Origin of the sequence: Thalassobacillus cyri (assembly GCF_900107755.1) — a bacterium.
Taxonomy (GTDB): domain Bacteria; phylum Bacillota; class Bacilli; order Bacillales; family Halobacillaceae; genus Thalassobacillus; species Thalassobacillus cyri.
Genome location: NZ_FNQR01000026.1, coordinates 1 through 56,965, shown reverse-complemented (window position 1 = coordinate 56,965; position 56,965 = coordinate 1). Strand labels below are relative to the sequence as shown.

At 44.9% G+C, this 56,965-nt stretch carries 55 protein-coding genes; 51 read left to right on the top strand and 4 right to left on the bottom strand.

All coding sequences use genetic code 11. The features are described 5' to 3' along the window. Nucleotides 1–286: 286 nt before the first annotated feature. Complete coding sequence (locus tag BLV00_RS20740) at nt 287–2,008, bottom strand: Rqc2 family fibronectin-binding protein (RefSeq protein WP_093046820.1); 1,722 nt, start codon at nt 2,006–2,008, stop codon at nt 287–289. A gap of 146 nt (nt 2,009–2,154) precedes the next feature. Here BLV00_RS20740 and BLV00_RS20735 point away from each other — a divergent pair, with 146 nt between their 5' ends. The 14 genes from BLV00_RS20735 to spoVM all read left to right on the top strand — a co-directional run bounded on the left by BLV00_RS20735 (nt 2,155) and on the right by spoVM (nt 16,022). After that, nucleotides 2,155–3,036: a YicC/YloC family endoribonuclease gene (locus BLV00_RS20735; RefSeq protein WP_093046819.1), complete on the top strand. Its 882-nt coding sequence runs from the start codon at nt 2,155–2,157 to the stop codon at nt 3,034–3,036. Between the two features lie 186 nt (nt 3,037–3,222). Further along, nucleotides 3,223–3,486, top strand: coding sequence for an extracellular matrix/biofilm regulator RemA (gene remA, locus BLV00_RS20730; protein WP_028782721.1), 264 nt, complete (start codon nt 3,223–3,225; stop codon nt 3,484–3,486). An 11-nt stretch (nt 3,487–3,497) separates the two neighbouring features. Beyond that, nucleotides 3,498–4,118 (top strand): guanylate kinase, encoded by a 621-nt coding sequence (gene gmk / locus BLV00_RS20725; RefSeq protein ID WP_093046818.1) that lies wholly within the window; start codon nt 3,498–3,500, stop codon nt 4,116–4,118. After that, the gene (rpoZ, locus tag BLV00_RS20720; protein ID WP_093046817.1) at nt 4,115–4,336 is read left to right on the top strand and encodes a DNA-directed RNA polymerase subunit omega; all 222 of its coding nucleotides are present in this window, start codon (nt 4,115–4,117) and stop codon (nt 4,334–4,336) included. The genes gmk and rpoZ overlap by 4 nt, the downstream gene beginning before the upstream one ends. 509 nt (nt 4,337–4,845) lie before the next feature. Next, on the top strand, nt 4,846–6,042 hold the full coding sequence (coaBC, locus tag BLV00_RS20715; RefSeq protein WP_093046816.1) for a bifunctional phosphopantothenoylcysteine decarboxylase/phosphopantothenate--cysteine ligase CoaBC: 1,197 nt from the start codon (nt 4,846–4,848) through the stop codon (nt 6,040–6,042). A gap of 1 nt (nt 6,043) precedes the next feature. Continuing rightward, nucleotides 6,044–8,452, top strand: coding sequence for a primosomal protein N' (gene priA, locus BLV00_RS20710; protein WP_093046822.1), 2,409 nt, complete (start codon nt 6,044–6,046; stop codon nt 8,450–8,452). 17 nt (nt 8,453–8,469) lie between these two features. After that, nucleotides 8,470–9,417 (top strand): methionyl-tRNA formyltransferase, encoded by a 948-nt coding sequence (fmt, locus tag BLV00_RS20705; RefSeq protein ID WP_093046815.1) that lies wholly within the window; start codon nt 8,470–8,472, stop codon nt 9,415–9,417. Further along, nucleotides 9,410–10,759, top strand: coding sequence for a 16S rRNA (cytosine(967)-C(5))-methyltransferase RsmB (gene rsmB, locus BLV00_RS20700; protein WP_093046814.1), 1,350 nt, complete (start codon nt 9,410–9,412; stop codon nt 10,757–10,759). Before fmt ends, rsmB begins: the two co-directional genes overlap by 8 nt. A 47-nt stretch (nt 10,760–10,806) precedes the next feature. Beyond that, nucleotides 10,807–11,565 (top strand): Stp1/IreP family PP2C-type Ser/Thr phosphatase, encoded by a 759-nt coding sequence (locus BLV00_RS20695; RefSeq protein WP_093046813.1) that lies wholly within the window; start codon nt 10,807–10,809, stop codon nt 11,563–11,565. Beyond that, complete coding sequence (pknB, locus tag BLV00_RS20690; RefSeq protein ID WP_093046812.1) at nt 11,565–13,640, top strand: Stk1 family PASTA domain-containing Ser/Thr kinase; 2,076 nt, start codon at nt 11,565–11,567, stop codon at nt 13,638–13,640. The genes BLV00_RS20695 and pknB overlap by 1 nt, the downstream gene beginning before the upstream one ends. A 12-nt stretch (nt 13,641–13,652) precedes the next feature. Then, nucleotides 13,653–14,528, top strand: a complete 876-nt coding sequence (gene rsgA / locus BLV00_RS20685; protein WP_093046811.1) for a ribosome small subunit-dependent GTPase A — start codon at nt 13,653–13,655, stop codon at nt 14,526–14,528. A gap of 4 nt (nt 14,529–14,532) precedes the next feature. Further along, complete coding sequence (gene rpe / locus BLV00_RS20680; protein ID WP_093046810.1) at nt 14,533–15,183, top strand: ribulose-phosphate 3-epimerase; 651 nt, start codon at nt 14,533–14,535, stop codon at nt 15,181–15,183. A gap of 51 nt (nt 15,184–15,234) precedes the next feature. Beyond that, nucleotides 15,235–15,882 carry a thiamine diphosphokinase gene (locus BLV00_RS20675; protein WP_093046809.1) on the top strand — a complete coding sequence of 216 codons (648 nt, stop codon included), beginning with the start codon at nt 15,235–15,237 and terminating at the stop codon, nt 15,880–15,882. A gap of 59 nt (nt 15,883–15,941) precedes the next feature. Further along, nucleotides 15,942–16,022, top strand: coding sequence for a stage V sporulation protein SpoVM (gene spoVM / locus BLV00_RS20670; RefSeq protein ID WP_037985670.1), 81 nt, complete (start codon nt 15,942–15,944; stop codon nt 16,020–16,022). 114 nt (nt 16,023–16,136) lie between these two features. On the opposite strand, the gene rpmB is transcribed toward spoVM, so the two are convergent. Further along, the gene (rpmB, locus tag BLV00_RS20665; protein WP_028782733.1) at nt 16,137–16,325 is read right to left on the bottom strand and encodes a 50S ribosomal protein L28; all 189 of its coding nucleotides are present in this window, start codon (nt 16,323–16,325) and stop codon (nt 16,137–16,139) included. A 262-nt stretch (nt 16,326–16,587) separates the two neighbouring features. Between rpmB and BLV00_RS20660 the strand changes: the two genes are divergently transcribed. The 4 genes from BLV00_RS20660 (at nt 16,588) to BLV00_RS20645 (ending at nt 21,822) form a co-directional block, all read left to right on the top strand. Further along, nucleotides 16,588–16,950, top strand: coding sequence for an Asp23/Gls24 family envelope stress response protein (locus BLV00_RS20660; RefSeq protein WP_093046808.1), 363 nt, complete (start codon nt 16,588–16,590; stop codon nt 16,948–16,950). A 45-nt stretch (nt 16,951–16,995) separates the two neighbouring features. Beyond that, nucleotides 16,996–18,666, top strand: a complete 1,671-nt coding sequence (locus BLV00_RS20655) for a DAK2 domain-containing protein (protein ID WP_093046807.1) — start codon at nt 16,996–16,998, stop codon at nt 18,664–18,666. Nucleotides 18,667–18,816: 150 nt separating this feature from the next. After that, the gene (locus BLV00_RS20650) at nt 18,817–20,283 is read left to right on the top strand and encodes a protein adenylyltransferase SelO (protein WP_093046806.1); all 1,467 of its coding nucleotides are present in this window, start codon (nt 18,817–18,819) and stop codon (nt 20,281–20,283) included. A 795-nt stretch (nt 20,284–21,078) separates the two neighbouring features. Beyond that, nucleotides 21,079–21,822 carry an SDR family NAD(P)-dependent oxidoreductase gene (locus BLV00_RS20645; protein ID WP_093046805.1) on the top strand — a complete coding sequence of 248 codons (744 nt, stop codon included), beginning with the start codon at nt 21,079–21,081 and terminating at the stop codon, nt 21,820–21,822. 219 nt (nt 21,823–22,041) lie between these two features. On the opposite strand, the gene BLV00_RS20640 is transcribed toward BLV00_RS20645, so the two are convergent. After that, nucleotides 22,042–23,319, bottom strand: a complete 1,278-nt coding sequence (locus BLV00_RS20640) for an NCS2 family permease (RefSeq protein ID WP_093046804.1) — start codon at nt 23,317–23,319, stop codon at nt 22,042–22,044. Nucleotides 23,320–23,549: 230 nt separating this feature from the next. Between BLV00_RS20640 and sdaAB the strand changes: the two genes are divergently transcribed. The 18 genes from sdaAB to rnc all read left to right on the top strand — a co-directional run bounded on the left by sdaAB (nt 23,550) and on the right by rnc (nt 41,587). Then, nucleotides 23,550–24,212, top strand: a complete 663-nt coding sequence (gene sdaAB, locus BLV00_RS20635) for an L-serine ammonia-lyase, iron-sulfur-dependent subunit beta (protein ID WP_093046803.1) — start codon at nt 23,550–23,552, stop codon at nt 24,210–24,212. A gap of 18 nt (nt 24,213–24,230) precedes the next feature. Next, a complete protein-coding gene (gene sdaAA / locus BLV00_RS20630; RefSeq protein WP_093046802.1) occupies nt 24,231–25,115 on the top strand; it encodes an L-serine ammonia-lyase, iron-sulfur-dependent, subunit alpha in 885 nt (294 codons plus the stop codon). Between the two features lie 4 nt (nt 25,116–25,119). Then, complete coding sequence (recG, locus tag BLV00_RS20625) at nt 25,120–27,156, top strand: ATP-dependent DNA helicase RecG (RefSeq protein ID WP_093046801.1); 2,037 nt, start codon at nt 25,120–25,122, stop codon at nt 27,154–27,156. A gap of 279 nt (nt 27,157–27,435) precedes the next feature. Further along, nucleotides 27,436–28,260, top strand: coding sequence for a M55 family metallopeptidase (locus tag BLV00_RS20620; RefSeq protein WP_093046800.1), 825 nt, complete (start codon nt 27,436–27,438; stop codon nt 28,258–28,260). Nucleotides 28,261–28,273: 13 nt separating this feature from the next. Then, nucleotides 28,274–29,206 (top strand): ABC transporter permease, encoded by a 933-nt coding sequence (locus BLV00_RS20615; protein WP_093046799.1) that lies wholly within the window; start codon nt 28,274–28,276, stop codon nt 29,204–29,206. Next, nucleotides 29,203–30,174, top strand: a complete 972-nt coding sequence (locus BLV00_RS20610; protein ID WP_093046798.1) for an ABC transporter permease — start codon at nt 29,203–29,205, stop codon at nt 30,172–30,174. The genes BLV00_RS20615 and BLV00_RS20610 overlap by 4 nt, the downstream gene beginning before the upstream one ends. 5 nt (nt 30,175–30,179) lie before the next feature. After that, nucleotides 30,180–31,175 carry an ABC transporter ATP-binding protein gene (locus BLV00_RS20605; RefSeq protein ID WP_093046797.1) on the top strand — a complete coding sequence of 332 codons (996 nt, stop codon included), beginning with the start codon at nt 30,180–30,182 and terminating at the stop codon, nt 31,173–31,175. Between the two features lie 40 nt (nt 31,176–31,215). Next, nucleotides 31,216–32,844 carry a peptide ABC transporter substrate-binding protein gene (locus BLV00_RS20600; protein WP_093046796.1) on the top strand — a complete coding sequence of 543 codons (1,629 nt, stop codon included), beginning with the start codon at nt 31,216–31,218 and terminating at the stop codon, nt 32,842–32,844. Between the two features lie 140 nt (nt 32,845–32,984). Next, nucleotides 32,985–33,905: a S66 peptidase family protein gene (locus BLV00_RS20595; protein WP_093046821.1), complete on the top strand. Its 921-nt coding sequence runs from the start codon at nt 32,985–32,987 to the stop codon at nt 33,903–33,905. 20 nt (nt 33,906–33,925) lie between these two features. After that, on the top strand, nt 33,926–35,020 hold the full coding sequence (locus BLV00_RS20590; protein ID WP_093046795.1) for a mandelate racemase/muconate lactonizing enzyme family protein: 1,095 nt from the start codon (nt 33,926–33,928) through the stop codon (nt 35,018–35,020). A gap of 16 nt (nt 35,021–35,036) precedes the next feature. Next, nucleotides 35,037–35,978: a C40 family peptidase gene (locus BLV00_RS20585; RefSeq protein WP_093046794.1), complete on the top strand. Its 942-nt coding sequence runs from the start codon at nt 35,037–35,039 to the stop codon at nt 35,976–35,978. After that, complete coding sequence (locus BLV00_RS20580) at nt 35,975–36,988, top strand: ABC transporter ATP-binding protein (RefSeq protein ID WP_093046793.1); 1,014 nt, start codon at nt 35,975–35,977, stop codon at nt 36,986–36,988. Before BLV00_RS20585 ends, BLV00_RS20580 begins: the two co-directional genes overlap by 4 nt. Before the next feature lie 229 nt (nt 36,989–37,217). Continuing rightward, nucleotides 37,218–37,799 (top strand): transcription factor FapR, encoded by a 582-nt coding sequence (fapR, locus tag BLV00_RS20575; protein ID WP_093046792.1) that lies wholly within the window; start codon nt 37,218–37,220, stop codon nt 37,797–37,799. Beyond that, entirely contained in the window at nt 37,796–38,803 is a 1,008-nt protein-coding gene (gene plsX / locus BLV00_RS20570; protein WP_093046791.1) for a phosphate acyltransferase PlsX, read from the top strand. The genes fapR and plsX overlap by 4 nt, the downstream gene beginning before the upstream one ends. Continuing rightward, on the top strand, nt 38,800–39,738 hold the full coding sequence (gene fabD, locus BLV00_RS20565; protein ID WP_093046790.1) for an ACP S-malonyltransferase: 939 nt from the start codon (nt 38,800–38,802) through the stop codon (nt 39,736–39,738). The genes plsX and fabD overlap by 4 nt, the downstream gene beginning before the upstream one ends. Further along, complete coding sequence (fabG, locus tag BLV00_RS20560) at nt 39,738–40,478, top strand: 3-oxoacyl-[acyl-carrier-protein] reductase (RefSeq protein WP_093046789.1); 741 nt, start codon at nt 39,738–39,740, stop codon at nt 40,476–40,478. The genes fabD and fabG overlap by 1 nt, the downstream gene beginning before the upstream one ends. A gap of 101 nt (nt 40,479–40,579) precedes the next feature. Next, on the top strand, nt 40,580–40,813 hold the full coding sequence (acpP, locus tag BLV00_RS20555; RefSeq protein WP_062445806.1) for an acyl carrier protein: 234 nt from the start codon (nt 40,580–40,582) through the stop codon (nt 40,811–40,813). An 81-nt stretch (nt 40,814–40,894) separates the two neighbouring features. Then, nucleotides 40,895–41,587, top strand: coding sequence for a ribonuclease III (gene rnc, locus BLV00_RS20550; RefSeq protein WP_093046788.1), 693 nt, complete (start codon nt 40,895–40,897; stop codon nt 41,585–41,587). A gap of 49 nt (nt 41,588–41,636) precedes the next feature. On the opposite strand, the gene BLV00_RS20545 is transcribed toward rnc, so the two are convergent. Next, a complete protein-coding gene (locus tag BLV00_RS20545) occupies nt 41,637–41,858 on the bottom strand; it encodes a DUF1128 domain-containing protein (protein ID WP_093046787.1) in 222 nt (73 codons plus the stop codon). A 124-nt stretch (nt 41,859–41,982) separates the two neighbouring features. Here BLV00_RS20545 and smc point away from each other — a divergent pair, with 124 nt between their 5' ends. The 15 genes from smc to BLV00_RS20470 all read left to right on the top strand — a co-directional run bounded on the left by smc (nt 41,983) and on the right by BLV00_RS20470 (nt 56,404). After that, nucleotides 41,983–45,549 (top strand): chromosome segregation protein SMC, encoded by a 3,567-nt coding sequence (gene smc, locus BLV00_RS20540; RefSeq protein WP_093046786.1) that lies wholly within the window; start codon nt 41,983–41,985, stop codon nt 45,547–45,549. A gap of 340 nt (nt 45,550–45,889) precedes the next feature. Next, nucleotides 45,890–46,888, top strand: a complete 999-nt coding sequence (ftsY, locus tag BLV00_RS20535) for a signal recognition particle-docking protein FtsY (protein ID WP_425441712.1) — start codon at nt 45,890–45,892, stop codon at nt 46,886–46,888. 75 nt (nt 46,889–46,963) lie between these two features. After that, nucleotides 46,964–47,284: a putative DNA-binding protein gene (locus tag BLV00_RS20530; protein WP_093046784.1), complete on the top strand. Its 321-nt coding sequence runs from the start codon at nt 46,964–46,966 to the stop codon at nt 47,282–47,284. A gap of 13 nt (nt 47,285–47,297) precedes the next feature. Then, nucleotides 47,298–48,641 (top strand): signal recognition particle protein, encoded by a 1,344-nt coding sequence (ffh, locus tag BLV00_RS20525; RefSeq protein ID WP_093046783.1) that lies wholly within the window; start codon nt 47,298–47,300, stop codon nt 48,639–48,641. Between the two features lie 84 nt (nt 48,642–48,725). After that, entirely contained in the window at nt 48,726–48,998 is a 273-nt protein-coding gene (gene rpsP, locus BLV00_RS20520; RefSeq protein WP_093046782.1) for a 30S ribosomal protein S16, read from the top strand. Nucleotides 48,999–49,013: 15 nt separating this feature from the next. Beyond that, complete coding sequence (locus tag BLV00_RS20515) at nt 49,014–49,241, top strand: KH domain-containing protein (protein ID WP_093046781.1); 228 nt, start codon at nt 49,014–49,016, stop codon at nt 49,239–49,241. 496 nt (nt 49,242–49,737) lie between these two features. Next, a complete protein-coding gene (locus BLV00_RS20510) occupies nt 49,738–50,124 on the top strand; it encodes a YlqD family protein (RefSeq protein WP_093046780.1) in 387 nt (128 codons plus the stop codon). A 9-nt stretch (nt 50,125–50,133) separates the two neighbouring features. Next, nucleotides 50,134–50,649, top strand: coding sequence for a ribosome maturation factor RimM (gene rimM, locus BLV00_RS20505; RefSeq protein ID WP_093046779.1), 516 nt, complete (start codon nt 50,134–50,136; stop codon nt 50,647–50,649). Next, nucleotides 50,649–51,383 (top strand): tRNA (guanosine(37)-N1)-methyltransferase TrmD, encoded by a 735-nt coding sequence (gene trmD / locus BLV00_RS20500; RefSeq protein ID WP_093046778.1) that lies wholly within the window; start codon nt 50,649–50,651, stop codon nt 51,381–51,383. Before rimM ends, trmD begins: the two co-directional genes overlap by 1 nt. A 128-nt stretch (nt 51,384–51,511) precedes the next feature. After that, nucleotides 51,512–51,856: a 50S ribosomal protein L19 gene (gene rplS / locus BLV00_RS20495; RefSeq protein WP_093046777.1), complete on the top strand. Its 345-nt coding sequence runs from the start codon at nt 51,512–51,514 to the stop codon at nt 51,854–51,856. Nucleotides 51,857–51,952: 96 nt separating this feature from the next. After that, nucleotides 51,953–52,507: a signal peptidase I gene (gene lepB, locus BLV00_RS20490; protein WP_245729034.1), complete on the top strand. Its 555-nt coding sequence runs from the start codon at nt 51,953–51,955 to the stop codon at nt 52,505–52,507. A gap of 9 nt (nt 52,508–52,516) precedes the next feature. Further along, the gene (gene ylqF, locus BLV00_RS20485) at nt 52,517–53,365 is read left to right on the top strand and encodes a ribosome biogenesis GTPase YlqF (protein WP_093046775.1); all 849 of its coding nucleotides are present in this window, start codon (nt 52,517–52,519) and stop codon (nt 53,363–53,365) included. Between the two features lie 102 nt (nt 53,366–53,467). Further along, nucleotides 53,468–54,241, top strand: coding sequence for a ribonuclease HII (locus BLV00_RS20480; RefSeq protein ID WP_093046774.1), 774 nt, complete (start codon nt 53,468–53,470; stop codon nt 54,239–54,241). Between the two features lie 16 nt (nt 54,242–54,257). Continuing rightward, the gene (locus tag BLV00_RS20475) at nt 54,258–56,138 is read left to right on the top strand and encodes a hypothetical protein (protein WP_093046773.1); all 1,881 of its coding nucleotides are present in this window, start codon (nt 54,258–54,260) and stop codon (nt 56,136–56,138) included. Next, on the top strand, nt 56,135–56,404 hold the full coding sequence (locus BLV00_RS20470; RefSeq protein ID WP_093046772.1) for an EscU/YscU/HrcU family type III secretion system export apparatus switch protein: 270 nt from the start codon (nt 56,135–56,137) through the stop codon (nt 56,402–56,404). Before BLV00_RS20475 ends, BLV00_RS20470 begins: the two co-directional genes overlap by 4 nt. Nucleotides 56,405–56,965 lie beyond the last annotated feature (561 nt).

Sequence of the window (56,965 nt, the reverse complement as noted above, 5' to 3'; positions counted from 1 at the left end):
CCTAATACAGTTAGGAAACGCAACGCGTCCCTTTATTTACCTTAAATTTGAATAAAAGGAATAACTTGATTGATGAATGTAAAATAAAAAAATTTTAAAGTGTTAAAAACGATTGATAACCCTTGGTGTATCAACATTTCCGGAGGGAGTCTCGCCGTTTCCCTGCGCCCCTATACTCCAACAAAATCTCGAAATCAAGTCTTCGACTTTACGGCCCTATAATTGAACTGGTCTCTTATAAAAAACAACAACGTTTAACAAAGCTAAATAAAAAGGATGGTTCTCCTTATTGGGAGGAACCATCCTTTTTTAGTTTCTTGATATAAGCCGGATCGGGAGTGACGAACAATGTTTGCTGGTTATCATAGATGACATAACCAGGTTTTGCGCCGGAAGGCTTTTTCACATGCCTGATTAACGTATAATCGACAGGCACGGAAGAAGACTGGGAGGATTTACTGAAATTAGCAGCAAGCTGTGCCGCTTCTAACAGTGTGTCTTCTGATGGATCATGCGACCGGATTACTACGTGTGAACCAGGGATGTCTTTCGTATGAAGCCAGACATCATTTTTATTTGCCATACGGTTGGTCAAATATTCGTTTTGCTTATTATTCCTGCCTACATAGATGGTTGTTCCATTACTGGCGGTGAAGGTTTCCGGTTCTGGTGTCTTCGGTTTCTTTTTTCGCTTATGTGTTTGCGGCTTTTTCTTCAGATACCCTTCTTCGCGTAGTTCTTCTCTGATTTCTTCAATGTCTTGTTCCCTTGCTTTTTCTACCTGCTGGATCAGTTGATCGAAATAGTCGATTTCCGTTTCTGCTTTTTTGATTTCTTCCTGGACGACTTGCTTGGACTTTTTCATTTTTTGATAAGTTTGGAACAGGTTCTGAGCATTTTCACTCGGTGTCTTATTAGGGTTCAGTTCAATCATGATCGTCGGCTGCTCTGGATCATAATAGTCGACAACTTCAACTTGTTTATCCCCTTGTTTTACTAAATGCAGGTGAGCGGTCAACAGCTCGCCCTCTTTCTGATAGTCAGCGGCTTTTTCCGCTTTCTTTAATGTCTGTTGATGCTTTTTGATTTTACGGATATTTTTTTCGCGTTCATTTTTCAAAAAGCGGTACAAGTCTCCAGCCTGTTGTTTGACACGGTCACGTTCTGCTTTTCCAGAATAGTAGGAGTCCAGCATCGTGCTGACCCGTTCGAATTCCTCTGCCTCCCCTTCGACTGTGGAAAGCGGCAGGACGTAAAATTGTTCTTTCTTACCATGATAAATATGTGGTTGATAATCATGTTCCTGCAATTTTTGCTGGAACTGTAGGAAAGCTTCCTGATAGGCGTTGGATGAGCCTAAATGAGCCTGGTGGGCGAGTTCCTTGGTAATCAGTGGGGAACATCCCATTAAAACATCCAGCATCTGCCGGTCCATTTTTCCTGCATTGAAATCAAGCTTCCGGACGAAAGATTCGCCATCAAGCTCTAATGGATTGACTTTCCCTTGATCCGGGGGGGATTTATAAGGCTGTCCGGGCATAACTGTCCGGTGCCTGTTCTGCGATGGTGGAAGATGCTTGATACTATCCAGGATATGTCCTTTTTCTTCGTCTACTAAGATGATGTTACTGTGTTTTCCCATCACTTCAATAATCAGGATTTTCGTTGTTTCATCTCCAAGTTCATTTCTTGTTTTCACATGAAAACGTACAATCCGTTCCATATCCACCTGCTCGATTTTCTCAATGAATCCACCAGTTAAATGCTTTCGAAGGAGCATACAAAACATCGGTGGTTCTTTCGGGTTATAGTAGTTATCATCCGTCAGATGAAAACGGGCATAGCTCGGATGAACAGATAAAAGTAACGAATGGTTTTTCCGACGGGATCTCACGGTGAAAACCAGTTCGGTTTCAGTTGGTTGATAGATTTTCATAATTCTTCCTGTGGTAATAGCCTGTTCAAGTTCGTGGGTTACAGCTCGAGTTACTATTCCATCAAATGACATAGGGATTCACCTCTCAATGTTGCTAGTATAGCATGTTTCCCCGAATCGTCTCTATCATCAGGCGTGTTTTTCATAGCCATTAAGAAGGTCTTTTTGTTAAAATGGTAATCAGCATGGAAACATATTGAGTTGACGGGTGTGATTTTATGGTAACAAGTATGACAGGATATGGAAGGAAAACGGTGGAGTTGGGAGAAGCGCGGTTAAGCCTGGAAGTAAGATCCGTAAATCATCGTTTTTTGGATATCTCCACAAAGATGCCGCGTACATTTTTATTTTTAGAAGATAAAATGAAAAAAGTGATTCAGCAATCAATCCACCGTGGGAAAATTGATATTTTCCTATCCATTGAAGGCGAAGGCCTGGGAAAGCGTGAATTGAAGCTCGACTGGGATTTAGCAGATCAATATTTCAGCCGTTTAAAAGAACTTAAGTCCCATTATGCATTGACTGGTGATGTTACGGTTGATATGGTAACTAAATTGGATGACGTATTTCTTGTACAGGAACAGGAGCACAATGAAAAGCAATGGGAACAACACGTGCTGTCTACCCTGGAAGCCGCTGTCTTAAAGCTGATGGAGATGAGACAGCGCGAAGGTGATGCCTTGAAGCGTGATATGCTGAATCGGCTTTCGAATATCCAGCAGATAGTTGAGGGTATTGGTGAGCGAAGGGAAGGGGTCATTGAGGCCTATCGGGATAGGATCAAGCAGCGAATCAAGGAATATATCCAGGAAGAACTGCATGTCGAAGACTCCCGCATTCTACAGGAGGTTGCCTTGCTGGCTGAAAAAGGGGATATCACGGAAGAGATCACACGGTTATTTTCCCATATCGAACAATTTGTTGATACATTAGAGAAGCCGAATGCCATCGGACGCCGGTTGGATTTCATCGTTCAGGAAATGCACCGGGAAGTAAATACCATCGGTTCGAAATCAAATGATGCCAAAATCAGTGAATGGGTGGTATTATTAAAAAGTGAGATCGAAAAAATCAAAGAGCAAGTTCAAAATGTGGAATAAGGTAAAAAGCTATTGATGAACTGCCTGCATGCCGGTATTATATTGTTTTTCACCAGCGGTACGATGGAGCCACCTCCTTCACCAGCTTGAAAAACACAGCCAGGAATCATACAATTTACACTGCTTGCATTTTTTCCTTATAATATAAGTAATGCAAAGAGAACGTGTCATGGAGGAGGAACTGTTTTGAGTCTAAAGTTAATTAATATAGGTTTTGGAAATGTCGTCTCTGCCAACCGGGTGATTTCTATCGTTTCTCCGGAGTCCGCTCCGATTAAACGTATTATTACTGTTGCAAGGGACAATAATAAATTAGTAGATGCTACATATGGCCGCCGTACACGTGCAGTCATCATCACCGACAGTGATCACGTCGTCCTCTCCGCTGTTCAACCGGAAACAGTAGGACAACGGGTGATCAGTCACGACGATATATCTGATGAAAACTAGGAGGACATAAAGTGATTGAAGAGAAAGGTATTTTATTCATTCTCTCAGGTCCGTCCGGCGTTGGAAAAGGTACTGTCAGGAAGTCCCTATTCGAGCAGTCGACCGATTTGAGATATTCCATATCAATGACCACCCGGGGAGCCCGGGAAGGGGAAACCGACGGCGTCGATTATTTTTTCAAGAGCCGGGATGAATTTGAAAGATTGATAGCTGAAGGTAAATTGCTCGAACACGCGGAGTATGTCGGTAATTATTACGGCACACCGCGGGAGTACGTCGAAGAAACCCTGGAAAATGGAAAAGACGTATTTCTGGAAATCGAGGTCCAGGGAGCCTTGCAGGTCAAACAAAACTTTCCACAGGGAGTATTCATTTTCCTGATTCCACCAAGTCTTGAAGAGCTGAAAGACCGTATCGTCAGCCGCGGTACAGAAACCGAAGAAAAAGTGAAAAACCGGCTGCATACAGCAAGAGAAGAAATTGAGATGATGGATGCTTATGACTATGTTGTCGTCAATGACGAAGTAGACAATGCGGTCAAAAAAGTCCAATCGATTGTTATGAGTGAGCATTGCAAACGAGAACGCGTCGCAAAACAATACAAAAAAGCATTGGAGGCTGGTCAATCATGATGTTAGAACCATCAATCGATTCCTTACAAAAACAGATTAAATCAAAGTATACGCTTGTTACGTTGTCTGCCCGCAGAGCTCGTGACTTGCAGCAGGAAGGCGAGCCGATGATAGAAAAACCACAGTCCCATAAATTCGTCGGCATCGCGCTGGAGGAAATTCGCGAAGGCAAGCTGACTTATTCCTTCGCCGACGAAATCCAGGAACGCCAATTTTAATTTTGTCTCTGTAAAAATTGTTGTTGAATTTTCATAAACGCCTGTTTGGAATCGATTTTCTCTAATTCTATCCAGAAAGTTAAAAATAATGTTCAGATATCCATTTGTGTACCTTTTGCAGAATGCTCCAAGAGGGTTTAGTTACTCCCATGGTAATGGGGTCTTGGAAATAGTGAGACTCCTGCGGGAATGGATAGACTGGCAAGACCCCGCAGAGCTTTAGCTCGAGGAGGCTTGCCGTCTTCCCCGCGGAAAGCGAGCTATTTCCAAAGACCCCATCCGCCAATTAAAATGCAATGATATCAATGTTCAACAAACAGGAGCTTAATCGTTAAATCAGCATGTGGTTTAACAAAGCCTAGTTTTAAAAGCGAAAGTGCACATTTTACAAGGGTACGTGACAGTCAAAATTTTTAGTATGATGAAAAGCCGCGCTAAGTACAGCATTGAGCGCGGCTTTCCTTATAGTTATTAACTAATCGACAAAGTAGTAAAGGGAGAAGATGGTTATGCTCAAGGGAAAGCGGATTGTACTCGGAGTTTCCGGAGGAATCGCCGTTTATAAAGCTAGTGCATTGACAAGCAAGCTGGTCCAGGCGGGTGCTGAGGTTAAAGTAATTATGACAGATAGTGCCAGGGAATTCGTTACGCCGCTGACGTTCCAGGCCTTATCGCGCAATCCAGTCTATACCGATACCTTTGATGAAAAAGACCCCCGCTATATTGCGCATATAGATCTGGCAGATTGGGCGGATTTATGTTTGATTGCACCAGCTACTGCTAATATTATCGGTAAGCTCGCTAATGGGATTGCGGATGATATGCTTTCCACGACTCTGCTTGCGACAGAAGCGCCTGTCTATGTAGCACCAGCGATGAATGTACATATGTATGCACACCCCGCTGTTATCAAAAATATGACCACGCTGGATCAATGGGGCTACAAATTCATAGAACCTGGGGAAGGATACCTTGCTTGCGGCTATGTTGGCAAAGGACGACTGGAAGAGCCGGAAACGATTGTACAAGTATTAGAAAATGTCGACTCCCCTGGCTGGCTGCACGGGAAGCGCGTATTGGTCACGGCTGGACCAACCAGGGAAAAGATCGATCCGGTCCGTTACTTCACAAACCCGTCTTCCGGTAAAATGGGCTTTGCTTTAGCAGAAGAAGCAGCAAGGCTAGGTGCAACGGTGACTCTGGTTGCAGGACCAGTGCAGTTGGAAACGCCTGCAGGGGTGAACCGGATTGATGTGACCACAGCAGAGGAAATGTATCAGGCAGTCCTCGCTAATAACAAGACGCAGGATATTGTCATTAAATCGGCTGCTGTCGCTGATTACCGTCCGGCAGTCACTTACGATAAAAAAATGAAAAAACAACCTGGCGAGTATGTCGTTGAAATGGAACGGACGAAAGATATACTGAAGAAGCTGGGTGAAGAAAAGGAACGGCAATTCCTCGTAGGTTTTGCAGCGGAAACGGACACCCCCGTCCGCTATGGGAAGGAAAAGCTCGAAAAGAAAAACCTCGATGCCATTGTTATTAATAATGTGGCTGCTGAAGGGGCAGGGTTCGGACATGATACGAATAGAGCGGTATACATCAACCATAAGTTCGAGGAAACAGAACTGCCGATGATGACTAAAAAACAATTGGCACAAACCATATTCAACCAGATAAAGTTGGATTGGAACCATGAATAATATAGACATTGCCCGCGTCGTCGTGGATGTCCCCTCTTCACAGACCAACCGCCCCTTTGATTATCGAATTCCAGATAAATATCAAGGTATCGTCCAGCCAGGTGTCCGGGTCATCGTTCCATTCGGTCCACGGAAAGTGATGGGGTATGTTGTAGCCCTCACCGGTGAAAGTGAGTTCGATAAACTGAAGCCTGTGTCCGATGTACTGGACCTTACTCCGATTCTAACGGAAGAACTGATCGGACTCGGAAAATGGCTGACAGAACAGACGTTGAGCTTCTATATTTCATCTTTCCAGGTTATGTTGCCACAGGTACTTAAGGCTAAATATAGAAAAGAGTTATGGCGCCAGGATGAAGAGCTGCTCCCTGAAGCTTTAGAGCAGCTTTTTGCCAGCCGCGACGTGATTGATTTTGAAGAATTCGAGCAGGCAGGCATCAGTTATCACCAGCTGCAAAAAACGATTCATGATGGCCTGATTGATGTCCATTACGAGGTCAAAAGCAAGGAAACGAAGAAAACGACCAGAATGATACAGCCAGGAAAAGAACCACTGGAATTAGAAGAAGCGACGATTGATTTGCCGAAGCAGGCAGTGAAGCAAAAAGAAATTGTCCAATATTTTATTGACAACCCTGAACCTGTATCTCAGAAGTATTTGTTGCAACAATTATCGACTACCCGTGCGTCATTGAAGCCATTAATAGAAAAAGGGCTTCTGGAGGAATTCAAACAGGAAGTCTACAGGGACCCTTATCAAAATAGAGAATTCGAACGTACCGAGCCGTTTGCCCTGACAGAAGAACAGCAGGAAGCGATTGCTCCAGTTTTGACCAGTATTGAAGAAGACCGTCATGAAGTGATGCTGCTGCACGGCGTTACAGGAAGTGGTAAAACGGAGGTTTACCTGCAGTCGATACAACAGGTGATCGATAAAGGCATGGAAGCAGTCATGCTGGTTCCTGAGATTGCGCTGACCCCACAAATGGTTGAGCGTTTTAAAGGGAGATTCGGCTCCCGGGTTGCTGTCATGCACAGCGCCTTATCAGCAGGAGAGAAATATGATGAGTGGCGGAAAATTCAACGGAAAGAAGTTCAGGTGGTGGTGGGTGCCCGCTCGGCCATCTTCGCTCCCTTTACGAATCTTGGCATTATCATTATTGATGAAGAGCACGAAACAAGCTATAAACAAGAAGATCACCCCCGATACCATGCAAGGGACGTTGCCATTTACCGCGGAGAACGCCACCAGTGTCCAGTCGTACTTGGGAGCGCCACGCCTACGCTTGAAACATTTGCTCGTGCTAAGAAAGGGAACTATCGACTGTTGACACTTTCGAAACGGATGAACGATGCCACGATGCCGGAAGTCGAGCTGGTCGACATGCGGGAGGAGCTGCATGCCGGCAACCGCTCGATGTTTTCCCGGGCGTTGATGGAAAGTATTGAGGAACGTTTAAGGCGAAAAGAACAGGTGGTTCTATTTTTGAACCGGCGCGGCTATTCGACATTCGTGATGTGCCGGGATTGCGGGTATGTCAGCGAGTGTCCGCACTGTGATATCGCGCTCACGTATCATCGCAGACAGGAACGGTTAAAATGCCACTATTGTGGCTATGATGAAGCCCTGCCGAGCAGGTGTCCGGAATGCGAAAGTGATTCGATCCGCTATTTCGGGACCGGGACACAAAAAGTGGAGGAAAACCTGCAACAATTGCTGCCGGAAGCAAGAGTAGTACGGATGGATGTTGATACGACCAGAAGAAAAGGCGCCCATGAAAAGCTGCTGTCCCAATTCGGCCGGGGCGAAGCAGATATACTATTAGGGACACAAATGATAGCCAAAGGTCTGGACTTCCAAAACGTGACACTGGTGGGGGTGCTGACAGCAGATTCTCTATTGAATCTTCCTGATTTCCGTGCTGCTGAAAAAACGTTTCAATTATTGACCCAGGTCAGTGGGCGCGCCGGGCGGCATTTGAAGCCAGGCGAAGTGATCGTTCAGACTTATACACCGGAACATTACAGCATTGAGCTCGCCAGTCAATATGATTACACGCAATTTTTCAACCATGAAATGAAACTCCGAAAGGCATTTCAATATCCGCCTTTTTATTTTTTGACGTTGATTACCGTTTCCCATCCTAATCAATTGAAAGCCCAGGAGGTCACCCAGAAAATATGCAAGTTCCTGAAAGGAAAGCTGTCAGATAGAGCCACCATTCTCGGACCCACCCCTTCTGCACTTGCACGGATCAAAGATAGATATCGGTTTCAATGCATGATAAAATACAAGCAAGAACCAGAGCAGCGGAAATTATTAAAAAAAGTACTGCATTACTATGATGAAGAAATCAGAAAGAATGAGCTGCAGATTTCGATTGATTTTCAACCATATCAGCTCATGTAAGAAGGGAGCCGCCAAACATGACAAAAATCGCATTTATGGGAACCCCGGATTTTGCCGTTCCCGTATTGGAACAATTAATCAACGACGGGTATGAAATCGTACTTGCCGTCACACAGCCGGACCGGCCAAAAGGAAGAAAAAAGGTCATGACCCCGCCGCCTGTAAAAACAGCCGCCGAAAAACATGGCATCCCTGTCTTTCAGCCGGAAAAAATCCGTGATGAATATGAAAAAGTCCTCGCTTACGAGCCTGATTTAATCGTTACTGCTGCCTTTGGACAAATATTACCGAAAGCGTTATTGGAAGCACCCAAACATGGCTGTATTAATGTACATGCTTCCTTACTTCCTGAACTGCGTGGAGGTGCGCCGATCCATTATGCTATTCTGCAAGGGAAAGAAGAAACTGGTGTCACCATTATGTATATGGTTGAAAAGCTGGATGCCGGTGATATTCTTTCTCAGGTCAAGGTAACGATCCAGGAAGAAGACCATGTCGGTACCTTACATGACAAACTGGCTGAAGCGGGAGCTGCGTTATTGCATGACACACTTCCGGCATTGCTGGCTGGTGAGATCGAACCGGAAAAGCAGGAGGAATCATCAGTCACCTTCGCGTCCAATATTAAACGAGGGCAAGAGGAAATCGATTGGAGCAGTGACCATCTATCCGTCTATAATCAGATACGCGGGTTGCATCCCTGGCCGGTTGCCTACACTTATTGGAGAGGTAGACCGATGAAAATTTGGTGGGGTGAAAAAACAAGTGTGCCTGGAAACGGCGAGCCAGGTGAAATCGTCGATATCCAGGAAGACGGTTTTGTCGTTACTGCCGGTGACGGAAAAGGACTCAAGATAACGGAATTACAGCCTTCAGGAAAAAAACGGATGTCAGCGGTCGATTTCCTGAATGGGGCAGGAAGTCAGCTGGAACGAGGCGAAAAGTTAGGAGAAGCCAATGAGTAAATATGTGTTGCGAGAAACAGCCCTGGATCTGCTGACAAGAATCGGCGATCAAGGAGGCTTCAGTCATGTTTTGATTGACCGGGCCATGAAAGAAGAGAAGTTGTCAGAGCGTGATGGCGCCCTTTTGACGGAAATTGTATATGGAACACTGCAGCGTCGCAACCTGCTGGCTTATTCTGTCGATGACAGGATCAAAGGGAAGAAAAAGGTGAAATCCTGGGTGAAATGGCTGCTTTATATGTCTGTATACCAAATGCAGTTTTTAGATAAAGTACCGGATCATGCCATTATTCATGAAGCCGTGGAGATTTCAAAAAAACGAGGACATAAAGGGATCGCTTCTCTGGTTAATGGAGTTTTACGTAATATTCAGCGGGAAGGTGTGCCGGATACCAGTAAAATCGACGACCCCGTCCAAAGGCTTGCTATCGAAACCAGCCATCCGGAATGGCTCGTGGCCAGTTGGATAGATATGTATGGGCTGGAAACAACTCGTGATATGTGTAACACCAACCTGACACATAAGGTTGTCAGCGTCCGTGTGCAGCCGATGAAAGCCGACAGAGAAGAGGTCATCAAGCAGTTGACCAGGGATGGATTGGAGGTAGAACCTTCCAAACTTTCTCCCCAGGGAGTTTTAATTCATAAAGGCAACATACTAAAACATGGTTTATTCCGAAATGGTATCGTGACGATCCAGGATCAAAGTTCCATGTTAGTCGGAGAGATGATGGACGTCCAACCGGGAATGGAAGTACTGGATGCCTGTAGTGCTCCTGGCGGCAAGACTACGCATATTGCTGAAAAAATGCAAAATGAAGGCAAGGTTATCGCTTACGATCTCCATGCCAAGAAGGCAAAATTGGTTTCCGAAAAAGCGAAACAGCTCGATCTTCACATCATTGAAGCGGAACAGGCGGACAGCCGCGAGCTTGGTGATAAACACCAAGTGGAAAGTTTCGACAGAATCCTGCTCGACGCTCCCTGTTCCGGGCTTGGCGTTCTTCGCAGCAAGCCGGATATCAAGTATCATAAGCAGGAAAAGGACATATTGGTTCTGTCATCCATACAGGACGAATTGCTCGAAAGCATGGCCCCCCTTTTGAAAAAGGGTGGCAAGCTGGTATACAGTACATGTACAGTTGACCAACGGGAAAATGAAGATGTCATCCAAAGGTTTTTAAACAACCATCCTGAATATACGATTGACCCATCTTTCAACAGGGACCTTCCAGGTGAGTTGCGCGAGGCACCAGGACTTAGCGAATATGGTTTGCAGCTATTTCCACAGCATTATGATACCGATGGGTTCTTTTTGACAAGGATGATCAAGCTTGATTAAATCAGGAATAAATAGTAACTTAGCGTAACAGAAGACGAGGTGAAATGATGAACGGTTATTTTTTGACAGACAGGGGCCAGGTGCGAAATCATAATGAAGATGCAGGAGGCCTTTTTGTTAATGGTCGTCACCAGACGCTTGCCGTTGTAGCGGATGGAATGGGCGGCCATCGAGCTGGGGATGTGGCAAGCGAAATGGCTACATCCTACTTACATAACCATTGGCAGAGTGCTGATAAAATTACATCACCAGACCAGGCAGAATCGTGGTTAGAGCAAGCGATTCATTCTATTAACCAGACGATTCTGGATTATTCAAGGACCAATGAGGAATGCAAAGGGATGGGCACTACCATCGTTGCTGCCATTTGTACGACTGAGTTCATTACTATCGCACATATTGGAGACAGCAGGTGTTATTTAGCGAATCATTATGGGTTCAAGCAGGTGACCGAAGATCATTCCTTAGTAAATGAGCTGGTCCGTTCCGGCCAAATAACCAAAGAGGATGCGGAGCAGCATCCGCGTAAGAATGTGTTATTGAAGGCGCTTGGCACAGAGCCGGACCTGACAATTGATATAAAGACATTAGGTTGGGAACAGGATGACGTCCTGCTGCTCTGCAGTGATGGGTTGACCAATAAGCTGAATGACGAGGAATTGTTTGAATTGGTGAAAAATCCACTGGAGCTGGAAGAAGCGGCTAACAAACTGGTTCAAATTGCAAATGAGCGTGGTGGAGAAGATAATATAACCCTTGCTCTTGTCCATTTTGACCACTCGAATGAGAAAGAGGGTGGCTCTTAATGCTGAACAACCGCCTGTTGAACGAACGATATTTGATCAAAGAGATGATCGGCGGCGGCGGGATGGCGAATGTCTACCTGGGAAAAGATACGATTCTGGAACGCGAAGTAGCGATTAAGGTACTGCGGCTGGAGTACGGTAATGATGAGGAATTCATCGCCCGGTTCCACCGGGAAGCTCAATCGGCCACCAGCCTCTCTCATCCGAATATCGTCAATATCTACGATGTTGGTGAAGAAGACGATATCTATTATATGGTGATGGAACACATTGACGGGATGACGTTAAAAAAATACATACAGCTTCATAGTCCTGTGGAAGTTACCGAGGCTATTGATATTATGCGGCAAGTCACTTCCGCCATCGCTCATGCACATGATAACGAAATCGTTCATCGGGATATCAAACCAGAAAATATTCTAATCGACCATTACGGTCAAGTGAAAGTCACCGATTTTGGGATTGCCATGGCTCTAAGCGCTACAGCGTTAACTCAGACCAACTCTATTCTAGGTTCCGTCCACTATCTCTCACCAGAACAGGCAAGAGGTGGGGTCGCTACTAAAAAATCAGATATTTATTCCATGGGCATCGTCATGTTCGAGCTATTGACAGGACGTCTTCCGTTCTCAGGTGAGTCTGCTGTATCTGTGGCATTGAAACATTTGCAAAATGATACACCATCATTGAAAAGATGGAACCCTGATCTACCACAAAGTGTCGAGAATGTCGTATTGAAAGCGACAGCTAAGGATCCTCTCCAACGTTATGCGAATGTACATGAGATGGAAGATGATATGGAGACCGCATTGGATCCTGCACGAATCGATGAAGCCCCTTTTGTGATCGAAGATGATTTGGATGAGAAAACGAAGGCGATACCAGTCATTACAAAAGAGGCGTTTGAAAATAACCATAATGATGAAACGATTGTCCATACCAACGGCAAAAGCCATGCCACAAAGCCAGTAGAAGTCGTGGCTGATAAAAAAAAGAGCCAGCCGGTCAAGAAAAAAGAAAAAAAGAAAAAGAAAAAGAAGGTCTGGCCATGGCTATTAACCATATTTCTAATTCTGTTAGCTGCAGGGGCAGCGGCTTTATTTGTTCCAGGATTAATAGAGCCGAAAGACGTCGAAATGATTGATGTCACGGGTATGGAATATGAAGAAGCATATAGTGAACTTAGAAATTTGAACCTTCAGGTAGAAAGAGAAACCGTTTTTTCTGATACAGTGGAAGAAGGGTATGTAGTCAGAACGGATCCAGAAGCGGGCGAAACGATCAAAGAAGGTGCAACCGTCACTGTTTACTCCAGCGACGGAAAAGAAAAAACTACGTTCGGAGACTATGTCGGTGAAAATTATGAACAAAAGAAAGCGGAATTAGAAGCGAAAGGCTTTTCCAATATAAGGACTTTTGAGGAATACTCTACCGAATATGAAAAAGGGATCATCATGGATCAGATTCCACAGGAAGGCCAAGAAGTTGTCCCTGAAGGCACACAAATTGTGTTTACGGTAAGTAAAGGACCTCCTCCTGTCGAATTAAAATCTTTAATTGGGTATACCCAGTCTGAAGCGGAGTCCTATTTAGAAGAAAACAACTTAGATGTAGAAGTACAGCAAGCATATTCGGATAACACAGGTAAAGGAAAGGTAATGTCTCAGGATCCTTCATCAGGGACAGTGGAGCAAGGGTCAACCGTTACGATCGTTGTCTCTATGGGACCGGAGGCCAAACCACGTACCCACACCGAAACAGTTACGGTGAAATATGAACCTCCTGAAGATGAAACGCAAAACCAGGACAATCCGGAACAGGACGATGAGAATCCGGATGGAGAAAACCAGGATGGTGAAAATAAAGACAACCCTCCAGAAGAAGAACCACCTGGACAGGAAGTGATCATTTATGTGCAGGATAATGATTCCAATGGGGAAGAGGTATACGAAAAAGCGACCATTACGGAAGATACGGAATTCAAGGTTGAAATGAGTATAGCTCCTGGTTCAGAGGCCAGTTATCGAGTCCTCCGGGACGGCGAAATCTACGAGGAACAAACGATTCAGTATTAGGATGGTGAAATAATGCCGGTAGGAAAAATCACAAAAGCATTGAGTGGCTTCTATTATGTCTATTCCGAAGGGAAAGTGTATCAATGTAAAGGCAGAGGGGTGTTCCGTAAACAAAAGATCACCCCTTTGGTGGGGGATGAAGTCACCTTTGAAGCGGATAACCAGAAAGAAGGGTACGTCCTTTCTATCGGAAAACGCAAAAATGAATTAGTAAGGCCGCCCGTCGCTAATGTCGACCAGGCATTGATCATGACCTCTGCAAAAGACCCGGCATTCAATCCTTTACTCCTCGATCGGTTTCTTGTGCTGGTGGAAGCTAACCGGATAGAGCCATTGATTGTCATATCAAAAGTAGACGGGTCAAAGGAAGAAGGAGACATACATGCCTTCCAGGAGCTCTATCAGCAGGCGGGTTATACGGTCATATTGACATCGAAGGACAAAGACATAGCGCTTGAGGAAATCCAATCACACCTTACAGGTAAAATCACGGTCGTTGCCGGCCAGTCAGGCGTCGGCAAATCCACCTTGCTGAATCACCTGGACCCGGAATTGGATATTGAAACGAATGAGATTTCTGAAAGTCTTGGCCGAGGAAAACACACCACCAGGCATGTGGAATTATTTGAAATTGCCGGAGGATTAGTAGCGGACACCCCTGGTTTCAGTTCACTGGAATTCCAGGAGCTTGAAGAGGATCAGCTGCCGGAATGCTTCCCGGAGTTCAGGGAAGTGCAACACTTATGCAAATTCCGGGGATGTCTTCATAAAAAAGAGCCGAAATGCGCGGTGAAGGCTGCTGTTGATAATGGGGAAATAGCCAGTCAGCGCTACGAACATTACTTACAATTTTTAGAAGAAATACAAACGAGAAAGCCGAGGTATTGAAACAATGACAAAAATAGCACCTTCTATATTATCCGCAGATTTTGCAAAACTGGGACAGGAAATTCAGGAAGTGGTAGACGGGGGAGCGGACTATATCCATATAGATGTCATGGATGGTCATTTTGTTCCCAACATCACGATCGGTCCTTTAATTGTCGACGCCGTACGTCCAGTTACAGACCTGCCTTTGGATGTCCATCTGATGATTGAGAATGCCGAACAATATATCGAAGCTTTTGCTAAAGCCGGTGCAGATATTATAACTGTACATCAGGAAGCTAATGTGCACCTGCACCGGACGCTCCAGTTAATAAAAAGCCATGGAGTAAAAGCGGGGGTCGTCATCAATCCTGCTACCCCAGCTGAAGCGATTAAGCCAATTCTTCCTGATGTCGATCTTGTTTTACTCATGACGGTCAATCCTGGCTTCGGCGGTCAGTCATTCATTGAATCAGTAGTACCGAAAATTCAGCAGATTGCTGACTGGAGAAAAGAAATGGACCTATCATTTGAAATTGAAATTGATGGAGGGGTTAATTCAGAGACGGCCAAGACTTGTGTCGAGGCTGGCGCTGATGTTCTCGTTGCCGGAAGTGCTGTTTTTAACAAGAAAGACAGAAAAGCAGCCATTGAAGCAATAAAGAATACTTATTAAAACTATGCCAGCCGCACATTGTGCGGCTGTTTTCCGTTAGGAGTGTTGCAGATGAAACGAATTGCAATTGTCGGGGGAGGGCCGAAGCGGTATATCCCTGAATTAAAAGCATACCATGAAGAAAGAATGATTTGGATCGGTGCGGACCAGGGAGCCGAAGTACTTTATGAACAAGAAATTCCGATGCAATTGGCGATCGGGGATTTTGACTCGGTCACGGAAAATCGCCTCGGAGAAATAAGAGGGTATGCAGCTGTTACGGAGGTCTACCCAGAGGAAAAAGATGATACGGATTTAGAACTTGCAATCAAAGCAGCGATCAAAGAACAGCCTGACGAAATCTATTTATTTGGAGTTACCGGCGGACGTATCGACCATACCCTGGCTAATATCCACTTGCTTCACCAGACGGAGCGGGCTAAAATCAAAGCAATCATTATCGATAAGCAGAACCATATCGAACTGACTACTCCAGGAGAACATCAGGTAAAGAAAAATAACAGCTACCCTTATATATCATTCATTCCCATGTCGTTGACAGTAGAGAATCTGACGCTTCAAGGTTTTTATTACCCGCTTGAAAATAAAAATCTGCCAATCGGGTCGACTCTCTGCATGTCAAACAAGCTTGTTAAAGAATCTGGTACTTTTTCATACAGCCAAGGCATACTATTGTTAATAAGGAGTCGAGATAGTTGAGCGCACGCACCATACAGCTTGTCTGCAAGTAGTGATTTGGGAAAGAGGAGGGGGACTCATTGAAATTTTATACCATTAAACTCCCAAAATTCATTGGTGGCTTCGTAAGAGCTGTCATAGGAACCTTTAAAAAAGGGTAACAAAAAAAGCACCCCGGCGCAGGGTGCTTTTTTTGTACTTTAAAAGTGTAAATGATTTCCCGTGTTAAAGTAAATGATATGCGCCCGGATATATGCAGGCGCAGTTCTGCGTAATTATACGCGCGTTACTTTACCAGATTTAAGTGCACGGGCAGATACATAAACTTTTTTAGGCTTGCCGTCAACCAAAATGCGTACTTTTTGTACGTTAGCCTTGAAATTACGTTTATTAGCGTTCATTGCGTGTGAACGATTGTTACCTGAAGTGGTTTTGCGTCCTGTTACAACACATTTACGTCCCATGGTAATCCCTCCTAGTGCTTACAAGTCTATCTTGAAATACTTATACAATGTATCATAATGGACAGTGGATTGCAATAATTGCTGTTAAATTATATCAAGAATTTTCACTTGACAGAACGGAGTAATTAATCCAAAGTATTATAGGGGCAATCTTTAATCTACGGGTGCCTCTACGAGTTAAGGAGTTAAGCGATAATCCTTGCATACTTGAGAATGTGTTATAATATAGGGAATAATCTTATAGGGACGAAGGAGGATCATCATGTCTGTTAATATGAATACCAAATATGGTCAAGTAACAATCAGTAACGAAGTTATTTCTACTATTGCAGGTGGAGCCGCAGTCGAATGCTACGGAATCGTAGGGATGGCTTCCAAAAGCCAACTGCGTGACGGTATCGCGGAGATTCTTAGAAAAGAGAATTTTTCCAAAGGCGTGGTGGTCAGACAGGAAGAAGACACGCTGCATATCGATATGTACATTATCGTCAGCTACGGTACGAAGATTTCCGAAGTTGCGCATAACGTCCAATCTCAAGTGAAATATACATTGAATAAGACAGTGGGATTATCCGTAAACTCTGTGAACATCTATATTCAAGGTGTTCGCGTTTCCGCTGAATAATCCAATCAAACAGAAAAACTAGCAGATATAGAGGAGGAAGCAGGTGTGACGGTTAAAATGTTGGACGGCAAAACGTTCGGAGAAATGGTGCTGGCAGGCGCGCAGCATCTGACTAACAACGCTGATACGATCGATGCATTGAACGTCTTTCCCGTTCCTGATGGTGATACAGGTACGAATATGAATTTATCAATGACTTCAGGTGCCAATGAGGTAAGAAATGTGGAGAATAATCATACCGGGGATGTAGCCCAGGCGCTGGCGAAAGGTTTATTAATGGGTGCACGTGGGAACTCAGGTGTCATCCTGTCTCAATTATTCCGTGGCTTCGGAAAAGAACTTGCTCAAAAAGACTCATGTAATACAAAGGAGTTCGCTCAGGCGTTGCAGTCCGGAGTTGAAACTGCATATAAAGCAGTGATGAAGCCGGTTGAAGGGACAATTTTAACAGTAGCAAAAGAATCAGCAGAAGCGGCTGTCAAAGCAGCGAAAAAAGAAGAAGATATGATCGCTTTTCTGGAGGAAGTCGTTAAAGAGGCCAAGGCATCTTTAAAACGAACTCCGGATCTTCTTCCTGTCCTGAAGGAAGTAGGCGTTGTAGACAGCGGCGGACAAGGCCTGGTGACGATCTATGAAGGGTTCCTTGCCAACCTGAAAGGTGAAACGTTACCAGAACCGGTAAGTTCTTCTTCCATGAACGAAATGGTGAATGCAGAGCATCATAAACTTGCCCAGGATTTTATGAATACTGAAGATATCGAATTCGGCTACTGCACAGAATTCATGGTCAAATTCGAAGAAGACAAGCTTCAGGAAAATCCCTATGACGAAGATATATTCCGTAATGAGTTGAGCGAAATGGGAGATTCTCTGCTTGTGGTATCCGATGATGAACTGATTAAAGTACATGTTCATGTAGAATATCCGGGTGAAGCGATGACACTTGGTCAGCGCTACGGAAGCCTTGTGAACATGAAAATCGAAAATATGCGCGAACAGCATACATCCATCGTCGGCGACAAAAAAGGGAATAAAAAGCACCAGCCGAAAGAGAAAGCGGAATACGGCATTATTACTGTATCCATGGGTGAAGGACTTAAAAAAATGTTCGAAAGCCTAGGCGCTACGGTTGTCATCCAGGGCGGTCAGACGATGAATCCAAGCACGCAGGATATTTCTGAAGCTATCAGCCAGGCACATGCGAAGAACGTAGTGATTCTGCCTAACAATAAAAATATCGTGATGGCTGCGGAGCAGGCGGCTGATCTTGCCGAAGACAATGTTGCTGTGATCCCGAGCAAGTCAATTCCTCAAGGGATGAGCGCGCTTTTGGCGTTCAATCCAGAAGCTGATCTTGAAACAAATCAGCAGGAAATGTCCGGGATGATGGAGCATGTAAAAACAGGGCAGATCACCTACGCAGTCCGTGATACACAAATTGATGGCTTGACCATTGAAAAGGATCATTTTATGGGAATTTTAGATGGCGATATCAAAGCTACGGATAGAGATAAAATCATAACTGTCGAAAAATTACTCAAAGAAATGATCGACGAAGATGAAGATGAAATTCTGACAGTCCTGACCGGAGAAGATGCGACCCAGGAAGAAATCGATAAGATTGAATCCTTTATGGAAGAAAAATTCGAAGATATTGAAGTGGAGGTCCATCAAGGGGGCCAGCCGATTTACTCGTTCATTTTTTCAGTTGAATAATAATAGGTGTGAAAACTAAAGAAGGTCTAAATCAAATGAGATTTAGACCTTTTTTCATTATAATTGAAAGAACACCTATGATTTTTAGGTTTTTGTAGAAGAATATACGTGAATAGATAATCACAAAACCATTGTGAAAAAGGAGATATAATGACACATATTAATGAGATGGGATGGAATTTTGATAAAAGTTATACGCGTTTGCCGGAAGCATTTTACGAAAAAGCCGAACCTGCCACTGTTCATTCGCCGGAGTTGGTCATCTTCAATAAGTCATTAGCAGAAACTTTAGGGTTGAACAGTGATTTATTGCAAACAAAAGAAGGAGTGGAAGTTTTTGCGGGGAATCAGGTGCCCGAAAATGCGGCTCCGATCGCCCAAGCTTATGCTGGTCATCAATTCGGGCATTTTACCATGTTGGGAGATGGGCGCGCTGTACTATTCGGTGAGCAGATTACACCTTCAGGTGAACGGTTCGATATTCAGCTCAAGGGATCAGGGCGGACACCATTTTCCCGAAGAGGTGACGGCCGGGCGACACTTGGACCGATGCTGCGGGAATATATCATCAGTGAAGCGATGCACGCCCTTGGAATTCCTACTAACCGAAGTCTTGCTGTCGTTACCACGGGAGAGACGGTCATTCGGGAGACCCCTCTTCCTGGGGCTGTATTAACCCGTGTGGCTGCAAGCCATCTTCGGGTCGGCACTTTTGAATATGCTTTGAGACTGAATGATGTAGAAAAACTCCAGGCCCTGGCTGACTATGCTATTGAGCGTCATTTTCCTGAGATGGAACAAAACGGAAAGCGATACCTCACGTTGTTTGAAGAAGTGGTCAAACGTCAGGCCGAACTGATAGCCAATTGGCAGCTGGTAGGGTTTATTCATGGAGTGATGAACACGGACAATATGACCATCAGTGGAGAAACGATTGATTATGGACCGTGCGCTTTTATGGATGAATACAATCCGGCTACCGTATTCAGTTCAATCGATGTTCAAGGCCGGTATGCTTATCAGAATCAACCCGCAATCGGCCAATGGAACTTGGCACGTTTTGCTGAATCTCTTGTACCGTTGTTACATGAAAAGCCGGATCAGGCGGTTGAATTAGCTCAAGACATTCTTGGCACTTATGAAAAATGGTATCACCACCATTGGCTCACAGGTATGCGAAAGAAACTGGGAATTCAAAATGAGGAAGAGCGTGATGAGAAGCTGGTGGAGGATCTTCTCGGCATAATGAAGGAACATCGTGCCGATTATACAAATACCTTCCGTGCTTTAACCTTAGATAAACCAGAGGATACGGCGATGGCTGGGACGGCCGAATTCAAGCAATGGTATGCACAATGGCAGAAGAGATTAGAACGGCAGGAGATATTGAAAACTTCTGCTTATCAGTTGATGAAGGAAGTAAACCCTTCCATTATTCCCCGTAACCATCGGGTAGAAGAGGCACTTGAGGCTGCTGTAGATAAAGGTGACTATAGCGTGATGGAAAAGCTTTTAGATGTTCTTTCTGATCCTTATGCTTATTCTTCTGATCAGGAGGAATTTACCAAACTGCCGGAGCCATCAACATTTCCCTACCGCACCTATTGCGGCACATGATGACTCAGCTATGCAAAGACAGTGGAAACCCCACTGTCTTTTTTAAAATCTGATAAATCTCGTTGATTTTACAATTAAGCTCCCTTTACTTGAAGACTCAGTTTCGAGGTAATTGGGTCCGTTACCATGAGAGGAAAGGGATGGGCTGGGAAACGGCTCGCTTTCAAGCTTCATCGCCTAGACATTCGCGACATAAGCAGTCCATCAACGGGAAGAAAGAGCCCTTCCCTTTTGCTGTTCTGCTTATGCGTGTCGTGTCTCCCAAGGCGATTACGCATTCATTTCTTTCCTGCGGGGGGATCTGGCAAGCTTCCTCGGACTAAAGCCCTGCGGGATCTCGCCTAGCCCCTTCTTCAGCGGGAGTCTCCCCGTTTCTCTGCCCATCCAGCCAGTGTTTACTAAACGGACCCTTCAAAAAGAGTAAGAATGTAGCTGAAACCTTCATGTTGACGCATTTATAAAGGAGATATAGACGCCAGAGTCTTCTTTCTATATCATGATCGTTTCCATAAGTGTGATTTCGAGAACTTCCTATTATGGCAAGGGGGCGTAGGGGAACGGGGAGACTCCTACGGGAAAAGAGTTCCAGGTGAGACCCCACAGAGCGTCAGCTCGAGGAGGCTCAGCGAACTCCCGTGGAAAGCGACTCGTTCCCCTGCGACCCTTCCCTTCTTACAATATCTCGAAACCAAGTCTTCGACTTTACGCTCTTTTGTTGAATAAGGCTTTTATGAAAAAACAACTATATCGTTTACAGTTCAAACCTTTCGGTAAAATAGTTGGAAAGGAGGAATGATGATGGAAAAAAGGAAAATTGCAATCGTAACCGGAGGAGCTAATGGAATTGGAGAAGCTATCGTTACTGCTTTTGTTGAGAAAGGTTATACCGTCATACTTATTGATAAAGATGAAAAAAAGGGCAGGGAAGTTTGTAAAGGATGGAAAGAAAACGGATATCAGGCAGAATTCAAATGGTGCGACGTAGGCAATTATGAAGCAGTACAGAAGTTATTTAAAGAAATAGAGATGGAATATGAACGTATTGATATTTTAGTGAACAATGCAGGAATTTCAAAATTCAAAGACTTTTGGGAGATGAGCGAGCAAGACTGGAATGAAGTTATTTCGACTAATCTAAGTAGTGTTTTTTACTTAACCAAACAAGCTGCTTTACTCATGAAGGAACAGGGAGGAGGTATTATCAATATTGCATCTACGAGAGCCTCGATGGCTGAACCGCATACAGAAGCCTACTCAGCAAGCAAGGGAGGAATCGTGGCACTCACTCATTCACTGGCAATGACATTGAGTGATCATTATATCCGTGTGAACAGTATCAGTCCAGGCTGGATAGCAACGGAAAATTATGGCGACTTAAGAGAAGTCGACCACTTCCAGCACCCTTCCAAAAGAGTAGGAAGACCGGAGGACATTGCCAGAGCCTGTGTTTTTCTAAGCCAGGAAGAAAATGATTTCATTAACGGAGAAAACATCGTCATCGACGGTGGAATGACCAGGAAAATGATTTATGAACATTAAGTGATTCAGGAGCAATTATGTTTACTTTTTAGAACGGCTCGTAACTTCTCTACATAAAAAGTTACGTGCAGCTTTGTCTCCTATATATTCTGTAATTTTCTCATACACCCGCACGTTCCCTCTCCAAATAGAGATATTGAAGTGACCAAAGGAACGACCGGTGTCTTTATGTAAGAGGCCCAGACATGTATACTCTGGGCCTCTCGTATTTTTAATATTCTAATGTCCGACTGATCGCATGACAAATTCGAATAGGAACATCATGGCGATAAATACGACTGGGAAAGATAGCTCCCTTTGTTTGCCGATCGCCAGCTTTACCAGTGGATAGGCGATGAATCCAAATGCCATCCCGTCAGCAATCGAATAGGTGAACGGAATCATGACAATGATCAAAAATGAAGGCATTGCCTCTGATAACTGATCCAATTCGATGTGTTTGATATTCTGTACCATCAAAGCTCCGACAATAATTAATATCGGGCTGATGGCTGTGGATGGTACCATTGAAATCCATGGAATCAACAGTAAAGTTACCAGGAATAGAATCGCCATCGTGATAGCGGCACGGCCAGTTTTTCCTTTGGACGCTATGACGGCTGCACTTTCAGCAGAAGATACGGTCGGCGAAGTGCCTAGAAATCCGCTTGCCAGTGCAGAAAAAGCTGTCGCCTGGTACGCTCGTTTAAATTTGCCTTCGTTGTTAAGCATGGCTAGCTGGCCATGGATTAAACCCATATTTTCAAATATCAGCACAATACTTAATGGGAAGACAGCCATCCAGAAGGTCAACGACCCGATACCGGCAAAAGAAGGGTTCCACACAAAACCATCCATTTCCATTGAAATCCCTTTTCCAGGCTCACCGAGCAATCCAAAAAAGTAGGCAATAACGGTACCGATAATCATCGTCACCAGGAAGTTGCCAGGTACATTCCTTGTAAAGAGAAAAATAGCGATGAACAAGGTCAACAGGCTGGTGATCACCATTTCAGAAGATGGATTGCCGAGCGTAATCAGTGAATGCTCTCCTCTGACGACCAATCCGCCTTTTTCCAAACCGATCAATGTCAAAAACAACCCAAGACCAACGGTGATGGCATGCTTAAGTGAATCGGGAATCGCTTCTTTCAGCCACTCGCCAAGCTTCGTGAATGCTGTCAAAAGAAATATCAAGGATGATACAATGACAACAGCCAGTCCTTCCTGGAAGCTCATGCCAGTGCCTTCGACGATCGTATAAGCGAACAGGGCATTGACCCCCATTCCGGGTATCAGTACCATCGGGGCATTTGCAAGCAAACCCATCAGCAACGTGCCGACAAAGCTGGCAAGAATCGTAGCGACCATGGCATTTTCCACACCGATTCCGGCATCATTCAAAATCGAACTATTGACCGCTACAATGTAGACGGTTGTAAAATAGCCGATAAAACCAGCCAGAACGTCATTTTTCCACTGGGCAGCATCGATGTCATGTTTATGCTTGTTAAACATGGTGTACTCCTCTATAATATTGTAGCCCTCTCCCACCCGGTTGTTCATGCAACCCACAAAATTTAATTATAATACGGGTTGGGTATTCTGGCAAACTTATTATCTTTCAGGAAAAAATAGTATAGAAAACACCTGTTCAAGTAAACGGTTTCTCGCTAAAATAGAATAGGGCATAAGCTAATGTGAACTCCATCCATAACTGCTTATCTCATGGAAGGGAAAGGTGAAATATGAAATTCAAATCAGTTTTCGATATTATGGGTCCTGTCATGATTGGACCATCCAGTTCGCATACAGCAGGAGCAGCGCGAATCGGACGGGCTGCCCGAAATCTCTTTGGCCGGGAACCGAAATGGGCGGAAATCCATTTGTATGGTTCTTTTGCCAGAACATATAAGGGACATGGTACAGACGTCGCTATTGTAGGCGGGCTGCTGGACTATGATACGCACGACACGAGAATAAGAAATGCTTTAGATACTGCTAAACAAAAAGGAATTAAAATAAGGTTCCATGAAGAGGATTCTCATACCGACCACCCAAATACTGCAAGGATTCGCATCGGCGACGATGATGGTGATCTGGAGCTTGTCGGTATTTCGATTGGTGGAGGGATGGCGGAAATCACCGAGTTGAACGGTTTTGAATTACGTCTATCCGGTGGCCACCCTGCCGTCTTGCTCATCCATAACGACAGGTACGGAGCAATCGCTTCAGTAACGGCAATCCTAGCACGCCATGAAATCAATATCGGCCATATGGAAGTTTCCCGGAAGCAAGAAGGACAGCAGGCGTTAATGGTCATCGAAGTCGATCAGAATATTGATGAAAGTATCTTGCAAGAGCTGGAAAGGGCCGACCATATCCTGCAAGTGGCCAAGATAGTCGATTAATAGAAAGGGGCATGTATTATGTTTCGTAATGTAGCCGAACTCGTCGAAATGGCGGAAAGTGAAGGCATTCAAATATCAGAAGTGATGATTCGCCAGGAGATGGAAGTGAAAGAAAGAACCCGGGAAGAGGTTTTCGGGCAGATGGAACGTAACCTGGATGTCATGGAAAAAGCTGTCGAGGATGGTCTCAAAGGGGTGAAGTCCCATAGTGGTTTGACAGGCGGCGATGCCGTTCTTATCCAGGAATATATGAAAAATAATAACCCTTTATCAGGGGATATCCTGCTTGATGCGGTCAGTAAGGCAGTAGCTACTAATGAAGTGAACGCCGCAATGGGAACAATTTGTGCGACGCCGACAGCCGGGAGTGCCGGATGTGTTCCTGGTACACTGTTTGCGGTAAAAAATAAATTAAATCCAACGAGAGAACAAATGGTGCGTTACCTGTTTACTTCTGGAGCATTCGGGTTTGTCGTAGCCAATAATGCTTCCATCTCCGGTGCTGCCGGAGGATGTCAGGCAGAAGTCGGATCGGCGGCTGGAATGGCAGCTGCTGCAATTGTCGAGATGGCAGGCGGAACGCCATCACAATCGGCTGAAGCAATGGCGATTACCTTGAAAAACATGCTCGGACTTGTCTGTGACCCGGTTGCAGGTTTAGTGGAAGTGCCATGCGTGAAAAGGAATGCGATGGGAGCTTCCAACGCTGTGGTGGCAGCTGATATGGCATTAGCCGGCGTAACAAGCCGCATTCCGTGTGATGAAGTGATCGATGCGATGTACAAAATCGGGCAGACCATGCCAGTCGCATTGCGTGAGACAGCACAGGGAGGCTTGGCTGCAACACCGACGGGCAGAGAACTAGAAGCGAAAGTGTACGGAATTTCTTTGAAGAAAGAGTGATTATGTGTTAACGCAACCAGTTTCCGAGGTGAACGGAGTAGGGGAAAAAGTGACGGAAACCCTGAATGAACTAGGTATATATACCATTGAAGATCTCATGTTCTATTTTCCCTATCGTTATGACACGTATGAGGTCAAACCGTTGACGGAACTAGTTCATGATGAAAAAGCGACCATCGAAGGGGAGGTCATTGGAGAACCTTCCCTTACTTTTTATGGTCGAAAGAAATCCCGGTTGACGATGACATTGCAGGTAGAACAATTTGCGGTCAAAGCAGTCATGTTCAACCGCGCATTTGCGAAGAAACAAATTAATTCCGGGGACATTATTACCGTAACCGGCAAGTGGGACCAGCATCGGCTGCAAATAACAGTCAGCCAGTATAAGAAGGGTCGTGCTGAGGCACAAAACCCGATTCAGCCGGTCTATTCCTTGAAAGAAAGCATCACTATGAAAAAAATGCGGAAGCTGATCCTCCAGGCATTAGAAGACTATGGGGAAGAAATCCGTGAAATTTTGCCAGAGCATTTGATGGAGAGCTACAAGCTGCCGGAACGGTCGGCTGCTTTATGGCAAATGCACTATCCCGAAAGCAGGGAGTTATTGAAGCACGCCCGGAGAAGATTCACTTATGAAGAGTTTCTTGTTTTCCAGCTTAAGATGCAGCTCTTACGTAAATTGAAACGGGAAGCGACAGAAGGGAATCTGCAGGCTTATGATAATGATAAGCTGACAGAATTTGTGGATTCCTTTCCGTTTGAACTGACGAAAGCGCAAAAGAAGTCACTGGCAGAAATTTTAAAAGACATGAAATCCCCCCATCGTATGAACAGACTGCTACAGGGGGATGTTGGTTCAGGGAAGACGGCTGTCGCCGCGATCGCCTTATATGCAACGATTACAGCAGGTAACCAGGGTGCATTGATGGTGCCGACAGAAATTCTGGCTGAACAGCACTATGAATCGTTGCAGCAGATGTTCGGGGACCTGGTGAATATTGTGTTATTGACCGGTTCAATTAAAGGAAAACACCGAAAAGCTGTATTGGAAGAAATTCGCAACCAGGAGGCAGATATCATTGTGGGGACCCACGCCCTGATCCAGGACGAAGTGGTCTTTTCCAAACTAGGGTTAGTGATCGTCGATGAGCAGCACCGTTTTGGTGTCAATCAGCGGCGGACATTAAGGGATAAAGGATTGCATCCGGATGTATTATTCATGACAGCCACCCCTATTCCACGAACGCTGGCAATCACAGCATTTGGGGATATGGATGTTTCTGTCATTGATGAAATGCCTGCTGGACGAAAACCGGTGGAGACATACTGGGTAAAAGGAGATATGATGGACCGGGTGCTGCAGTTCATTAACAAAGAAGTCGCAAGAGGTCACCAGGCCTATGTCATTTCTCCGCTGATAGAGGAATCGGATAAACTGGATATCCAGAATGCTGTCGATCTCCACCACCAGTTGCAGACCTACTATGAACCGGATATTTCCGTCGGCTTGATGCATGGGCGTCTCCATCAGGAAGAAAAAGAAGAAGTCATGCAGCAGTTTGTCGATAATGACATCCAGGTTCTCGTTTCGACGACTGTAGTAGAAGTAGGAGTCAATGTACCCAATGCAACAGTAATGGTAATTTACGACGCTGAACGATTCGGCCTCAGTCAATTGCATCAGCTCAGGGGACGTGTCGGCCGTGGAGATGCCCAGAGCTATTGTATTCTTTTGGCTGAACCCAAAGGGGAAATTGGCAAAGAACGAATGCGTATCATGACAGAAACAACGGATGGTTTTGAGTTATCGGAGCAGGATCTTCAACTGCGTGGCCCTGGTGACTTTTTTGGTAAGAAACAAAGTGGGGTTCCAGAGTTCAAGGTCGGTGATATGGTCCATGATTACCGTGCTCTGGAAACCGCTCGCAAGGACGCGGCGGATATCATAGAGACGAACCAATTGGATACCGGTGAATCATGGAGTTCTTTGCGGGAATTGTTATTTCGTGACGAAGCGTTACAAGGAGAAATACTAGATTGATAAAAAGGATAGGGTTGTTTCAGCACAAAGGCTGAGCCACCAATTTAATTGGCATTATTTTGGCTTGGGTAAGACTTTGTCTCTGAAGCAGCCCTTTTTATTTTACCTGGTAACTGATCGTTCATCTAGCTAAACAGTTATGAAAGCGCTTCAGTGATAGGATGTAAATTTCTACATATTTTTGAACTGCATTGCTAATTGAGGAAAAATTTGATAGAATTTTAAGAAAATTCCCCCAAAAAACGTAATAATTTAAACAGCCAAAGGAGTGTTGCATCTATGAAACTATTTCTTTCAGTAGATATGGAAGGAATAACCGGTCTGCCCGATTACACGTACGTGGATTCATCGGAACTAAATTACGACCGGGCCCGTCGTATCATGACAGAGGAGACGAATTACGTCATCGAGGCGGCTAGAAAATTCGGCTGCGAAGATATATTAGTGAACGACAGCCATTCGAAAATGAACAACCTGCTGATCGATCAGCTCGATCCGGAAGCTCATCTGATTACAGGGGATGTGAAACCGTTATCAATGGTTCAGAGCCTGGATGATAGCTTTGCAGGGGTGATGTTCATTGGATATCATGCAAGAGCGGGACAGCGCGGGGTAATGTCTCATTCGATGATTTTCGGAGTAAGAAATTTCTACATAAATGACGTCGAGGTAGGAGAACTAGGCTTTAATGCATACGTTGCCGGATATTATGGCGTTCCCGTTTTATTAGTCGCCGGTGATGATTGTGCCGGACAGGAAGCTGAATCACTTATTCCAAACATAACTACAGCAGTTGTAAAAGAAACGATTTCCCGCTCAGCAGTCAAAAGTCTCACACCAGTGAAAGCTGGAGAACTATTGCAGAAAAAAGTGACAGAGGCACTGAAAATACGTCATCTGGTCAAACCCTTGACTCCGCCTGATAACCCCATATTACGAATAGAATTTACCAATTACGGCCAAGCAGAATGGGCGAACCTGATGCCGAATACTGAAATTGAACCAGGCACCACAATCGTGAAATACCAGGCAAAAGATATCATAGAAGCTTATCAAGCGATGATCGTCATGACCGAACTGGCGATGCATACGTCTTTTAGCTAGGGAGGGTGCCTGTATGACGAGATACATAATAAAACGTTTTTTAATTATGATTGCAACGGTGTTGATCATTGCGACGCTTACATTCTTTTTGATGCATGCCATACCTGGTTCCCCGTTAAATCAGGAAAGAGGAACCAATGCAGCAGTTCAGGCAAACCTGGAGTCCCACTACCATTTGGATGAACCGTTATTTATCCAGTACCTTATTTACTTGAAATCTATTGCGACACTGGACTTCGGTCCATCGATCAAGCACCCTACGGAAACGGTCAATGACTTATTGGGACGAGGATTTCCGATTTCCTTTGAGTTAGGAATTGTTACCGTCATGGTTGCCCTTATTTCCGGGATTATTCTCGGCGTGCTGGCAGCGCTCAAACATAACGGCATTATCGATTATTTAGCGATGACCGTAGCCGTACTTGGAATTTCAATCCCTAACTTTGTACTGGCAACACTGTTGATTCAAAAGCTCGCTGTCGATTGGGGCATTTTCCCTGCTGCGACCTGGTCAAGCCCGACTCATATGGTGTTGCCTACACTGGCGCTGGCTACAGGTCCAATGGCAATCATCGCAAGGCTGACAAGATCGAGCATGTTGGAAGTGCTGACACAGGATTATATTAAAACGGCAAAAGCAAAGGGATTAAAACCATATAAAATCATTTTCAAACACGCATTGAAAAATGCCTTGATGCCTGTTGTTACCATTCTTGGAACCTTGCTGGCTGGTATCCTGACAGGAACGTTTGTCATCGAAAAAATATTCGCTATTCCTGGTATGGGCAGGTATTTCATCGAAGGCATTAACCAGCGGGATTATCCTTTGATTATGGGTACGACCGTATTCTACAGCTTTTTCTTAGTCTTTATGTTGTTCTTGGTTGATATCGCCTACGGACTCCTGGACCCCAGAATCAAAATGCATAAGAAGGAAGGGGAATGAGCATGAATCACCTTGCGGAAGAACAAAAAACAAAACATTCTCCTGCTGTCCATGATATTCCTGACGAATGGTTTAAACCCAAAGAAAATAGCCAGAAAGACTCGGAAAAGGTCGTACGTCCTTCGTTGTCCTACTGGCAGGATGCCTGGAGGCGACTGGTCAAAAACAAACTGGCCATGGGCGGACTGTTATTTCTGATATTTTTAGCACTTATGGCAATTTTCGGTCCAATATTGTCTCCTTACACCGTTCAGGAAGGGATACCGGCTAATCAGAATCAGCCTCCTTCAGGTACCCATTGGTTCGGTACCGATAACCTGGGAAGGGATGTATTTACGAGGACCTGGTATGGGGCACGGATTTCCTTATTTGTCGGTTTGATGGCAGCAATGATTGATTTCTTCATCGGGGTCATTTATGGCGGTATTGCCGGTTATAAAGGCGGACGTATCGACAGCAGCATGATGCGTATCATTGAAATCCTTTACGGATTGCCATACCTGCTGGTAGTCATCCTGCTTTTGGTCGTTATGGGCCCAAGCCTCTTGACCATCATCATTGCACTCACCGTGACAGGGTGGGTTGGAATGGCGCGGATTGTACGCGGGCAGGTACTACAGATCAAGAATTATGAATTTGTGTTAGCTTCCCAGTCATTTGGGACGAAAACCTGGCGGATCATCCGGAAGAATCTGCTTCCTAATACCATGGGCCCAATCATTGTCCAAATGACATTGACGGTACCGACAGCTATTTTCGCAGAAGCATTTTTGAGCTTCCTGGGTCTGGGAATCCAATCTCCTTATGCCAGCTGGGGAGTAATGGCTAATGATGCCTTAGGGACCATATTATCCGGCCACTGGTGGAGGCTGTTTTTCCCTGCATTTTTCATATCTGCAACCATGTTTGCATTCAACGTACTTGGAGACGGGCTTCAGGATGCACTGGATCCTAAGCTCAGGAGGTGACAACATTGGAAAAATTACTGGAAGTGAAAGACCTTGAAGTTTCCTTTTTGACTTATGGCGGGGAAGTACAGGCCGTAAGAGGAGTCAGCTTTGACTTATATAAGGGTGAGACGCTTGCGATAGTCGGGGAATCCGGCTGTGGGAAAAGCGTGACTGCCAATTCGATTATGCGGTTGATTCCTCAGCCGCCAGGAAGGATTACAAATGGAACGATACAATTCAAAGAAAAAGAGTTGCGTCATCTTCCTGAAAAACAAATGCGGAAGATCAGGGGTGTGGATATTTCCATGATCTTTCAGGATCCGATGACCGCATTGAATCCTACGTTAACGGTAGGCAACCAGCTGACCGAGGGTCTGAAACAGCATACATCTGTCTCAAACCAGGAAGCAAAACAAAAAGCGATAGAAATGCTGGAATTAGTAGGCATTCCAAATCCGGAAGAAAGACTTGGTTTATATCCCCATCAGTTCAGTGGAGGAATGCGGCAGCGGATTGTCATTGCGATGGCATTGATTTGTGAACCAGAACTCTTGATTGCTGACGAGCCGACTACGGCGCTTGATGTGACGATTCAGGCGCAAATCCTGGAACTATTCGAACGTATCCAGGAACAGACCGGGGTAGCTATCATTCTGATTACCCACGATTTAGGCGTCGTAGCAAAAATAGCCGACCGGATCGCTGTCATGTATGCTGGTAAGATTATCGAGGTTGGGACGAAAAAAGAAATATTCTATCATCCCCAGCACCCCTATACAAATGGTTTATTGACTTCAGTGCCGCGGTTGGACCGGCGGGAAGGGAAGCTGATACCGATTGACGGGACACCTCCGGATTTATTTTCACCACCGATCGGATGTCCATTTACAGCCAGATGTCCGAAAGCGATGGAAGTGTGCGAGCGGGTTTATCCTATGCAGACTGAACTCAGTGAAACGCACCAGGTCGAGTGTTGGCTCCAGGACGAGCGGGCGATCAAATTGTTGGCTTCCAAGTGAAGCCTCAAGATAAATACATACCTAGAAGGGGGAACGTAACATGAAAAAATGGCTGATGATGTTTTTAGCCGTAATGGTGGCAGTAGTTTTGTCCGCCTGTACGACAAGTGGCAGCTCTGGCAGTGACGAGGAGAAAGAAGGAGGTGGGGAAGCTTCGAGTGAAGAAAAGGTACTGAAGCTGAATAATGGTACAGAACCTACTTCCCTGGATCCGCCGATTGGTTTTGATTCGTATTCATGGAATGTATTGAACAACTTAATGGAAGGGATGACCAGATTGGATGAGTCCCATGAGCCTGCAGCAGCGACTGCAGAGAAATGGGAGGTTTCAGAAGATGGAAAGGTATATACATTCCATATTCGTGAGGATGCCAACTGGTCCAATGGCGACCCGGTTACAGCTGGAGACTTTGAATTTGCCTGGAAGCGTCTGCTTGACCCGGAAACAGCATCTCCAGCAGCTTTCCTTGGCTATTTCATTGAAGGGGCAGAAGCTTATAACACGGGAGAAGGTACCAAGGATGGTGTAATGGTAGAAGCTGTGGATGAAAAAACGTTGAAAGTGACATTGACTTCACCAACAGGGTATTTCTTGAATGTCATTTCCAACCCTGCTTTCTTCCCAATCAACGAAAAGGTCCAAAGCGAAAATGAAGAGTGGTTCTCAGAAGCTGACTCTTTTGTAGGAAACGGACCATTCAAAATTGCAGAATGGAAGCACGACAGCAAACTGGTCATGGAAAAGAACGACGAGTACTGGGATGCAGAAACCGTCAAGCTGGATAAGGTAGAGTGGGCGATGGTCAACGATACCAACACAGAATATCAAATGTATGAAAGCGGTGACCTCGATACTTCAGGCATTCCAAGCGAAATGGCAGAACAACTGCTGGATAATGAAAATGTAGTGATTGAAGATCAGGCAGGTACGTATTTCTACCGCTTCAATGTCAATCAGGAACCATTTACAAATGAAAAAATCCGTAAAGCGTTCGCGATGGCTATCAACCAGCAAGATATCGTTGACTATGTAACCAAAAACAAGGAAGAGCCGGCTTATGGCTTTGTATCCTATGGGTTTACGGACCCAGCAGGAAATGATTTCCGTGAACAAAATGGTAAGCTTGTCGAACACGATCCGGAAAAAGCAAAACAGCTGTTAGAAGAAGGAATGGAAGAAGAAGGGTATGAAAAACTTCGTCCAGTCACATTAACGTATAATACCAGCGATTCCCACAAAGCGATCGCAGAAACCATCCAAAACATGTACAAAGAGAATCTTGGTGTCGATATCACGCTGGAAAATACCGAGTGGAATGTGTTCTTGCAGGATCAAAAAGATTTGAAGCACCAATTATCACGAAGCTCCTTCCTTGCTGACTATGCTGACCCGATCAACTTCCTGGAAAGCTTTACAACAGATTCTTCCATGAACCGTACTGGCTGGTCCAATGAGGAATATGACAAGTTGATCGCGAATGCGAAGAACGAAGCAGATGAAGAGAAACGTTTCGAATATATGTATGAAGCAGAGAAGATTTTATTTGAAGAAATGCCGATCTTTCCGATCCATTTCTACAACCAGGTCGTATTGCAGAAGGATAAAGTGAAAAATATTGTCCGTCATCCAGTCGGGTACTTGGAATTGAAATGGGCAGAAATCAATTAATAGGTGGAATAAAATAGTTTCCTAATAAGTTAGATATAAAGAGGGACGGGGCAGGCGCCGATGGAAGCAAAATCTGGCAACAGATCAATGGCTGATCCTTGCTCCCGGTCCCTTTTTACATACGGAAGGCAGGGATGAAGATGCTGTTACCAAATCGTTTACATAAAGGGGATAAAATAGGTGTCATTGCACCGGCAAGTCCTCCGAATATTGATCAGATGTATCAGGCTTTCCCGTTTATAGAATCCCTTGGTCTCGAGGTCGTACTGGGAAATCATGTGAAAGATGTCTATGGCTACCTGGCAGGAAAAGATGAAGACCGATTGTCTGATTTCCATGCCATGTTCCGGAATCCGGACATCAAAGGGATATTTTGTGCTGGTGGCGGTTATGGTACAGGCCGAATTGCCGGGAAGATTGATTACAAGCTGGTAAAAGAAAATCCAAAGCCTTTCTGGGGCTACAGCGACATCACTTATTTACATACAGCGATACGTCAGCAGACAGGGCTCGTTACCTTTCACGGTCCGATGCTCAGCTCCGATATCGGCAAAGATGATTTTCATGAGAAATCGCAGGATATGTTCCGTCAGCTGTTCGCTCCTGCTGAATTGAACTATTCCACCTCTTACTCCGAATTAATGATCATTTCCGAAGGAGCAGTTTCCGGAGAGCTGGTGGGCGGCAATTTATCTTTGCTTGTGAGCACTCTTGGCACCCCTTATGAATTGGAGGCAAAAGGAAAATTATTATTGATCGAAGATATTGATGAAGAACCCTACAGGGTTGACGGTATGCTGAATCAACTGAAGTTAAGTGGAAAGCTTGATGAGGCAGCGGGTATTCTTATAGGTGATTTCAAGAATGCTGAACCTTCCAAGCGCAAAGAATCTCTCAGTCTTTCACAAGTTTTAAGTGATTACTTGAGCGATCTGAATAAGCCGATAATAGCGGGCTTCAAAATTGGCCATTGCCAGCCTCATTTCGCTGTTCCACTCGGCGTACATGCTGAAATGTCAACAAAGAAATTATCCCTTACTATCGCTCCAGGAGTGAAATAAACAAATTGAGGAGTGTTCCTATGAAACTGCAGGCAATAGAAACTTTTCGGATATCCGCTCCCCTTCATACGCCGTTTAAAACTGCCCTACGTACGGTTACGGTGGCAGAAAGCCTCGTTGTCAAAGTTACCTGTGACGATGGCACCGTAGGATTCGGGGAAGCACCGCCTACCCATGTCATCACCGGAGAAAGCCTGGCAAGTATAGAGACGGCGGTGGAAGATATTATCGCTCCCAATCTGCTGGGAATGTCGCTGTTAGAGCGAGAGAGGGTTTTTGAGATGCTTCACCGGTTGATAATCGGAAATACGAGTGCCAAAGCAGCCATCGATATGGCTCTTTATGACTGTCTTTCCCAGTATGCCGGCATGCCGCTCTACCAGTTTCTCGGAGGTTATCGGAACCTGCTGGAAACAGATTACACCGTGAGTGTTAACACGGTAGAAGAAATGGCTAAGGACACCGTCCGGTACATAAAAAATGGTTTTGATGCATTGAAAGTGAAAGTGGGCAAAGATGATATTGATATGGATATCAAGCGTATTCAGGCGGTACGTAAAGCGGCTGGTACAGACATACTTATCCGACTTGATGCCAATCAGGGCTGGAAGCCGAAAGAAGCGGTATATGCAATCAGAAAAATGGAAGATTCAGGTTTAAATATCGAACTGGTTGAACAACCGGTCAAAGCTCATGATCTTGCAGGTTTAAAGCAAGTGAAGGAGCAAGTAGATACACCGATTATGGCAGATGAGAGCGTGTTTTCCCTATTTGATGCAAGGCAGGTATTAGAAACAGAAAGTGCCGACTTGATAAATATCAAGCTGATGAAGAGCGGCGGCATCTACCAGGCTCTGAAAATAGCGACCATAGCAGAGAGTTATGGAGTGGAATGCATGGTAGGAAGCATGATTGAAACTAAAATAGGAATAACAGCCGCCTGTCACTTTGCGGCCAGCCAAAAGAATGTGACACGCTACGACTTTGATGCCCCTCTGATGCTGGCGGATGACGTACTGGACGGCGGAGTCCAGTATCAAGGAAAACACATTCATCTACCCTCGGCTACAGGACTAGGCATTAAGGAAATAAAAAAGCAATTCATTAACAATTAAAAAAGGAGGGAACCTGATGCTTGAAGAAACGCATGAAAATTATATCGTGAGTGTAACGGCAGCCACGGTTTGGACAGCTCCAACATCACCAAGGGAACTGGATGAACCCGGGTTGTCCAACCCGGTGAATCTTAACGAATGGCTGAAGCGTCTCACCAGAGAAAAACGCCTGGAGCTTTGTGATGAAAACCTGGTCCAGTCCCAGCTTTTATACGGAGAAGAAGTGATGGTAACGGATAAAAATAATGGCTGGGCCCATGTCATCATCCCTACTCAGCCTTCAAAAAAAGATGAACGGGGTTATCCGGGCTGGGTCCCGCTGGCCCAGCTGCAGCCGATTACAACACAGCTATGGGAGACGGACAAAACGGCAGTAGTATCCAGCAAAAAAACCGTGTTGAAAGAGGAATCCGGGAACGAAATACTTGAATTAAGCTACATGACGATGCTGCCTGTTCAGGAAGTCCTTGAAACTTCTGTCAGGGTTAGTTCTCCTCACGGCTCAGCTTATATACCAAGAGAAGATTCGACCATATTTGCTGAATCACTTGGGATGAAAAAAGAAAATGGAGTCAATATCGTCCGCCTCGGTGAAGCTTTTATCGGCCTTCCTTATTTTTGGGGAGGCATGAGTGCCTACGGTTATGACTGTTCCGGTTTTGCCTATAATATGCATAAAGCGGCAGGCTATCAAATCCCACGTGATGCTTCCGACCAGGCTAAAGCGGGGGAGGAAATTTCATTTGACCACCTCATGCCCGGCGACCTGTTGTTTTTCGCTTATGAAGAAGGACAAGGAAACATCCATCACGTCGGTATCTATTATGGAGATGGAAAAATGCTTCATTCTCCAAGTACAGGGAAGGGGATTGAAGTCAGAACCTTGGGAGGAACGATATATGAAAAAGAACTATGCGCAGCCAGACGCTACTGGCAGGAGACGGAGGAACCAGCATGAGCAGCAAAGTCATACTACAAGTGAATGAATTGAAAAAGCATTTTAACCTTGGCAAAGGTCGTAATCTCAAGGCCGTGGATGATGTCAGTTTTGATGTGTACCAGGGAGAGACATTCGGGCTTGTCGGGGAGTCTGGCTGTGGCAAATCTACCATCGGCAGAACGATTATGGGGTTGTACAACCGGACGGACGGCCAGGTCAGCTATGGTGGGAAAGATGTTCATGAACTGGACGAACAGGAGAAATTCAAATTCTACCGGAATATGCAAATGATTTTCCAGGACCCTTACGCCTCCTTAAATCCGCGTTCTACAGTAGGAGAGATCATATCAGAGCCAATGATTGTGCATGATTTGTATCCGGATAAAAAGAAGCGGATGGAGCGAGTCTATCAATTACTGGAAGAGGTAGGACTGAACCGTGATCATGCTACCAGGTATCCCCATGAATTCAGCGGTGGGCAAAGGCAGCGGATCGGGGTTGCCCGCGCCCTGGCACTGGACCCTGACTTTATTATTGCAGACGAACCGATTTCTGCCCTGGATGTTTCTGTCCAGGCTCAAGTGGTGAATCTATTAGAGAGATTACAAGAAGAAAAAGGACTGACCTACTTATTCATTGCCCATGATCTATCGATGGTACGTCACATTTCCGACCGGATCGGAGTCATGTATCTTGGCCATTTAGTAGAATTGACCGACAGTGACAGTCTTTATGAAAACCCGAAACATCCTTATACGCAAGCGTTATTATCAGCGATCCCGATCCCAGACCCTGATGTTGAAGAAAGCAGGGAACGTGTGATTTTGGAAGGAGAACTACCCAGCCCGATCGATCCGCCGAGCGGATGTGTGTTCCGCACCCGCTGTCCAATGGCGATGGAAGCATGCGCCACTACGAAGCCTGTCTGGCAGGCAGTGGATGACAATCATTTCGTTGCGTGTCACCTTTATAATGATGACATAAAAGACAAAACACCAATAAAACATAAACCCAAACAATTGAATTGAGCAGAAAGGCTATCATCGTTAATATCTAGGCTTGTAGATAACCACACAGTTTATCTGCAAGCCTTTGCTTTTTTGTTTTTTCTATTAAGGGCAGGGGATTAACTCACTTTCCGAATTACTGTCAATAGAGCGTTTTTACTTATCTTATACCCTTACTCTTGCATTCGCCTATTTGGTATTATATATTACTATTAGTACCTAGTCATAATTCGGACGGTGGATGGCAAATATGAAAAAGGATAAACGAACACGTCAAAAAGAATTAAAAGAAACGATCGAATCCACTCCATTCATTACAGATGAAGATCTGGCGAAAAAGTTCGGTGTCAGTATCCAGACGATCAGGCTTGACCGTATGGAACTTACCATTCCAGAGCTGAGAGAAAGAATTAAATCTGTAGCTAGAAATGAATGGAATGAAACGGTAAAGGCGTTACCAATCGAAGAAGTTATCGGTGAAATTGTAGATTTAGAGTTAGATCAACGGGCCATTTCTATTTTGGATATCGACCGGGAGCATGTGTTTTCCCGAAATGATATTGCTCGGGGACATCATTTATTCGCCCAGGCTAATTCATTGGCGGTCGCCGTCATTAACGATGAACTGGCACTTACGGCCAAGGCAGAGATCCGTTTTACCCGCCAGGTGACAAAAGGAGAACGTGTGGTAGCAAAAGCCTCTGTCACCGGGGTCGATGAAAAGGGACGGACCGTCGTCGAAGTGTATAGTTATGTAGAAAATGAAACAGTGTTTTCTGGAGTATTTGAAATGTATCGCTCGAATGAACAGAGGGGGCAGCAGCAGTCATGAGAATCGCAATCGACGCAATGGGCGGGGATCATGCACCTGGTGAGATTGTAAAAGGTGCGATAGAAGCGGTGAAAACCGATACGAACCTACAGGTTACGTTAGTAGGCGATGAAGAACAAATCAAACCATTGGTGAAAGATACTAATAATATTACGATCATACATACAAATGAAAAAATAACCAGCGAGGATGAACCGGTAAGAGCGGTTCGCCGAAAAAAACAAGCTTCCATGGTACTGATGGCCGAGGAAGTGAAAGAAGGAAGGGCCGATGCCTGCATCTCTGCCGGCAATACCGGTGCATTGATGAGCGCCGGACTCTTTATTGTCGGAAGAATCAAAGGGATCGAACGGCCAGCTCTAAGCCCGACGCTTCCGACTGTAGACGGTAGAGGGTTCCTTTTACTCGATGTTGGTGCCAATGTCGATGCTAAAGCGCATCATCTGGTTCAATATGGCATCATGGGATCCATTTACTCAGAGAAAGTCAGAGGAATCAAGCAGCCGAGAGTCGGCTTGTTGAATGTCGGCACGGAAAATGGAAAAGGCAGTGAGCTTGCCAAAAAAGCTTTTGCCGAATTGCAAGAAGCGCCAGTGAATTTTATCGGAAATGTCGAAGCACGTGACCTTCTCGAGGGCGTTGCTGATGTCGTGGTTACGGATGGTTTCAGTGGCAACATTGCACTGAAAACGATTGAAGGCACTGCAATGACGATGTTTTCTATGATAAAAGAAACCTTTATGTCTAACTTTAAAACGAAACTAGCAGCCGGTCTGGTAAAAAATGATTTGAAACAGCTGAAGGATCAACTCGATTACTCCGAATATGGCGGCGCCGGGCTGTTCGGGCTTGCCGCCCCTGTCATCAAAGCCCATGGTTCTTCTAATGCCAGAGCGGTTTTCAATGCCATTAAACAAGCTTCCCACATGGTGGAAGAGGATGTTACAACAAAAATAGCTGAAACGGTGAAGAATATCCAGGAAGCAGAGGAGGAAGAAGCATGAAACGTGTAGCTTTTATATTCCCCGGCCAAGGTTCCCAGGAAGTTGGAATGGGGAAAGCGTTGTTTGAAACATATGACGAAGTGAAAGAATTATTTGAACAAGCAGATGATCAACTCGGCGTCTCTTTGACGAAGTTGATGTTTGAAGGACCACAGGAGGAACTGACGAAAACAGAACATGCTCAGCCAGCGCTGTTAGTGAATAGTGCTGCCATCGTATCCCTCCTTAAAAAAGAAGGAATTGAACCGGTAATGACAGCCGGCCACAGTCTGGGTGAATACAGCGCGCTGGTGGCCTCCGGATCATTACAGCCTCTTGAAGCGGCAGCACTGGTTCAAAAGCGGGGACAACTGATGGAGCATGCTTACCCAACCGGTAAGGGGGCAATGGCTGCTGTTCTGGGTCTTGAGCAAGATGCTATCCAGGAAGTTCTGGATAAAATCGAAGGAGAAATTGTAGATCTGGCGAACATTAACTGCCCTGGTCAAATTGTTATCTCAGGAAGCAAAGAAGGTGTAGAAAAAGCATCAGATTTATTAAAAGATGCTGGAGCCAAACGTGTCCTCCCACTGAATGTGAGCGGTCCGTTCCATTCCCGTCTGATGAAGCCGGCTAGTGAAGATTTCTCCAAAGCATTGCAGGAAGCAGAGCTATCGGATGCTGCCATCCCTGTCTATGCAAATGTTACGGCTGAAGCCGTACAAGATAAAGAAATGATCGAAGAGCTATTAGTCGAGCAACTCTACTCTCCTGTCCGGTTCCAGGAAATTCTGGAAAAGTTTGTTGATCAGGATATCGATGCCATCGTAGAAGTAGGACATGGTAAAGTATTGAGTGGATTGGTTCGTAAAGTAAAACGGAGAATGAAGACATTCAATATTCAGGATCCAGAAACATTGCAAGCATTCATTGACTGGTATAAGGAGGATTCGTAATGTTGGAGAATCAAGTAGCGCTGGTTACAGGCGCGTCACGTGGTATTGGACGAGCGATCGCCCTGGAACTTGCTGATAAAGGCGTCGCCGTCGCTGTCAACTACGCAGGCAGTGAAGCAAAAGCACAGGAAGTTGTAGATGAAATCGAGGCTAATGGCGGAAAAGCGATCAAAATACAGGCAGACGTATCAAAAGAAGCCGATGTAAAAGGTATGGTCAAACAGACCATGGAAGCTTTTGGCCGCCTGGATATCCTGGTGAACAATGCTGGTATTACCAAAGATAACCTGTTGATGCGTATGAAAGAAGAAGAATTCGACCAGGTGATCGATACCAACCTGAAAGGTGTGTTCCTGACTACCAAAGCTGTTACCCGTCCAATGATGAAGCAAAAAAGCGGCCGGATCATCAATATCGCATCCATCGTAGGCGTATCCGGAAATCCTGGACAGGCGAATTACGTGGCAGCAAAAGCTGGTGTCATCGGGATGACAAAATCAAATGCAAAAGAACTGGCAGCAAGAAATATTCTTGTAAATGCCGTAGCTCCTGGCTTCATCACAACAGATATGACCGATGAATTGACAGAAGAACAGCGGGAAGAAATGTTGAAAATGATTCCGTTAAACCGCCTTGGTGAAGGAAAAGATATCGCAAATGTGGTTCGTTTCCTGGCCTCTGAAGACAGCAGTTATATGACTGGCCAGACAATCCATGTCGATGGCGGCATGGTAATGTAAGGATGGACCCGGTAAATTACACCGGTTGAAATCATAAATGTTGAATCATCTAGTTTTTCTATGGAATTTCTACTATAATAACGGAAGGGAGGTGAAGTCTTATGGCAGATACTTTTGATCGTGTCAAACAAATCATTGTTGACCGTCTTGATGTAGATGAATCTAAGGTTACAATGGAGGCTTCCTTCAAAGATGATCTTGAAGCGGATTCTTTGGATGTAGTTGAGCTTGTAATGGAGCTTGAAGATGAATTCGATACAGAGATCGCTGATGAAGAAGCAGAAAAAATCAATACTGTTGGTGACGCTGTGAATTACATAAACAGCATCCAATAAACAGTTGGCAAGGAGCTGTCCCTCAAGTGGACAGCCCTTCCTATATTTCATCAAATCAAACTGAAAGGGTTTAGGTGAGCGATGGAAGACTTTTCAACCTTTCAAGAGAAAATCGGTATCCATTTCAATGATGTGGATATTTTAAAACAAGCATTTACCCATTCATCTTATGTGAATGAGCATCGTAAGACAGATCGCAAGGACAACGAGCGTCTTGAATTTTTAGGCGACGCAGTACTTGAGCTTGGGGTGTCCCAATATCTCTATCGCAAATATCCCGATATGAGTGAAGGGGAACTGACAAAGCTGCGTGCCTCCATCGTCTGTGAAATTTCCCTGGTTCGTTTTGCTGATGAATTGAACTTCAGTGAGCTTATCCAGTTAGGTAAAGGGGAAGAGATGACTGGGGGAAGAAACCGCCCGGCGCTGCTTGCGGATGTTTTCGAGGCCTTCATTGGTGCGCTCTATCTGGATCAAGGGTATGAGGCTGTCCTTGCCTTTTTGGAAAAATATGTGTATCCAAAGGTTAAAAAAGGTGCTTTTTCGCATGCGATGGATTTCAAAAGCCAGCTGCAGGAGTTTGTCCAGCGTGAAAAAAACAGGGTCATCGAATATGAAATTGTCGAAGAGCTTGGGCCGGCACACAACCGTGAATTCGTCGCCCATGTCCGCATCCAGAATGAGACTGCGGGTGTCGGAATCGGTCGAACCAAAAAAGAAGCAGAGCAAAAAGCTGCTGAAGAAGCGCTCCGAAAAGCAGGCGCATGTAAATAAGGTAGAAGAAAGCCGCGCAGATTCTGCGCGGCTTTCTCTTGACATTGCATTATTTTCGGTAGGCACCCAGCTCCTGGACAAATGCCTGGGTTTCTGACACACTTAACTGCCCTTTGGTTACAACCATATCATGCAGGGATTTGATTTCATCATAGTTGTCAAGGTCATAATCGGCAGGGTCCATAATGGAACGGTTGACGACCTGCAGACGGTCAGCCAGGTCGTTGATGATCGTTTCTAAGTTTTCTTGGGTCGGTTCATTTAAGCTCATAATGGTTTCCTCCTCACAGCAGGGTTGCTTGGCTTCTTCTATAGCCTTATTGTTTATGATAAAATAAATGAGTTGAAATGCAAACGATAAATCAAATGAAAGTTAAATACATAGGAGGATGCAGATGTTCCTCAAACGTTTAGATACAGTTGGATTCAAGTCTTTTGCTGAACGGGTCACCGTAGATTTTGTCCCTGGTGTCACTTCTGTGGTAGGACCGAATGGCAGTGGAAAGAGTAATATTACCGATGCGATCCGTTGGGTACTCGGTGAACAGTCTGCCCGCTCATTAAGAGGCAGTAAAATGGAAGATATCATTTTTGCAGGCAGCGATACAAGAAACGCAATGAACATGGCAGAAGTGACGTTGACATTGGATAATGAAGATCAAACCCTCCCGCTGGATTACCAGGAGGTCAGTGTCACCCGGAGAGTATACCGATCGGGTGATAGTGCTTTTTATATCAATAAACAAGCCTGTCGTTTGAAGGATATTGTCAATTTATTCATGGATTCCGGGCTGGGGAGAGAAGCCTTCTCCATTATCAGTCAGGGAAAAGTGGAAGAAATCCTGAGCTCAAAAGCTGAAGAAAGGCGCAGTATTTTTGAAGAAGCTGCAGGGGTGTTGAAATATAAGCAACGTAAGAAAAAAGCCGAATATAAACTTGCAGAGACACAAGAAAACCTAAATCGTGTGGAAGACATCATTTATGAAATCGAAGGACAGCTTGAACCTTTGAAGGAACAGGCAGCCATTGCGAAAGATTACCTGGAGAAAAAAGAAGAATTGAAACAAGTGGAGATTTCTTTATTGATCGCCCAGATTGAAACGGTTAATGAAGAATGGCAGCGCCTTTTGAATAACCTGGAAGAGATGAAATTGAAAAAAGCGGAAATAAAGACGGCTATGGAAGAAAAAGAAGCGATTGTCGAAGCCGAACGCGAGCAAGTGCTTGCGTTGGATGAATCGCTGGAAAGTCTTCAGGAGAAGCTGCTTGTTTTGACGCAGGAATTAGAGAACTTAGAGGGAAAGAAACAGTTAGTCAAAGAACGATTTAAACATTTTGAAGAGAACAAAGCGAAGCTTGAAGAAGAATTCAGCCAACTTTCAGACAGGGTAGCGCAGACAAAGGAATTATGCGATGAACATGAGAACAACCTGAACAGTTGGAAAGAACAGCGGTCCAATACGAAAAAGGCGTTAAAAGAAACAGCCAGACAGCTTGAGCTGGAGAATCAGAATATCGGTGAGCAGATTGAAGAGTTGAAAAGTGATTACATTGAATTATTGAATGAACAAGCGGCTAAGCGAAATGAAAAACAATCCATTGCGAGACAATTGGAACAAATCGGTTCCAAAAGTGAAGTACAAAAAGATAAATTTAAAGATATGCGAGAAGAAAGAGAACAATTGCTTGTCGAGAAAGAAAAGCTGGAGCGTGAAGTGAACCATATCCACGAGCAGCGGGTACAAAAAGAGCAGGAATTGAGCGACCTGGAAGAAAAGCTGAACAGCAGCCAGGAACGCTACCAGGACCTGCAGAGCAAGCTTTACCAGGGTTACCAGTATGTGGAGAAATTAAAATCAAAAAAAGAAATGCTGGAAGATATGAAAGAAGACTTCTCTGGCTATTTCCAAGGTGTCAAGGAAGTCCTGAAAGCGCGAGAGCAACACTTTTTGTCAGGGGTAGAAGGAGCGGTGCTGGAATTGATCGATGTTCCTAGTGATTTGATTACAGCCATCGAGACAGCGCTTGGCGCCCAGGCTCAGCATGTGATCATGCAAAATGAATCCTCCGCCCGCCAGGCAATCCACTGGCTTCGCCAGCACAATAAAGGCAGAGCGACGTTCCTGCCACTTGAAACGATACAGCCACGCTTCATTCCGGCAGATATGACTTCCAGAGTAAGCGGACAACCCGGTTTTGTCGGCGTAGCTGCTGATTTGGTTCAATTTGATGACCGTTATGATCGTGCCATCCGTCATTTACTTGGCCATATTGTGATAGCCGAAAACCTGGAAACAGCGAACGCGCTTGCTCAAACGATGCAGCGGCGTTTCCGGATTGTAACCTTAGAAGGGGATGTCATCAATCCGGGTGGAGCGATGACCGGTGGTGCAAAGAAAAAGACCAACCAATCCTTGTTTACGAGGGAAAGAGAATTGCAGGAACTGAACGACAAGCTTTCGTCTTTTCAGCAGAAGACCATGGCGGCAGAACAAGAGATGCAGCAATTGAAGAACATCACTACTAATCAACAGGCAGCACTGCAGGAACTTCGGACATTAAGAGAAGATTTGAAAGAGCAGGAACAGGAAAAACGGGCAGTCTTGCGTGAAGCCCAGGTGAAACATCAAAACCTGAATGACCAGTTATTACTGTTCGACCAGGACCAGGAACAATATGAGCAGGACCGGGACCAGCTTACGACTAGATTTGAAGACCTTGCTGGTGAATTAGAACAGTTGGAACAGCAGTTGGCAGCTTCCCAAAAAGAAATTGATACACTCACAGAAGCTGAAAAACGACAGTCAGAGAATGAGGAAAACTTGAAAGCAAAGCAGCACGAATTACAGTTGAAACTCGCTGAGCAGGATTCTGAAGTGAAAAATCAACAAGAGAAACTGTATGGATATCAAGTCCAAAAGAAAGAACTGGAACAACATGTTGAAGAGAATAGAAAGCAATACGAGCAGTTGATGGATATTGCCCATAACAAGCAGACAGAAGCTGAACTGGAAGAAGCAATTGAAGATAAAAAATCAGCTAAGGAAGAGACAGCTCGTCTGATTACAGACCGTAGAGAACAGCGCAACGAGCATTCTGATACGATCAAGCGGATAGAGGTGCAGTTGAAGGAAGAGAACAGGACCCATCACCATTACGTCCAGGATATCCAGGATAAAGAGGTCAAAGCGAACCGTCTGGATGTAGAGTTGGAAAACATGCTGGACTACCTGCAAAAAGAATATTTTCTTACTTTTGAACGGGCCCAAAAAGAGTATGAGCGCACAACAAATATTGAAGAAAGCAAGACAAAAGTCAAGCTTATCAAACGTGCCATTGATGAACTGGGTACGGTAAATCTCGGGGCGATTGATGAGTATGATCGAATTCAGGAGCGGTACCAATTTTTGAGCGAACAACAGACAGATTTGAATGAAGCGAAGGATACATTATATTCTGTCATTTCCGAAATGGACGGGGAGATGGAGCGCAGGTTTGAAGATACATTTACACAAATCAAGCAGGAATTCTCGGTGGTATTCAAAGAGTTATTTGGAGGGGGACGAGCCGACCTTCTACTAACCGACCCTGATAATATGCTGGAGACTGGGGTGGATATCGTAGCTCAGCCGCCAGGTAAGAAGCTGCAGAATCTCAGCCTGCTTTCTGGGGGAGAACGTGCTTTGACAGCGATTGCGCTGCTATTCGCCATCCTCCGAGTGCGTCCTGTGCCGTTCTGTGTGTTGGATGAAGTGGAAGCAGCGCTCGATGATGCCAATGTCGATCGGTTTGCGCGTTATCTGAAAGTCTTCAGTAAAAATACGCAATTCATCGTCATCACCCACCGGAAAGGCACGATGGAAGAGTCGGATGTACTGTACGGAGTCACGATGCAGGAATCTGGCGTTTCGAAGCTTGTTTCTGTAAGGCTGGAAGAATCTCAAGACTTACTAGAAGTATAGAAAGGAAGATTGGATGAGCTTTTTCAAAAAATTAAAGGACAAATTTATATTAGACCCCTTTGAACAAGAGTTAAAAGAACTGGAGCAGGAACAGGCAGAAGATCTGGAAGAGCAAGACCTGGGAATTGACGAAATAAATGCACCGGACGAAGATAATGGAACCTCAGGTCCGAAAACAGATGAGAAGCTTGCTGAAGAGGAAGAGGTCCCAGAAGTAGAAGAGGAGGAAACCGTAGAAGAAACTCCGGTAGAGCAGCTTGAAACGGATGTGGAAGAGCCAGCACCACTGGAAGAACCGGAAGCTACTCCAGCGTTGCCTGTCGAAGATACCAAGCCGGAGATGGAAGAGCCTGACCCTGATATAGAAGGTCGTGAAAAATCGATTGCGGCCAAGTTCCGTATTGGCTTGACGAAAACAAGAGATTCATTCTCCGGAAAAATCAATGATCTTGTCGCACGTTATCGGACCGTTGATGAAGATTTCTTCGAAGATTTAGAAGAGATCCTCATTTCGGCAGACGTTGGTGTCACCACCGTCATTGATATGATTGATGAACTTCAGCTGGAAGTGAAAAGACGTAATATCAAAGATACCCGTCAAGTAAGAGAAGTCATTTCAGAAAAGCTTGTAGAAATCTATTACGGTGATGACGACAGCGAAGAAATCGAAGGATTGAATATTGAACATGATGGGTTGTCCATCGTCTTATTCGTCGGTGTCAACGGAGTCGGTAAAACGACCACGATTGGAAAACTTGCTCACCAGCTGAAGAGTGAAGGGAAGAATGTCATGCTGGCCGCCGGGGATACTTTCCGTGCCGGCGCCATCGAACAATTGGATGCCTGGGGAGAACGGGTCGGAGTCAATGTCGTCAAGCACAGTGCAGGCAGTGACCCTGCAGCGGTTATCTTTGATGCCATCCAGGCTGCTAAATCACGTAATGCCGATGTGCTGTTATGTGATACGGCAGGACGGCTGCAAAATAAAGTGAACCTCATGAATGAACTGTCTAAAGTGAAGCGTGTAATCGAACGCGAGGTTCCGACAGCCCCACACGAAGTGTTGCTGGTTTTGGATGCTACTACCGGGCAGAACGCGATGAGTCAGGCGAAGACATTTTCAGAAGCTACTGATGTCTCCGGTATCGTGCTGACGAAGCTTGATGGAACCGCTAAAGGTGGTATCGTACTTGCGATTCGCAATGAACTGGATATCCCTGTTAAACTAGTAGGGCTTGGTGAAAAAGTTACTGACCTCCAACAGTTTGACGCTCACGCTTTTGTATATGGACTATTCGCCGATATGGTAGAAGCCCACGATGAAGAAAAAGAATTGTGATGCTTGACAGCCTAGCCTTTCATTCTGTAATATTCATATATGTAAAGGCATTTCACTTAACAAGGAGTGGTTGCCGTGCTAGAAAAGACGACACGAATCAACTATTTGTTTGATTTCTATCAGACGTTGTTGACCCCAAAACAGCGAAATTACATGGATTTGTATTATTTAGAAGACTACTCTCTAGGGGAAATATCAGAAACGTTTGATGTCTCAAGGCAGGCTGTCTATGACAACATCCGTCGTACGGAAGCCATGCTGGAAGGATATGAGGATAAATTGAACTTATATGAAAAATTCCAGGAGAGACAGCAACTGATCGATAAGCTGCAGGACAGGCTTAAAAATCAGAAAGAAGTACAGGATTTACTCGAAAGATTAAAAGAATTAGATTAGGAGGGCTCCTTCTATGGCATTTGAAGGTTTAGCCGACCGTTTACAAAATACAATCCAACGGATAAAAGGTAAAGGGAAGGTAACCGAACAAGATGTAAAAGAAATGACGCGGGAAGTCCGTCTCGCCCTCCTTGAGGCAGACGTCAACTTCAAGGTCGTCAAAGATTTTGTCAAGCGTGTGAAAGAACGCGCGGTAGGCCAGGAAGTCATGGAAAGCTTGACACCGGGCCAGCAAGTCATCAAAGTGGTCAAAGAAGAATTGACCAATTTGATGGGTGGGGACGAGAGTAAAATTGCTGTCGCCAAACGCCCGCCTACCGTCATCATGATGGTCGGGCTCCAGGGTGCCGGTAAGACGACAACCACAGGGAAACTGGCTAATCATTTACGGAAGAAGCATAACCGTAAACCGATGCTGGTAGCGGCAGACGTCTATCGTCCGGCCGCTATCAACCAGCTTCAGACGCTGGGAAAACAGTTGGATTTGCCGGTATATGCCAAAGGCACAGATGCCAATCCAGTTGACATCGCCAATGAAGCAATTGCTGAGGCGAAAGAAAACCATTATGACTATGTCATCATTGATACCGCGGGTCGCCTGCATATCGATGGCGAACTGATGGGTGAATTGCAGCAGATCAAGGATAATGTCCAGCCGGATGAAATCTTTTTAGTTGTCGATGCAATGACCGGTCAGGATGCCGTCAACGTCGCAGAAAGTTTCGACGAACAGCTAGAAGTCAGCGGTGTCGTACTGACGAAACTTGATGGGGATACACGAGGCGGGGCCGCGTTGTCTATCAAGGCAGTGACAGGCAAACCAATCAAATTTGCCGGTATGGGAGAAAAGCTTGACCAGCTCGAAGCCTTCCATCCTGAACGGATGGCGTCTCGTATTCTTGGCATGGGGGACGTTCTGACGCTGATTGAAAAAGCTCAGGACAACGTTGATGAAAAGCGTGCCAAAGAATTAGAAGAGAAGATGCGCTCAGCTTCCTTCACTTTTGATGATTTCCTGGAACAAATGGGTCAGGTCCGCAACATGGGACCATTGGATGAACTGCTCGATATGATTCCTGGAGCCAACAAGATGAAGGGCTTGAAAAATGCGCAGATTGACGAGAAACAAATTTCGCATGTAGAAGCGATCATCCAGTCAATGACCAAGAAAGAACGTCAGGAGCCATCCCTTATGAATGCGAGCCGCAAACGCCGGATCGCCAAGGGATCTGGAACTTCTGTTTCGGAGGTCAACCGGCTTCTCAAACAATTCGAAGAAATGAAGAAAATGATGAAGCAAATGAGTAACATGCAAAAAGGAAAAAAAGGCAAAGGAATGAATTTTCCATTCATGTAATGGAAAAATCCTTTACACACAGAAAAACATCTGCTAAAATCTAAACTTGTGCGAAACATTAATAATTTATGGAGGTGCTTAAAGATGGCAGTTAAAATTCGCCTAAAGCGCATGGGATCTAAACGTAACCCATTCTACCGTGTAGTTGTAGCTGATTCACGTTCTCCTCGTGATGGACGTTTTATTGAACAAATTGGCACATATAATCCAGTTGCTAACCCAGTAGAGGTTGACATTGATGAAGAAAAGGCTTTGAACTGGATGACTAATGGTGCTAAGCCAAGCGACACGGTTCGTAACCTATTTTCTAACGAAGGCATCATGACGAAGTTCCACGACGCAAAAAACCAAAAGTAAAGTAGTGGTGATACCATGAAAGCCTTGATTGAAACTATTGTCAATCCGCTTGTCGATTATCCGGAAGACATCCGAGTAGACGTGAAGGAAGAGGAACGTAAAATCGTTTATCATCTCACAGTCAATCAAGACGATGTCGGCAAAGTGATCGGAAAGAACGGTCGGATCGCCAAAGCGATCCGGACAGTCGTTTACGCAGCAGGGTCAGACTCTAAGAAGAGAATTTACTTGGATATCATGTAATGAGGGAGAGGGATTAATAACCTTTCCCTTTTTTACACTTTCGCTTTTTAATTCATGTTGTAGTAAGTTCTATTGATGGTGAGGGAATTCGCTCCCTTTCCACGGACGCACGATCGGGCCTCCTCGCGAAACCCACGCTGCGGGGTCTCGACACGTCCGTTTTTCCGTAGGAGTGTCACAAATTCCTTCACCATCAATGCCCAAAAAGAAGGTTATTGTTTATGGCATGCCTTAAAGTAGCAAATTGGTAATAAACTTATATTTGTGTTGCTAAACATTACTGGAGGAAGGGTCCATTAACCTTTCTATGTATAAAGGGGAAGGGAAACAGCGAGACTCCTGCGGAAATAGCAGGATTGGCAAGACCCCACAGGGCGATAGCCTGAGGAGGCTTGCTGCCTGTCCGCGGAAAGCGAGTTGTTTCCCTGCCCCACTTCTCCCAGTATACTAATGGACCAGCACAGTAAGGAAAGCTTCGGGACAAAGGGGCAGGAACATGAAAATAATAAAAAAAATTCCTGTAAAACAAGTATTGACGGAAGAGAGCAAGAAACAGCTCTCCCAGGACTTCCAGGCACGTTACCAGCGATATGACCGCGAATGTCAGCAACTTCGTTTTGAACAGAGAAAGCTGGAGAAAAGAAGTGACATTTCCCCAAGTGAAATCGAAAAACGGTTTACACAGGAAATCAAGCGCAGAAAAGAAAATATGAACTGGGTGGAGTACAAGCTTCAGCAATTAGAAATACTGCCAGAAGGCAGTGAATTGTTCATAGAAGAAGTGGAAGCGATCGTGGAGGTCCAGGAAGGCGCTAAATGGGATGAAATATATGAGCACCAGACAATCGTCATTAAAGATGGAATAGTAATTCAAGCGAGGTAATGAAAAACTATGGAGCAACAAATGTACAATGTAGGTAAAGTTGTTAACACGCATGGAATCAAAGGGGAAGTGAAGGTGATGCGTATCACCGACTTTGACGAAAGATTCCAGCCTGGAGAGCCTTTGTATTGGGTTAAGGACGGGGGGAAGCCGGAAAAGTTGATTGTGTCCGGACACCGTAACCATAAAGGCTTTGATCTACTCACGTTCGAAGGTCTTCCGACAATCAATGATGTCGAGCGTTTGAAAGGTGGAATTCTTCAAATCCGTGAAGAACAATTGTCTGATTTGGAGGAAGGAGAATTTTACTTTCACGAAATCATTGGGTGCCGCGTCATTCTCGAGGATGGCACGGAACTTGGAAAAGTAAAAGAGATCCTTACCCCTGGTGCAAACGATGTCTGGGTCGTGGAACGGGATGGAAAGCCTGACGCCCTTATTCCTTATATCGAAGATGTCGTAAAGCAAGTGGATATTGTGGAAGAACAAATAGTCATTGATCCAATAGAAGGGTTGCTCGACTGATGCATATCGATATACTAACGTTGTTTCCAGAAATGTTTGAAGGTGTATTGAATAATTCCATTTTAAAGAAAGCGCAAGACCGTAACCTTTTCAGTTATGATTTCATTAATTTTCGAGATTATAGCGCAAACAAGCATCAAAAGGTCGATGATTACCCCTATGGGGGAGGCGCAGGGATGGTGCTTACTCCTCAACCGTTATTCGACGCAGTCGAAGCGGTCAAGGAACAACGGAAAACCACCCCCCGTGTAATTCTTCTGTGTCCCCAGGGCGAAACATATACCCAGGGCAAAGCGGTGGAACTTTCGGAAGAGGATCATCTGATTTTCTTATGCGGACATTATGAGGGCTATGATGAACGAATACGGGAACATGTGGTCACCGATGAGATTTCAATCGGAGATTACGTATTAACTGGCGGAGAGCTAGGGGCGATGGTCGTTATAGACTCTGTCGTACGTCTTTTGCCTGAGGCGTTAGGAAATAAACGGTCTGCGCCAGAGGATTCCTTTTCAAATGGTTTGCTTGAGCATCCGCATTATACACGTCCAGCTGATTTTCGAGGGATGAAAGTGCCGGACACCCTTTTATCCGGGGACCATGCCCGTATAGAGGAATGGCGCCATCAGCAGTCTTTATATCGTACGTGGCAGCGTCGGCCTGATCTGTTAAAAGAGAAAGACTTGACGGATAAAGAAAAATCATGGATAGAAAAATGGGAAAATAACGGATAGCTTGTTGCAGTAGCAATGAAATTATGATATATTAAATTTTGTGCTTAAACGTCGGTTTAAGCGGAAAACGATGTTCCGCTGTCTCCTAGTTAGTCAAGAGCATTAGTTTGGAAGGAGAGTGAAATAGGATGCAAGATTTGATTAACGAAATTACAAAAGATCAACTTCGTACAGACCATCCTGATTTCCGTCCTGGTGATACCGTGAAGGTCCACGTAAAAGTCGTGGAAGGTACTCGCGAGCGTATCCAGGTTTTCGAAGGCGTTGTAATCAAGCGTCAAAACGGCGGAATCAGCGAAACATTCACTGTACGTAAAATTTCTTACGGTGTTGGAATCGAGCGTACATTCCCGCTACATTCCCCACGTCTCGAGAAAATCGAACGTACACGCCGCGGTAAAGTTCGTCGTGCGAAGCTATACTATCTACGCAATCTGCGTGGTAAAGCTGCGCGTATTAAAGAAATCATCTAATGAAACAGTAAGGAGCTTGCACATGCCAAGCTCCTTTTTTCTACTTGAAACTACTTATGAACTTATTAGTCAGCTTATAGGAAAGGGATGGCCTTCATGAAGAATGCATGGGTGGAATGGATCAAAGCATTCCTGATCGCTGCCATATTAGCAGTATTGGTGAGAGTCGTACTTTTTGCTCCGGTCGTAGTCGAAGGACCATCGATGCTTCCTACCTTGGAAGATAATGACCATCTGATCGTCAGTAAAATCAATTACACTATCGGTGAGCCGGAACGGTTTGATATCATCGTTTTTCACGCAACCGAACGGCGTGACTATATCAAGCGCGTCATCGGAGTGCCTGGTGATCATGTAGCGGTTGAGAATGATGAGTTATACATCAATGGAGAAAGAGTAGAAGAGCCGTACTTGGAAGAACGGAAACAAGATATGCCAGATAGTCATATCCTGACACAGGATTTTACTTTGGAGCAAGTGACAGAAGAAGGATATGAAACAGTCCCGGAAGGACATGTTTTCGTACTGGGCGATAACCGAAATAATTCTACTGATAGTCGTATGTTCGGTGTTGTTCCTATGGACCAGATTGTAGGGGAAGCAGTTCTGACCTACTGGCCGCTGGAACGAATCCGAATCGTACTGGAATAAGGTGATTATATGACAATACAATGGTTTCCAGGCCATATGGCCAAAGCGAAAAGAGAAGTAGGAGAGAAGCTGAAACTCGTCGATTTTGTCATCGAACTGGTCGACGCAAGAGCTCCGGAATCTTCCCAAAATCCGATGCTGCAGCAATTACTTCAATCGAAACCGAAAATGATTGTAATGATGAAGAAAGACCTTGCCGATCCAAAGCTTTCCGATCAATGGTTGAATACCTTTAAAAATGCAAACGCACAGGCTATAGCAGTGAATGCAGAGGATAAGAAAGATATACAGGCACTCATTCAACTGGCCAAGGAAATGTCACAGGAAAAGATGGATAAATGGAAAGCGAAAGGGATTAATCCCAGACCGGCGCGTGCTATGATTCTTGGCATACCCAATGTAGGGAAGTCTACGCTTATCAACCGTCTGGCCAATAAAAAAATTGCAAAGACAGGCGACCGCCCGGGAGTTACTACCAGTCAACAGTGGATCAAGGTCAAGAAAGATTTTGAACTGCTGGATACCCCTGGAATACTCTGGCCTAAGTTTGAAGATGAAGAAGTAGGATACCGGCTGGCCTCTATCGGAACAATTAAAGATCAAATCTTGCCTATAGAAGATGTTGCCGCCTATATATTAGACTACCTGAAAAACTTTTATCCGAATCTCATGCAGGAAAGGTATGGATTTTCCAGTTTCGATGATATGATTGAAGCATTCGAGACAATTGGAAAAAAACGCGGCTGCCTTGAATCCGGAGCCAGAATCAATTATGAAAAGACCGCAGAGGTCATCATTCAAGATTTGAGGTCTGGGAAGCTTGGCCGAATTACTTTTGATGTACCGGAAGGGTATTGATGTACCAGCGCATTTTTGAATTTCAAAAGTGCGCTTTTTTCTTTGTAACTACATAAATGTGATAAATGTCCGATAATAATAGTGACGATAGGGGAGTTAAACGTGGGAAAATGGACGATAGCTGAAGTGAAAGACATGCTTAGTCGTAAACAGCTGGAGGAGAAAGATATAGAGGAATTAAGAAAGGATACCCGTAAAGGGATTCAAAAATTACTTATGCAACGTGAACAACGATTGCAAAAAGAACATGCCATGCTCCTCAAGTATCAGGAAATGATGGATTTTGAAAAGAGACAATACCAGCTTGGCAATCATTTTGTAGCAGGCATTGATGAGGCTGGCCGCGGGCCATTGGCAGGACCAGTTGTAGCCGGCTGTGTCGTTTTACATAAGGATTATTACTTGGAGGGGCTGAATGATTCCAAACAGCTTTCCCAGGAAAAAAGGGAAAGGTTTTTTGAAAAGATTGTAACTGACGCATTCGCTTATGGGAGCGGGATCGTAACCAATGAAGAGATTGATCGTTATAACATTTACCAAGCTACAAAAATGGCGATGAGAAGAGCAGTTGAAAATCTCGGCATGACGCCGGATCATGTGCTGATTGATGCTGTGAAGCTTGAGGGACTGCCTTGTCCATCAGAATCTTTGATCAAAGGGGACCAGCGAAGTGTTTCAATCGCAGCAGCAAGTATTATTGCAAAAGTAACCAGGGATCGGAAGATGCGCGAAATTCATGAAAAATTTCCCATGTATGATTTTAAAGCGAATCAAGGATATGGAACCAGCACCCATCTGGAAGCACTTGAACAATTCGGGCCATCTCCGTATCATCGACGCAGCTTTTCACCTGTTACAGCTGCAATCAAAAGGTAAGGGAGGAGGCAATGGGATGCAAGCCAGTGCTACAAATCTTTTTCAAGCTTTACATCGAGTAGCGGCACCAAATGCACCAGTCTTACGTCCTGGCCAAATGTTATCGGGAAGTGTGAAGAAACTGTTGCCAAATAATAGGGCAACAGTTTCATTGGGGGACAAGCAAGTGACTGCCCATCTGGAAGCATCACTGACCTTAGGGAAAAAGTATTTATTCCAGGTTCAATCTACAGACGAAGTAATCCATTTAAAAATGGTTTCGAAACAAGCTGGTACGCAGATAGAAGAGATGAGCGAGCTTCTTAAGCGTCTTGGCATGAAAGCAACATCTGAAAATATCAGGCTCTTGGAACAACTGATAACAAGAAATATTCCATTTCGCCAATCCTCATTAAAGCAAGCAGCAGCCATTTTGAAGAACTCCCCTAATGCCCATCACTCACTGACAGCACTCCTCCATTTATTTGAAAAGGAGTTGCCAGTTCGGCCGGCGATTGTCAATGCTTTAATAGCCAGGGACCAGTCGCAATGGACAGAACTCCTGGCAAAATTGGAAGATTCGCTCCTTCATAAACAATCCTTAAGTAATACGGAAAATAACCTCCTGGCCCGAATAACAAGTATGCGGGGGAGTGGTTCGGCAGATAAGGGGGCACTGACAGCAACCCTTTTGCATCATGTAATGAATGGTAACACCCAAAGCTTTCAGGTCATGAAGCAGGCTGGAGTAATTTCTGAAGGTACCAGCTTTGACCGTTTTCAACGGTTGTGGCTGCAATGGGCAGTCAATCAGGGGATAAAGCTCCAGTCCCGGGAATCAGCTGCTTCCATTCAAGCGAAGTTGATGACACAGCATCTATCCGGCTTTCCTTTTGACTTGACCTCTGAGACCTTCTCACGTGGAATAATGCAGCTGTACCAGCAGCAGTTATCATGGAATAAAACATCACACGCAACATTGAATCAATGGATGAAAGCATTGGATGCGCTTCTCGACAATCCGGATAGAGGGGTTTCTTCCCGCTTGCTCCAGCATCAAAATCATTTAGAAAAGCAGGTGTTTCCTAAACTTTTTAAGCATTTACCGGACATACAGGCAGCTCTTCAGCATTTTCGAGAAACAGCAACCCTAGGAAAGATTCCCACGAATGAACAGTTGAGCCTTCTCCATCAAGTGAGAGAATTGGTAGCTGCCACAGCAGGAAATCAATTAAGCACAGAAGGGAGAAAGACCCTGACCACCTTTTTGCACACCCTTCCTACTTCGCCTGAGTTATCGCAGAGACTATTGCTGCAAATGAAAACCACGCTTCAATTTGCAGGCCTCGATGATGAAGCGAGCTTTTTAAAACAGGTACTGACCAATGAGAACATTCAGGGGAGCCAAAGTCTGAAATCTATCTTACTACAGGCCATACAGGAACAATCGGTGGGCAAGACGCAATCAGAACGGATGCAGCAGTTGGTTCACTTCCTAAATGGTGTCCAGTTGACTGCTCACCAGGAAAATCCGCAGATGGCACAAATGAGCCTTGTTTTTCCGGGTACACTTTTGAAATCACGACAGGATATTCACATGAACATAGAAGGCAGGAAAAATGAAGAAGGGGGCATTGACCCTGAGTTTTGTCATGTCCTGTTTTATTTGGATTTAGAAAATTTAAAGGAAACGGTTATTGATATGTCTATCTATGATAGCAAAGTCGGGTTGACCATTTATAATCATGACCCGGCGCTCCTTCGAACGACAGCCAATCTTCAAACGGAATTAGAAGCAGGACTGGAGAAGGTCGGGTATCAACTCACTTCGCTTCAGATAAAGAAAATCACGGAGACGAATAAGCCATCTGTCTATCACGGCCATTTTTCAGAAAGAGGAGTGGACTATAGAATATGAAGGAAAAACAAAAGCAGGCAATTGCACTTGGTTATGAGGCGGACACGGATCATGCCCCCAAATTGAAAGCCCAGGGAAAAGGCTATGTAGCGGAAAATATTATTGAGAAAGCCCGCAGGAATGAAGTTCCCGTACAAGAGGATGCCTCGTTGGTCGAATTGTTGTCCCAATTGAATATTAATGAACAAATACCTGAGGAATTATACCAGGTCGTCGCGGAAGTTTTTGCGTTCATCTACCGGGCCGATCAGGATGCAACTCCTTAAACATGGTTGTTGATTTTTCATTAGAGGATTATTCAACAATAGGGCCGTTTAATAAGGGTCCGGTGGGGAACGACTCGCTTTCCGCGGGCATGCGCTGAGCCTCCTCAGACTTCGTCTTCCGGGGTCTCACCTGTCATTTTCATCCCGCAGGACTTTGAATGATCATCCTTGAGAAACACCGCACGAAGGAAATGCGTAGCATTTTCGGGGAGTCTCGCCGTTCCCCTCCGTACCTTGCCCGTAGAAAGTTCTCGCAATCACACTTGTGGAACCGCACTAGGATGTTGAAAAAAGACTTTGGCCGCTTCATACCTTCGTAAATGCATCAGTATGAAGGTAGTTATACATTCTTTCTCTTTTTGAAGGGTCCGTTTATAACTAAACTGGCTGGATGGGAAGGGAAACGTCGAGACTCCCTCCGGAAATGTTGATACACCAAGGGTTATCAATCGTTTTTAACACTTTAAAATTTTTTTATTTTACATTCATCAATCAAGTTATTCCTTTTATTCAAATTTAAGGTAAATAAAGGGACGCGTTGCGTTTCCTAACTGTATTAGG

Coding starts and splice junctions, on each gene's coding strand:
- trmD (WP_093046778.1), top strand. CDS start 50,649: ATGCATATCGATATACTAACGTTGTTTCCAGAAATGTTTGAAGGTGTA.
- rimM (WP_093046779.1), top strand. CDS start 50,134: ATGGAGCAACAAATGTACAATGTAGGTAAAGTTGTTAACACGCATGGA.
- fabD (WP_093046790.1), top strand. CDS start 38,800: ATGAAACGTGTAGCTTTTATATTCCCCGGCCAAGGTTCCCAGGAAGTT.
- sdaAB (WP_093046803.1), top strand. CDS start 23,550: ATGAAATTCAAATCAGTTTTCGATATTATGGGTCCTGTCATGATTGGA.
- fapR (WP_093046792.1), top strand. CDS start 37,218: ATGAAAAAGGATAAACGAACACGTCAAAAAGAATTAAAAGAAACGATC.
- ftsY (WP_425441712.1), top strand. CDS start 45,890: ATGGAAGAGCCTGACCCTGATATAGAAGGTCGTGAAAAATCGATTGCG.
- BLV00_RS20545 (WP_093046787.1), bottom strand. CDS start 41,858: ATGAGCTTAAATGAACCGACCCAAGAAAACTTAGAAACGATCATCAAC.
- BLV00_RS20580 (WP_093046793.1), top strand. CDS start 35,975: ATGAGCAGCAAAGTCATACTACAAGTGAATGAATTGAAAAAGCATTTT.
- rsgA (WP_093046811.1), top strand. CDS start 13,653: ATGCCGGTAGGAAAAATCACAAAAGCATTGAGTGGCTTCTATTATGTC.
- BLV00_RS20610 (WP_093046798.1), top strand. CDS start 29,203: ATGAGCATGAATCACCTTGCGGAAGAACAAAAAACAAAACATTCTCCT.
- BLV00_RS20475 (WP_093046773.1), top strand. CDS start 54,258: ATGCAAGCCAGTGCTACAAATCTTTTTCAAGCTTTACATCGAGTAGCG.
- BLV00_RS20650 (WP_093046806.1), top strand. CDS start 18,817: ATGACACATATTAATGAGATGGGATGGAATTTTGATAAAAGTTATACG.
- BLV00_RS20735 (WP_093046819.1), top strand. CDS start 2,155: ATGGTAACAAGTATGACAGGATATGGAAGGAAAACGGTGGAGTTGGGA.
- BLV00_RS20585 (WP_093046794.1), top strand. CDS start 35,037: ATGCTTGAAGAAACGCATGAAAATTATATCGTGAGTGTAACGGCAGCC.
- plsX (WP_093046791.1), top strand. CDS start 37,796: ATGAGAATCGCAATCGACGCAATGGGCGGGGATCATGCACCTGGTGAG.
- pknB (WP_093046812.1), top strand. CDS start 11,565: ATGCTGAACAACCGCCTGTTGAACGAACGATATTTGATCAAAGAGATG.
- BLV00_RS20660 (WP_093046808.1), top strand. CDS start 16,588: ATGTCTGTTAATATGAATACCAAATATGGTCAAGTAACAATCAGTAAC.
- BLV00_RS20695 (WP_093046813.1), top strand. CDS start 10,807: ATGAACGGTTATTTTTTGACAGACAGGGGCCAGGTGCGAAATCATAAT.
- rpoZ (WP_093046817.1), top strand. CDS start 4,115: ATGATGTTAGAACCATCAATCGATTCCTTACAAAAACAGATTAAATCA.
- smc (WP_093046786.1), top strand. CDS start 41,983: ATGTTCCTCAAACGTTTAGATACAGTTGGATTCAAGTCTTTTGCTGAA.
- ylqF (WP_093046775.1), top strand. CDS start 52,517: ATGACAATACAATGGTTTCCAGGCCATATGGCCAAAGCGAAAAGAGAA.
- fabG (WP_093046789.1), top strand. CDS start 39,738: ATGTTGGAGAATCAAGTAGCGCTGGTTACAGGCGCGTCACGTGGTATT.
- rpe (WP_093046810.1), top strand. CDS start 14,533: ATGACAAAAATAGCACCTTCTATATTATCCGCAGATTTTGCAAAACTG.
- BLV00_RS20515 (WP_093046781.1), top strand. CDS start 49,014: ATGAAAGCCTTGATTGAAACTATTGTCAATCCGCTTGTCGATTATCCG.
- ffh (WP_093046783.1), top strand. CDS start 47,298: ATGGCATTTGAAGGTTTAGCCGACCGTTTACAAAATACAATCCAACGG.
- BLV00_RS20470 (WP_093046772.1), top strand. CDS start 56,135: ATGAAGGAAAAACAAAAGCAGGCAATTGCACTTGGTTATGAGGCGGAC.
- rpmB (WP_028782733.1), bottom strand. CDS start 16,325: ATGGGACGTAAATGTGTTGTAACAGGACGCAAAACCACTTCAGGTAAC.
- BLV00_RS20740 (WP_093046820.1), bottom strand. CDS start 2,008: ATGTCATTTGATGGAATAGTAACTCGAGCTGTAACCCACGAACTTGAA.
- BLV00_RS20600 (WP_093046796.1), top strand. CDS start 31,216: ATGAAAAAATGGCTGATGATGTTTTTAGCCGTAATGGTGGCAGTAGTT.
- rnc (WP_093046788.1), top strand. CDS start 40,895: ATGGAAGACTTTTCAACCTTTCAAGAGAAAATCGGTATCCATTTCAAT.
- rsmB (WP_093046814.1), top strand. CDS start 9,410: ATGAGTAAATATGTGTTGCGAGAAACAGCCCTGGATCTGCTGACAAGA.
- fmt (WP_093046815.1), top strand. CDS start 8,470: ATGACAAAAATCGCATTTATGGGAACCCCGGATTTTGCCGTTCCCGTA.
- BLV00_RS20640 (WP_093046804.1), bottom strand. CDS start 23,319: ATGTTTAACAAGCATAAACATGACATCGATGCTGCCCAGTGGAAAAAT.
- lepB (WP_245729034.1), top strand. CDS start 51,953: ATGAAGAATGCATGGGTGGAATGGATCAAAGCATTCCTGATCGCTGCC.
- rpsP (WP_093046782.1), top strand. CDS start 48,726: ATGGCAGTTAAAATTCGCCTAAAGCGCATGGGATCTAAACGTAACCCA.
- rplS (WP_093046777.1), top strand. CDS start 51,512: ATGCAAGATTTGATTAACGAAATTACAAAAGATCAACTTCGTACAGAC.
- BLV00_RS20510 (WP_093046780.1), top strand. CDS start 49,738: ATGAAAATAATAAAAAAAATTCCTGTAAAACAAGTATTGACGGAAGAG.
- BLV00_RS20595 (WP_093046821.1), top strand. CDS start 32,985: ATGCTGTTACCAAATCGTTTACATAAAGGGGATAAAATAGGTGTCATT.
- coaBC (WP_093046816.1), top strand. CDS start 4,846: ATGCTCAAGGGAAAGCGGATTGTACTCGGAGTTTCCGGAGGAATCGCC.
- BLV00_RS20675 (WP_093046809.1), top strand. CDS start 15,235: ATGAAACGAATTGCAATTGTCGGGGGAGGGCCGAAGCGGTATATCCCT.
- acpP (WP_062445806.1), top strand. CDS start 40,580: ATGGCAGATACTTTTGATCGTGTCAAACAAATCATTGTTGACCGTCTT.
- BLV00_RS20590 (WP_093046795.1), top strand. CDS start 33,926: ATGAAACTGCAGGCAATAGAAACTTTTCGGATATCCGCTCCCCTTCAT.
- BLV00_RS20620 (WP_093046800.1), top strand. CDS start 27,436: ATGAAACTATTTCTTTCAGTAGATATGGAAGGAATAACCGGTCTGCCC.
- BLV00_RS20615 (WP_093046799.1), top strand. CDS start 28,274: ATGACGAGATACATAATAAAACGTTTTTTAATTATGATTGCAACGGTG.
- sdaAA (WP_093046802.1), top strand. CDS start 24,231: ATGTTTCGTAATGTAGCCGAACTCGTCGAAATGGCGGAAAGTGAAGGC.
- BLV00_RS20645 (WP_093046805.1), top strand. CDS start 21,079: ATGATGGAAAAAAGGAAAATTGCAATCGTAACCGGAGGAGCTAATGGA.